General features: G+C 72.5%; 49 protein-coding genes and 1 pseudogene (1 of these 50 running past the window's edge). 36 read left to right on the plus strand and 14 right to left on the minus strand.

The window, feature by feature from the left end; genetic code table 11:
* The first annotated feature begins 375 nt into the window (after positions 1–375).
* Positions 376–771 carry an ArsR/SmtB family transcription factor gene (locus tag FE374_RS08765; RefSeq protein ID WP_139928286.1) on the plus strand — a complete coding sequence of 132 codons (396 nt, stop codon included), beginning with the start codon at positions 376–378 and terminating at the stop codon, positions 769–771.
* Positions 772–1,178: 407 nt separating this feature from the next.
* Here FE374_RS08765 and FE374_RS08770 read toward each other — a convergent pair whose 3' ends face one another.
* Positions 1,179–1,883, minus strand: coding sequence for a hypothetical protein (locus FE374_RS08770; protein WP_139928288.1), 705 nt, complete (start codon positions 1,881–1,883; stop codon positions 1,179–1,181).
* 232 nt (positions 1,884–2,115) lie between these two features.
* Between FE374_RS08770 and FE374_RS08775 the strand changes: the two genes are divergently transcribed.
* Positions 2,116–3,291 carry a sensor histidine kinase gene (locus FE374_RS08775; RefSeq protein ID WP_139928291.1) on the plus strand — a complete coding sequence of 392 codons (1,176 nt, stop codon included), beginning with the start codon at positions 2,116–2,118 and terminating at the stop codon, positions 3,289–3,291.
* Entirely contained in the window at positions 3,288–3,971 is a 684-nt protein-coding gene (locus FE374_RS08780) for a response regulator (RefSeq protein WP_139928292.1), read from the plus strand. The genes FE374_RS08775 and FE374_RS08780 overlap by 4 nt, the downstream gene beginning before the upstream one ends.
* A 116-nt stretch (positions 3,972–4,087) precedes the next feature.
* Here the strand turns inward: FE374_RS08780 and FE374_RS08785 are convergent, their stop codons facing one another.
* Positions 4,088–4,669 (minus strand): sugar O-acetyltransferase, encoded by a 582-nt coding sequence (locus FE374_RS08785; protein WP_139928294.1) that lies wholly within the window; start codon positions 4,667–4,669, stop codon positions 4,088–4,090.
* 121 nt (positions 4,670–4,790) lie between these two features.
* Here FE374_RS08785 and thrS point away from each other — a divergent pair, with 121 nt between their 5' ends.
* The 9 genes from thrS (at position 4,791) to FE374_RS08830 (ending at position 14,001) form a co-directional block, all read left to right on the plus strand.
* A complete protein-coding gene (gene thrS / locus FE374_RS08790) occupies positions 4,791–6,809 on the plus strand; it encodes a threonine--tRNA ligase (protein WP_139928296.1) in 2,019 nt (672 codons plus the stop codon).
* Positions 6,806–7,390, plus strand: coding sequence for an HIT family protein (locus FE374_RS08795; RefSeq protein WP_388044443.1), 585 nt, complete (start codon positions 6,806–6,808; stop codon positions 7,388–7,390). The genes thrS and FE374_RS08795 overlap by 4 nt, the downstream gene beginning before the upstream one ends.
* Positions 7,390–8,148 (plus strand): phosphatidylinositol phosphate synthase, encoded by a 759-nt coding sequence (pgsA, locus tag FE374_RS08800; RefSeq protein WP_330998444.1) that lies wholly within the window; start codon positions 7,390–7,392, stop codon positions 8,146–8,148. The genes FE374_RS08795 and pgsA overlap by 1 nt, the downstream gene beginning before the upstream one ends.
* The gene (locus FE374_RS08805) at positions 8,145–9,185 is read left to right on the plus strand and encodes a phosphatidylinositol mannoside acyltransferase (RefSeq protein ID WP_139928300.1); all 1,041 of its coding nucleotides are present in this window, start codon (positions 8,145–8,147) and stop codon (positions 9,183–9,185) included. Before pgsA ends, FE374_RS08805 begins: the two co-directional genes overlap by 4 nt.
* A complete protein-coding gene (locus FE374_RS08810; protein ID WP_139928302.1) occupies positions 9,185–10,396 on the plus strand; it encodes a glycosyltransferase family 4 protein in 1,212 nt (403 codons plus the stop codon). Before FE374_RS08805 ends, FE374_RS08810 begins: the two co-directional genes overlap by 1 nt.
* On the plus strand, positions 10,387–11,037 hold the full coding sequence (locus tag FE374_RS08815; protein ID WP_223173680.1) for a hypothetical protein: 651 nt from the start codon (positions 10,387–10,389) through the stop codon (positions 11,035–11,037). The genes FE374_RS08810 and FE374_RS08815 overlap by 10 nt, the downstream gene beginning before the upstream one ends.
* A gap of 21 nt (positions 11,038–11,058) precedes the next feature.
* Positions 11,059–12,288, plus strand: coding sequence for a PrsW family intramembrane metalloprotease (locus FE374_RS08820; RefSeq protein ID WP_139928304.1), 1,230 nt, complete (start codon positions 11,059–11,061; stop codon positions 12,286–12,288).
* A 104-nt stretch (positions 12,289–12,392) separates the two neighbouring features.
* The gene (gene pdxS, locus FE374_RS08825) at positions 12,393–13,310 is read left to right on the plus strand and encodes a pyridoxal 5'-phosphate synthase lyase subunit PdxS (RefSeq protein ID WP_139928306.1); all 918 of its coding nucleotides are present in this window, start codon (positions 12,393–12,395) and stop codon (positions 13,308–13,310) included.
* 136 nt (positions 13,311–13,446) lie between these two features.
* Entirely contained in the window at positions 13,447–14,001 is a 555-nt protein-coding gene (locus FE374_RS08830; RefSeq protein WP_139928308.1) for an NUDIX hydrolase, read from the plus strand.
* Positions 14,002–14,062: 61 nt separating this feature from the next.
* Here the strand turns inward: FE374_RS08830 and FE374_RS08835 are convergent, their stop codons facing one another.
* On the minus strand, positions 14,063–14,782 hold the full coding sequence (locus FE374_RS08835) for a hypothetical protein (RefSeq protein WP_139928310.1): 720 nt from the start codon (positions 14,780–14,782) through the stop codon (positions 14,063–14,065).
* Positions 14,783–14,835: 53 nt separating this feature from the next.
* Here FE374_RS08835 and pdxT point away from each other — a divergent pair, with 53 nt between their 5' ends.
* The 10 genes from pdxT to FE374_RS08885 all read left to right on the plus strand — a co-directional run bounded on the left by pdxT (position 14,836) and on the right by FE374_RS08885 (position 25,747).
* Entirely contained in the window at positions 14,836–15,495 is a 660-nt protein-coding gene (gene pdxT / locus FE374_RS08840; protein WP_139928312.1) for a pyridoxal 5'-phosphate synthase glutaminase subunit PdxT, read from the plus strand.
* 11 nt (positions 15,496–15,506) lie between these two features.
* Positions 15,507–16,268, plus strand: coding sequence for a YebC/PmpR family DNA-binding transcriptional regulator (locus tag FE374_RS08845; protein ID WP_139928314.1), 762 nt, complete (start codon positions 15,507–15,509; stop codon positions 16,266–16,268).
* Positions 16,269–16,448: 180 nt separating this feature from the next.
* Positions 16,449–17,066, plus strand: a complete 618-nt coding sequence (ruvC, locus tag FE374_RS08850) for a crossover junction endodeoxyribonuclease RuvC (protein ID WP_139928316.1) — start codon at positions 16,449–16,451, stop codon at positions 17,064–17,066.
* 57 nt (positions 17,067–17,123) lie between these two features.
* Positions 17,124–17,726 carry a Holliday junction branch migration protein RuvA gene (gene ruvA / locus FE374_RS08855; protein ID WP_139928318.1) on the plus strand — a complete coding sequence of 201 codons (603 nt, stop codon included), beginning with the start codon at positions 17,124–17,126 and terminating at the stop codon, positions 17,724–17,726.
* Positions 17,719–18,741 (plus strand): Holliday junction branch migration DNA helicase RuvB, encoded by a 1,023-nt coding sequence (ruvB, locus tag FE374_RS08860; RefSeq protein ID WP_139928320.1) that lies wholly within the window; start codon positions 17,719–17,721, stop codon positions 18,739–18,741. The genes ruvA and ruvB overlap by 8 nt, the downstream gene beginning before the upstream one ends.
* A gap of 126 nt (positions 18,742–18,867) precedes the next feature.
* The gene (gene yajC, locus FE374_RS08865; protein ID WP_139928322.1) at positions 18,868–19,317 is read left to right on the plus strand and encodes a preprotein translocase subunit YajC; all 450 of its coding nucleotides are present in this window, start codon (positions 18,868–18,870) and stop codon (positions 19,315–19,317) included.
* Between the two features lie 63 nt (positions 19,318–19,380).
* Positions 19,381–21,588 (plus strand): protein translocase subunit SecD, encoded by a 2,208-nt coding sequence (gene secD, locus FE374_RS08870; RefSeq protein WP_139928324.1) that lies wholly within the window; start codon positions 19,381–19,383, stop codon positions 21,586–21,588.
* Positions 21,588–22,700, plus strand: a complete 1,113-nt coding sequence (secF, locus tag FE374_RS08875; RefSeq protein ID WP_139928326.1) for a protein translocase subunit SecF — start codon at positions 21,588–21,590, stop codon at positions 22,698–22,700. The genes secD and secF overlap by 1 nt, the downstream gene beginning before the upstream one ends.
* Positions 22,697–23,248 (plus strand): adenine phosphoribosyltransferase, encoded by a 552-nt coding sequence (locus tag FE374_RS08880; protein WP_139928329.1) that lies wholly within the window; start codon positions 22,697–22,699, stop codon positions 23,246–23,248. Before secF ends, FE374_RS08880 begins: the two co-directional genes overlap by 4 nt.
* Positions 23,249–23,413: 165 nt before the next feature.
* The gene (locus FE374_RS08885) at positions 23,414–25,747 is read left to right on the plus strand and encodes a RelA/SpoT family protein (protein ID WP_139928331.1); all 2,334 of its coding nucleotides are present in this window, start codon (positions 23,414–23,416) and stop codon (positions 25,745–25,747) included.
* A 156-nt stretch (positions 25,748–25,903) separates the two neighbouring features.
* Here FE374_RS08885 and FE374_RS19805 read toward each other — a convergent pair whose 3' ends face one another.
* The gene (locus FE374_RS19805; protein WP_230978527.1) at positions 25,904–27,094 is read right to left on the minus strand and encodes a DUF349 domain-containing protein; all 1,191 of its coding nucleotides are present in this window, start codon (positions 27,092–27,094) and stop codon (positions 25,904–25,906) included.
* A gap of 1,474 nt (positions 27,095–28,568) precedes the next feature.
* Here FE374_RS19805 and FE374_RS08895 point away from each other — a divergent pair.
* The 4 genes from FE374_RS08895 to FE374_RS08910 all read left to right on the plus strand — a co-directional run bounded on the left by FE374_RS08895 (position 28,569) and on the right by FE374_RS08910 (position 34,184).
* Positions 28,569–29,309, plus strand: a complete 741-nt coding sequence (locus FE374_RS08895; RefSeq protein ID WP_139928335.1) for an MBL fold metallo-hydrolase — start codon at positions 28,569–28,571, stop codon at positions 29,307–29,309.
* Positions 29,310–29,395: 86 nt separating this feature from the next.
* On the plus strand, positions 29,396–30,808 hold the full coding sequence (gene hisS / locus FE374_RS08900; RefSeq protein WP_139928337.1) for a histidine--tRNA ligase: 1,413 nt from the start codon (positions 29,396–29,398) through the stop codon (positions 30,806–30,808).
* Complete coding sequence (locus tag FE374_RS08905; RefSeq protein ID WP_139928339.1) at positions 30,805–32,559, plus strand: GTPase; 1,755 nt, start codon at positions 30,805–30,807, stop codon at positions 32,557–32,559. Before hisS ends, FE374_RS08905 begins: the two co-directional genes overlap by 4 nt.
* Positions 32,556–34,184: a GTPase gene (locus FE374_RS08910; protein ID WP_139928341.1), complete on the plus strand. Its 1,629-nt coding sequence runs from the start codon at positions 32,556–32,558 to the stop codon at positions 34,182–34,184. The genes FE374_RS08905 and FE374_RS08910 overlap by 4 nt, the downstream gene beginning before the upstream one ends.
* A gap of 66 nt (positions 34,185–34,250) precedes the next feature.
* Here the strand turns inward: FE374_RS08910 and FE374_RS08915 are convergent, their stop codons facing one another.
* The 3 genes from FE374_RS08915 to FE374_RS08925 form a co-directional block, all read right to left on the minus strand.
* Positions 34,251–34,520 carry a hypothetical protein gene (locus FE374_RS08915; protein ID WP_139928343.1) on the minus strand — a complete coding sequence of 90 codons (270 nt, stop codon included), beginning with the start codon at positions 34,518–34,520 and terminating at the stop codon, positions 34,251–34,253.
* Positions 34,521–34,622: 102 nt separating this feature from the next.
* Positions 34,623–36,662, minus strand: a complete 2,040-nt coding sequence (locus FE374_RS08920) for a DEAD/DEAH box helicase (protein ID WP_223173681.1) — start codon at positions 36,660–36,662, stop codon at positions 34,623–34,625.
* A 222-nt stretch (positions 36,663–36,884) separates the two neighbouring features.
* A complete protein-coding gene (locus FE374_RS08925; RefSeq protein WP_168205639.1) occupies positions 36,885–38,402 on the minus strand; it encodes an MFS transporter in 1,518 nt (505 codons plus the stop codon).
* Positions 38,403–38,545: 143 nt separating this feature from the next.
* On the opposite strand from FE374_RS08925, the gene aspS reads away from it, so the two are divergent.
* From aspS to FE374_RS08945, 4 genes and pseudogenes are all read left to right on the plus strand, one after another.
* Positions 38,546–40,351: an aspartate--tRNA ligase gene (aspS, locus tag FE374_RS08930; protein WP_139928346.1), complete on the plus strand. Its 1,806-nt coding sequence runs from the start codon at positions 38,546–38,548 to the stop codon at positions 40,349–40,351.
* Positions 40,348–41,100 carry a GNAT family N-acetyltransferase gene (locus tag FE374_RS08935; RefSeq protein WP_139928349.1) on the plus strand — a complete coding sequence of 251 codons (753 nt, stop codon included), beginning with the start codon at positions 40,348–40,350 and terminating at the stop codon, positions 41,098–41,100. The genes aspS and FE374_RS08935 overlap by 4 nt, the downstream gene beginning before the upstream one ends.
* A gap of 265 nt (positions 41,101–41,365) precedes the next feature.
* Complete coding sequence (locus FE374_RS08940) at positions 41,366–42,472, plus strand: glycoside hydrolase family 3 N-terminal domain-containing protein (RefSeq protein WP_168205640.1); 1,107 nt, start codon at positions 41,366–41,368, stop codon at positions 42,470–42,472.
* Between the two features lie 320 nt (positions 42,473–42,792).
* Positions 42,793–43,082 (plus strand): annotated as a pseudogene (locus FE374_RS08945) (IS3-like element ISPfr13 family transposase); the annotation flags it as partial.
* An 18-nt stretch (positions 43,083–43,100) separates the two neighbouring features.
* Here the strand turns inward: FE374_RS08945 and FE374_RS08950 are convergent.
* A complete protein-coding gene (locus tag FE374_RS08950; RefSeq protein ID WP_139928352.1) occupies positions 43,101–43,520 on the minus strand; it encodes a hypothetical protein in 420 nt (139 codons plus the stop codon).
* Between the two features lie 133 nt (positions 43,521–43,653).
* The gene (locus FE374_RS08955) at positions 43,654–45,129 is read right to left on the minus strand and encodes a glutamate-cysteine ligase family protein (protein ID WP_139928354.1); all 1,476 of its coding nucleotides are present in this window, start codon (positions 45,127–45,129) and stop codon (positions 43,654–43,656) included.
* Positions 45,130–45,344: 215 nt separating this feature from the next.
* Here FE374_RS08955 and FE374_RS19160 point away from each other — a divergent pair, with 215 nt between their 5' ends.
* The 3 genes from FE374_RS19160 to FE374_RS08965 all read left to right on the plus strand — a co-directional run bounded on the left by FE374_RS19160 (position 45,345) and on the right by FE374_RS08965 (position 48,059).
* Positions 45,345–45,908: a hypothetical protein gene (locus tag FE374_RS19160; RefSeq protein WP_168205641.1), complete on the plus strand. Its 564-nt coding sequence runs from the start codon at positions 45,345–45,347 to the stop codon at positions 45,906–45,908.
* Positions 45,884–47,269, plus strand: a complete 1,386-nt coding sequence (locus FE374_RS08960) for a metallophosphoesterase family protein (RefSeq protein ID WP_168205642.1) — start codon at positions 45,884–45,886, stop codon at positions 47,267–47,269. The genes FE374_RS19160 and FE374_RS08960 overlap by 25 nt, the downstream gene beginning before the upstream one ends.
* Before the next feature lie 64 nt (positions 47,270–47,333).
* A complete protein-coding gene (locus FE374_RS08965; protein WP_168205643.1) occupies positions 47,334–48,059 on the plus strand; it encodes a vitamin K epoxide reductase family protein in 726 nt (241 codons plus the stop codon).
* 34 nt (positions 48,060–48,093) lie between these two features.
* On the opposite strand, the gene FE374_RS08970 is transcribed toward FE374_RS08965, so the two are convergent.
* The 5 genes from FE374_RS08970 to FE374_RS08990 form a co-directional block, all read right to left on the minus strand.
* Positions 48,094–48,543 (minus strand): HIT family protein, encoded by a 450-nt coding sequence (locus tag FE374_RS08970; protein WP_139928359.1) that lies wholly within the window; start codon positions 48,541–48,543, stop codon positions 48,094–48,096.
* A 93-nt stretch (positions 48,544–48,636) separates the two neighbouring features.
* The gene (gene larB / locus FE374_RS08975; protein WP_230977442.1) at positions 48,637–49,305 is read right to left on the minus strand and encodes a nickel pincer cofactor biosynthesis protein LarB; all 669 of its coding nucleotides are present in this window, start codon (positions 49,303–49,305) and stop codon (positions 48,637–48,639) included.
* Between the two features lie 97 nt (positions 49,306–49,402).
* Positions 49,403–50,263 carry an ATP-dependent sacrificial sulfur transferase LarE gene (larE, locus tag FE374_RS08980; RefSeq protein WP_139928361.1) on the minus strand — a complete coding sequence of 287 codons (861 nt, stop codon included), beginning with the start codon at positions 50,261–50,263 and terminating at the stop codon, positions 49,403–49,405.
* A 102-nt stretch (positions 50,264–50,365) separates the two neighbouring features.
* The gene (gene uidA / locus FE374_RS08985; RefSeq protein WP_139928363.1) at positions 50,366–52,171 is read right to left on the minus strand and encodes a beta-glucuronidase; all 1,806 of its coding nucleotides are present in this window, start codon (positions 52,169–52,171) and stop codon (positions 50,366–50,368) included.
* A 105-nt stretch (positions 52,172–52,276) separates the two neighbouring features.
* Positions 52,277–53,689, minus strand: a complete 1,413-nt coding sequence (locus FE374_RS08990; RefSeq protein ID WP_139928365.1) for a glycoside-pentoside-hexuronide (GPH):cation symporter — start codon at positions 53,687–53,689, stop codon at positions 52,277–52,279.
* 298 nt (positions 53,690–53,987) lie between these two features.
* Here FE374_RS08990 and FE374_RS08995 point away from each other — a divergent pair, with 298 nt between their 5' ends.
* The 3 genes from FE374_RS08995 to FE374_RS09005 form a co-directional block, all read left to right on the plus strand.
* Positions 53,988–55,202, plus strand: a complete 1,215-nt coding sequence (locus FE374_RS08995) for a LacI family DNA-binding transcriptional regulator (RefSeq protein WP_139928367.1) — start codon at positions 53,988–53,990, stop codon at positions 55,200–55,202.
* A gap of 158 nt (positions 55,203–55,360) precedes the next feature.
* Complete coding sequence (gene uxaC, locus FE374_RS09000; RefSeq protein ID WP_139928369.1) at positions 55,361–56,785, plus strand: glucuronate isomerase; 1,425 nt, start codon at positions 55,361–55,363, stop codon at positions 56,783–56,785.
* Positions 56,782–57,671, plus strand: the 5' portion of a protein-coding gene (locus FE374_RS09005) for a mannitol dehydrogenase family protein (RefSeq protein ID WP_223173682.1). The gene runs 523 nt beyond the window's last position; 890 of the gene's 1,413 nt are visible here — the first part of the coding sequence; its start codon is at positions 56,782–56,784; its stop codon lies beyond the right edge, outside the window. The genes uxaC and FE374_RS09005 overlap by 4 nt, the downstream gene beginning before the upstream one ends.

Raw genomic sequence — 57,671 nt, forward strand, 5'->3', positions numbered from 1 at the left:
AGGACGTGGACTCGGTGCGCAGCAGGATGGACGACATCGGCCCGAGCGTGGGGAGTCGGCGCCGAGCACGAAGCGGGCGTAGGCGTCGAAGCGCGACAGCGCGGAGGTGGCTTCCTCGGCGTCCGCGTCGTCCCGACCGGGGTGTGACGAGGTGTGCTGCGTCGTCGGCTCGTTGCTGTTCATCGGGTTGGCGTGGTGCAGGCGGGCGTTCCAGACGAGGATTCTGGGCCGCCCGCCCGCGGCACCCGAGAAGTGGCGCCTCGACGTCGGTCCGGCCCCATCGGGCGGACGGACTCCCCGGGGCAGCTCGTCGGGGAATGTCATTTTCGATGACCGCGGGAGCGGCCTCGTCGCCATCCGGTGAGGAGGAGACCGATGGTCCGAAGCCAGGTTTCGATCGGTACGGGCCGGCTGCGCCCAGAGCGGGGACTCGTGGAGCGGGCCTGCGAGCTGCACGCCGCCCTCGGGCTGCCCGTCCGCATGAAGATGATCAAGGTGCTCGGCTCTCAGGAGGCCGTGCCACCGTCGGTCAGCGAGGTCGGACGCACCCTGCAGATCAGTCAACCCACTGCCACCAAACATCTGGCGATCTTGCACCGCGCCGGCTTCGTCCGGAGGCAACAGGTGGGCTCACGGGTCCACTACGCCCTCGACCGCGAGACCGTCGCGGAGTACGAGGAAGTCATGAAGCTGGCTTTCCACCATGCCACGACGCCGTGCGTCAACTCGTTCGACTGCGACACGTGCCCGTTCGCGCAGACCTGCATATAGGAAGCGTGCCGACATATAGGAAGCGTGCCGAGCGTGGAACGGTCTCGTGGCGCCTCGGGTTGCCCACGACCGAAGGGCGGGTGATGAACCGAGTGAGCACACCTGTCCGTCGTCCGAACCGCGAGCATTCGAGCTGCTTTGGTCGGGCGGGAATCTCGAGGGTCCATTTGCCCGTCCAGATTCAGCCCGGACGAGTTCCTCACCAGTACGGGGAAAACCGCTGTTTCCGAAACTGAGGGCGCGGTAGCTGGCAAGTACCCGATTCCTTCTGGAGGTCGGATGTCGATTTTCGCCGGAGGTCCACAGAGGTCCACAGAGGTCCACAGAGGTCCCAGAGGCAGCAAAGGTTTCCAGGTCCGCGACCGCACCCAGGCAGCACTTCGGAGTGGGGGCTGTGATCGTGATCCTCACGCCGAACCGGAGGCGGCCGGCCGCAAAAGCCACACGCTCGCGGCAGCGGTCCATGCCAGTTGGGTGAGGAGCACCAGGAACCCGAGGTCGCCGTGGAGGGACGCGAGACCGTCCCGTGCGTGGGCGGCCGCACCAGCGATCCCGGCTGCGGCCATCACGAGGCTGGACCATCCGAGTGTGCGGGCGCGTGGGGTGCCGGTCAGCAGAACGACGCCGGTGGACCCGCCCAGGATCGCGAGACCCACGTTCGCGACCACGAAGAACACCGACGACAGGTCGTAGACCGCCATGATGACGGGCAGGTCGCCGGCGGCGGCCGTCCCGTGGGCGAGCGACGCGATGACGGCATAGCCGACTAGCTGGCAGGTGGCCAGCATGGTCCCGCCGATCGCGGCGGCGACCGGAAGCACCGACGCCGGACGTCGCGCCCAGAGGGCGGCGCAGACCCCGGCGACGAAGAGGCACAGCAGCCCGATGGACACGGTCTCGAGCAGGGTGGCGGTCAGGTAGGCGGCGCTGCCGTCGGCGTACCGCCCGGCGATCGCTGCGGCGCTTGTTCCTCCCGGGTCGGCGGGCAGGACAACGAAGCTCGCCGCCATCGCGGCGACCGACGTCATGCCGGCCATTCCGGCGATCCGGACACCGCGATCCGCAGCGTGCTGGGTGGTCGGGTGGGAGGCGGGGCGGGTGTGGGTGGTCATGGGAACCTCCGAGGGACGTGTCGTGGTGCGAGGAACCTAGGCGCGCGAAGAAGGCGCGGTCGTCAGCCCTCAGGACGGTCCAGGCTGTCGGGAAGCGACGCCGTGGAGGTCCGGCGGAGGAGGCGGGTCAACCACCGGGATGACCCGCCTCCGCCTCGGGGTCCTCCCGCTGCAGGGGGCCAGTGCCTTACGGTGAGCCGTGGCTGTCGACGCGGACGCGGCACGAGGACGGGTGGTTGCTCCCCCTGTCCCGGCCGACGCCGTGCTGGCGCTCGTGTTCACGGTCATTGCGCAAGTGGACGTGTGGCGCCCCGACCTCGCGGTGTGGGGCGACGACCCGGTCGCTGGGCCGGCGGCTCTCAACTCGGCGTTGCTGCTCCTCGTCACCGTGCCGGTCGCCTGGCGACGCACGGCGCCGCTGGCAGCGACTGCGGCGTCGATGACCGGGGTGACGGCCCAAGCCGCCCTGACGGGGCAGCCGCCGATCGGGCTGTTGCTGGTGGCTCCCGTCCTGACGGTGGTGTACTCGGCGGCCGCGTACGGGACGCGCCGGCAGGCGTGGATCGGGCTGGCGCTGACCGCCGTCGCCACTGCCGTCCACGACGCGCTGGACCCCCGCATCCAGAGCTTGGACGACGTCGGGGAGGCGTCCTACTGGTGGTTGGTCATCGCGCTGGCGTGGCTGGTGGGACTTTACGTGGGGAGCCGGCGCCGCGCACGACTGGACGCCGCTCTGGCGCGCCAGCGCGAAGTCGAGCTGGAGCGCGCCGAGCAGGAGGCCGTGGCCCGGGAACGGCTACGGATCGCGAACGAGCTCCACGACGTCGTCGCTCACAACGTCAGCGTGGTCGCCCTGCACGTCGGGGCAGCCCTCGAGCTGCTCGACGGCACGTCCGAACGAGCCCGCGAGCCGCTGCTCATCGTCGAGGCAACCGCCCGCAGCACCCTGAAAGAGATGCGCTCGCTGCTCGGCATCCTCCGCAGCGCCGACGCAGACGCCACCCAGGCGCCCCAGCCGGGGCTGGCCTCCCTGCGCGCCCTGGTGGCCGGCGTGACGGACGCAGGACTCCCTGTTGAGCTGGCGATCGAGGGGAAGGCCCATCCCCTCCCCGCGGGAGTGGACCTCGCCGCCTACCGCATCGTGCAGGAAGCGCTCACCAACATCCTCAAGCACGCCGTCGACGCCACCCACGCGGTGGTCAGAGTCTGCTTTGCGCCGGGGAGAGTGCAGCTGTCGATCTTTGACGACGGCCGCCCGAACCCGCGGGCCGACCGAGTTCCCGGCCACGGGCTGGTCGGGATGCGGGAACGAGTGGCCCTGTACGGCGGCGAGCTGACCGTAGGCGCTGGAACGGCCGGAGGCTTCCTGGTCGAGGCCCGGCTGCCGATCGGTGAGGCGACGCCGTGATCCGGGTGCTGATCGTCGACGACCAAGCGCTCGTGCGGAGTGGGCTACGGCTGATCCTGGAGGCGCAGGCGGACCTGGTGGTGGTCGGCGAAGCCGAGGACGCCGCCGCTGCCCTCACCGCCGCCCGGGCCCTGCTTCCTGACGTGGTGCTGATGGATGTCCGCATGCCCGGCGCCGACGGCATCGAAGCCACCCGGCGGCTCAACGAACTGGGGCTCGATCCCACGCCGCGGGTGATCGTCCTCACCACGTTCGACCTCGACCGGCACGTCTACGACGCCCTCCGCGCCGGAGCGTGCGGGTTCCTCACCAAGGACGTGGCCCGCGGTCAGCTGATCGACGCCGTCCGCGTCGCCGCCGCTGGTGGGACCCTGCTCGCCCCGACGGTCACGCGGCGGCTCATCGAGCACTTCACCTCGGGGCCGCCACCAGGACCAGGGCGTCCCGCCGCCCTCGAGACCCTGACCGACCGGGAGGTCGACGTCCTTCGGTCCGTGGCCGGCGGCGGGAGCAACGCCGACGTGGCCAGGGCTCTCTTTCTCAGCGAGGCCACCGTGAAGACCCACCTCAACCGCCTGCTCACCAAGCTGGGCCTCGGCAACCGCACCCAAGCCGTCGTCCTGGCGTACGAGGTCGGCCTCGTCCAACCCGGCCGGGGGGACGCTTCCACCGGTACGTGACTACCGCCCCCTGCTGTCGACGCAGCGCCGACCTGCTCGGCGACATGCAGACCCAGCGGGTGCAGGCACCGCTAGAACCTGGCCCCGGTGCCTGGTCCCCCTTATCCATCTCGCTGTCAGCCCTCGACGCTGCGGACCACGCGTGCCGGGTTGCCCACCGCCACGACGCCGGCCGGCAGGTCCTTGGTGACCACCGCCCCGGCGCCCACCACGGTGTTCTCGCCGATCGTCACGCCCGGGCAGACGACGACGCCGCCTCCCAGCCACACGTTGTCGCCGATGGTGATGGGCTGTGCGGCCTCCCACTTTTGTCGCCGCGGCTCCGGCTCGACGGGGTGCGTGGGGGTGAGCAGCTGGACGTTCGGGCCCATCTGGACGTCGTCGCCGATCGTGATGGGGGCGACGTCGAGCGCGACCAGGCCGTAGTTGGCGAAGCAGCGCGCACCCACCGTGATGTGCGTGCCGTAGTCGACGTAGAACGGCGGGCGGATCTCGGTGCCCTCGCCCACACCCCCCAGAAGCGCCTCCAGGAGCCGGCGGCGCAGCGGGCCCTGGCGGACGGTGGTCGCGTTGTACGCCGCCATGAGGTCCACGGCGACGGCGTACTGCTCGACCAGCTCGGGGTCGTCGGCGATGTAGGGGTCCCCGGCGAGCATGCGCTCGCGCATGGTGCGGGTGTCGTCGGTGGGTGTGGTCATGCCACGAACGTATCCAGTGCGGCGGGCCAGGTCATCCGCGGGCCGCCGGCGGTGCGCGGACGCGTGACCTGCGCTCGCTAGGATCGGGGGGTCCTGTCCGTGAACTGCCTGGAGTCCCATCGTGTCCGTGCGCACCCTGACCATCGACGGCGTCTCGCGAGAAGTCAGCGATGGCACCACGGGCACCGACCTCTTCGCGGACCGCCGCGACGTCGTCGCCCTCAACGTCGACGGCGAGCTCACGGACCTCGCCGTTTCGCTGCACAGCCTGCCCGACGGCGCCGGCGTCGAGTCGGTGACCCTCGACAGTCCCGAGGGGCTGTCGATCCTGCGTCATTCGGCCGCCCACGTGCTCGCTCAGGCGGTGCAGCAGGTGAACCCCGACGCCAAGCTGGGCATCGGCCCGCCCATCACCGACGGGTTCTATTACGACTTCGACGTCGAGGAGCCGTTCACCCCCGAGGACCTCCGCGCGCTGGAGAAGGCCATGGCGCGGATCGTCAAGGAGGGGCAGGGCTTCCGCCGTCGGGTCGTCACCGAGGACGAGGCGCGCAACGAGCTCGCCGACCAGCCCTACAAGCTCGAGCTGATCGGGCTCAAGGGCGCCACCGCCGACGGCGCCGAGGCCGCCGAGGGGGCGTCCGTGGAGGTCGGCGCGGGCGAGCTGACCATCTACGACAACGTGCGCCGCGGCGGTGAGGTCGCCTGGAAGGACCTGTGCCGGGGCCCGCACCTGCCCACCACGAAGCTGATCGGTAACGGCTTCGCCCTCATGCGCTCCGCCGCCGCCTACTGGCGTGGCAGCGAGAAGAACCCCCAGCTGCAGCGCATCTACGGCACCGCCTGGCCGAGCAAGGACGACCTCAAGGCCTACACCGAGCGCCTGGCCGAGGCCGAGCGCCGCGACCACCGCCGGCTCGGCTCGGAGATGGACCTGTTCTCCTTCCCCGACGAGATCGGCTCCGGCCTGGCGGTCTTCCACCCCAGGGGCGGGATCGTGCGCATGGAGATGGAGGACTACTCCCGCCGGCGCCACGTGGAGGAGGGGTACTCCTTCGTCAACACCCCGCACATCACCAAGGGCCGGCTGTTCGAGGTCTCCCAGCACCTCTCCTGGTACCGCGAGGGCATGTACCCCCCGATGCACCTCGACGAGGAGCGCGACGCCGAGGGCAACGTCCGCAAGCCGGGGCAGGACTACTACCTCAAGCCGATGAACTGCCCCATGCACAACCTGATCTTCCGTTCGCGCGGACGGTCCTACCGGGAGCTGCCGCTGCGGCTGTTCGAGTTCGGCACCGTCTACCGCAACGAGAAGTCCGGCGTGGTGCACGGCCTGACCCGGGCGCGCGGGTTCACCCAGGACGACGCGCACATTTACTGCACCCGGGAGCAGATGAAAGACGAGCTCACCACCACGCTCAACTTCGTGCTCGGCCTCCTCAAGGACTACGGCCTCACCGACTTCTATCTCGAGCTGTCCTCCAAGGACCCGGAGAAGTCGGTCGGCTCCGACGAGGTCTGGGAGGAGGCCACCCGCACGCTCCAGGAGGTCGGCGAGGCCTCCGGCCTGGAGCTGGTGCCCGACCCGGGCGGCGCGGCGTTCTACGGCCCGAAGATCTCCGTCCAGGCCCGCGATGCCATCGGCCGCACCTGGCAGATGTCCACGATCCAGCTCGACTTCAACCTGCCCGAGCTCTTCGAGCTCGAGTACACCGCCGCCGACGGCTCCCGGCAGCGCCCGGTGATGATCCACCGCGCCCTGTTCGGGTCCATCGAGCGGTTCTTCGCGGTCCTGCTCGAGCACTACGCCGGCGCGTTCCCCGCCTGGCTCGCCCCGGTCCAGGTGCTCGGCGTGCCCGTGGCCGACGTCTTCGACGACTACCTGCGCGGCGTGGCCGACCAGCTCCGCGCCCGCGGCGTGCGGGTCGAGCTGGACACCTCCGACGACCGGTTCGGCAAGAAGATCCGCAACGCCGCCAAGGAGAAGGTGCCCTTCGTGCTCATCGCCGGTGGCGAGGACGCCGAGGCCGGCGCGGTCTCGTTCCGGTTCCGGGACGGCAGCCAGCGCAACCAGGTCCCGATCGCGGAGGCGGTCGAGCTCATCGCGGGGGCGATCGCCCGCCGGGAGCAGGTGTGAACGTGCCCGCCGCAGAACCGGCCGGCTCGCTGGCCGGCGTGCCCGACGCCTTCCAGCGGCTGTGGACCCCGCACCGGATGGCCTACATCGACGGCGCGGACCGCCCCGACGACGACGGCGAGACCACCTGCCCGTTCTGCCGCACCCCCGGGCGGGAGGACGCCGACGGCCTGGTCGTCCACCGCGGGGAGACGGCGTACGTGGTGCTCAACCTCTACCCGTACAACCCGGGGCACCTCCTCGTCTGCCCGTACCGGCACGTTGCCGGCTACGTGGACCTCAGCGACGCCGAGCGGGATGAGGTGGGCGCGCTCACCGCGGCCGCGATGCGGGTGCTGACCGAGGTCTCTGCCCCGCACGGGTTCAACCTCGGCATGAACCAGGGCGCCGTTGCCGGGGCCGGGATCGCCGCGCACCTGCACCAGCACGTGGTGCCGCGCTGGGGCGGGGACGCGAACTTCTTCCCGATCGTCGCGGGGACCAAGGCGCTGCCGCAGGTGCTGGGCGAGACCCGCGAGCTCCTCGCCGACGGATGGCGGCGCCTGGCTGGCGCCGCCCAGGACGACACGGTGGTGCGGTAGTGCTCAGCAGGAACGGTCGCGGCTTCGCCGCAGTGGTGTTCGGGCCGGCTGCCCGCGTGCTGGTACGCCTCGGGGTCAGCCCCGACGTCGTCACGGTCAGCGGCACCGCCGCGGTCACGGCCGCCGCGCTTACCTTGCTGCCCGCCGACCACCTCGCCGTCGGCGCCCTCGTGCTCGGCGCGCTCGTCGTGGCCGACAACCTCGACGGGCAGATGGCGCGGATGAGCAACCGTGTCTCGCGGTGGGGCGCCTTCCTCGACTCCACGATGGACCGCATCGCCGACGCCGCGATCTTCTCCGGGGTGCTGCTGTGGGCGCTGCGCCACCTCGACGGTGCCCTCGGGGCGTGGACCGTCGGCCTGGCGCTCGCCTGCCTCGTGCTCGGCGGCGTGGTGCCCTACGCCAAGGCCCGCGCTGAGGGCCTGGGCATGACCGCCAACGTCGGCCTCGCCGAGCGCGCCGACCGGCTGGTGGTGGTCCTGGTGGCCACGCTCCTCGTCGGCCTCGGCCTGCCCGCCGCCGTCCTCACCGCCGCGCTGGCCCTGCTCGCCGTGGCCAGCGCCGTCACCGTCGTCCAGCGCATGCGCACCGTGTACGTGCAGGCCCGCGGCGACAGCGTCGCCCTGGCGGGCGACGGCGACGAGCTGGGCGGTGACGGCGGTACGCCGGCCGAGCGGCCTGCGCCCGACGGTGCCGCGCGGCCGGCGCCCGACGGTGCCGCCAGCACGAACGGCCCGGCCGGAGGTGCGGCGTCGTGACGGTCGACGTGGTGCGTGTGTTCCGGCTCGCCCAGCTCGGCGCCGAGCGGCTCCCCGAGCCGGTGGTGCGGGCGGTGTTCTCCGCCGTCGCCGACCTCGCCTGGCTCACCCGCGGAGGCGGCGTGCGCCAGCTCGAGCGCAACCTGGCCCGCATCCGTCCCGACCTGTCCCCGCGCGACCTGCGCCGGGTCTCCCGGCAGAACATGCGCGGCTACATGAGGTACTACCGCGAGGCGTTCCAGCTGCCCCGCCTGACCTCCGCCCAGATCGCCGCCCGGGTGCGGCCCCTGGGGCTGGGGCCCCTGCGAGCGGAGTTCGCCGCCGGCCGGTCCGTCTGCGCCGCGCTCGCTCATACGGGGAACTGGGACCTGGCCGGGGCCTGGGCGACCAAGGAGCTGGCGCCCGTCGTCACCGTGGCCGAGCACCTCGAGCCCGAGGAGCTCTTCCAGGGGTTCCTGGACTTCCGGACCGGGCTCGGGATGACGATCATCCCGTTCGAGCAGGACGGCTCGGTGTTCCGGGAGCTGCTTCGCCACGCGTCTACGAGCGCCAGCATCCTGCCGCTCCTGGCCGACCGGGACCTCTCCCGCGGCGGTGTCGAGGTGGACCTGGCCGGCCACCGCGCCCGGGTGGCGCCTGGGCCGGCCGCGCTCAGCCGGGCATCCCGACAGGCCCTGCACCCGGCGATGATCCGGCACGAGCGCCTGCGCGGCGCACGGCGCCGCGCCGCCGGCAGCCCGTGGGGCATCGTCATCGAGTTCGGCCCGCGGCTGGACGTCCCTGGCGAGAAGGCCGCCGTCGCCGAGCTCACCGAGCGATGGGTCGACTGGGTGGGCGCCGAGCTGCGCCGCTATCCCGAGGCGTGGCACATGCTCCAGAAGGTCTTCGTCGACGACCTGGACGCGGACCGGCTCGCCCGCGCGGGCGCCCACGGGACGGGGGAGCGTTCGGCGGTAGAGGCCGACGGCGCGGCCACCGCGACCGAGGCCGGTGCCCCGCCCGCCGGGCACGCTCCCGCGCCCGAGGCGCGCCGCTGATGCGGGTCGGGATCGTCTGCCCGTACTCCTTCGACGCACCGGGCGGCGTGCAGTTTCACGTGCGCGACCTCGCCGAGGAGCTCATCCGGCGCGGCCACACCGTCTCCGTTCTCGCCCCCGCGGAGGACGCCACGCCCGTCCCCGACTACGTGGTCTCCACCGGCCGGACGGTGGCGATCCCGTACAACGGCTCGGTCGCGAGGCTCAACTTCGGCCCGGTCGTGGCCGGGCGGGTCCGGCGCTGGGTGGAGCAGGGCGAGTTCGACCTGCTGCACATCCACGAGCCGATGATCCCCTCGCTGAGCATGCTCGCGCTGTGGGTGGCCGACGGCCCGGTCGTCGCCACCTTCCACACCTCGATGGAGCGCTCCCGCGGTCTGCAGGCGATCTCGCCGGTCGTCATCCCGATGCTCGAGAAGATCACCGGCCGCATCGCCGTGTCCGAGGAGGCGCGCCGCACTCTCGTGCAGCACCTGGGTGGGGACGCCGTCGTCGTCCCCAACGGCGTGTACGTGGACCGCTTCGCCGACGCCCCGCAGAACCGGGAGTGGGAGGGCACCGACGAGCGCCCGACCGTGGCATTCCTCGGCCGACTGGACGAGCCCCGGAAGGGCCTGCCCATCCTCGCTGCCGCCGTCGAGCCCGTCCTGCGGGAGATCCCCGGCGCCCGCTTCCTCGTCGCCGGGCGCGGTGAGGCCGTGCAGGACCGTGAGCTGCTGGCGCCGTTCGGCGACGCCGTCAGCTTCGTCGGCGGCATCAGCGACGCCGAGAAGGCGAGCCTCTTCGCCTCCGTCGACGCGTACGTGGCGCCGCAGACCGGCGGGGAGAGCTTCGGCATCGTGCTCGTCGAGGCCATGAGCGCCGGGTCCTTGGTCGTCGCCTCGGACATCCCCGCCTTCCAGGCCGTGCTCGACGGCGGCACCCTCGGCCGGCTCTTCCACCGTGGAGATCCCGCAAGCCTGGCCCGCGTCCTGACGGACGTGCTCGGGCAGCGAGCGGCCGGCACGCCGATGCGTGAGCGAGCCTCCACCGCTGTGCGCCGTTACGACTGGTCCACCGTGACCAGCCAGGTGCTTGCCGTCTACGACATGGTGCTGTCCACCGCCCACGCCCGCGTGAGCGAGGATCCGCGTTCGCTGACCGTCTTCGGCCGGTTGCGCGCCGCGACGCAGGCCGTCACCGGCGGCGAGGGGAGCGGCACGTGGGCATGACCGAGTGGGTGCTCCTCGCCGTCGGCGTCCTCGCCGTCCTCGGCTGGTGGCTGTGGGTGCAGGCCTCCCGGGTGGACCGGCTGCACCGCACGGTCCTGCGATCGCGCGCCACGCTGGAGGCGCAGCTGTTCCGCCGGGCCACGGCCGCCACCGAGCTGGCCGCGTCCGGCGTGCTGGACCCGGCCGAGTCCGTGATCGTGACCGACGTGGCGCTGCGCGCCACCGACGCGACTTCCGACGTCCTCGTCCCCGACGGCCTGGAGGGCCCTACGGACTCCCTGGACGAGGGCGGCGGCGCCGACGGCGTCACCACCTCCCGCACCGCGCCGGGCGTCGCGGGCAGCGCGAGGACCGCACCCGACCGGGGCCTGCTCGAGAGCGAGCTCAGCCGGACCTTGCGCGCCGTGCTGGGCACGGGCGCCGAGCGCGCCGAGCTGGCGGAGGACCCACATGCAGCCGACGTCCTCAGCCAGCTCCAGCAGGCCTGGTACCGCTTGCAGGTCGCCCGCCGCTTCCACAACGCGCACGTGGAGCAGGTGCGCAAGGCCCGCTCTCGCTGGGCGGTACGCACCTTCCGCCTCGCCGGCCGCGCGCCGCTGCCCGATCCGTTCGACATGGACGACGCGCTGCCGCGCGAGTGACGCGCCCTTAGGGTGACCCGCATGACGAGCGGACCGGTCGATCCTCTCGGTACTTCCCGTGGCCGCTATGTCGCCTCACCGGGCGTCCCACCGAGCGCCGTCCCCGCGCGCGCCGCGGGAGGAGCCGGCCTGCCGACACAGCCTCAGTGGGGCCCCGTACGGCGCCGCCGGACAGCGACGCTCGTCGTCGAGGTGATCGGCATCGCCCTCGGGCTCGCGGGCGCCGTCTGGGTGCTCGCGGCTGTCCTGGCCGTCGGCGGCACCGGCCCGACGGCGATGGCCGCGGTGCTCGCGTTCCTCCCGCTCGTCGGGGTGCTGGCCGTCGTGGGCTGGGTGGACCGGTGGGAACCGGAGCCGCGCTGGCTGCTGGCCGCGGCGCTCGCGTGGGGCGCGGGCGTGTCCACCGCCATCGCGCTCGCCCTCAACGACCTGTTCATGCTCAAGGTCCTCGCGACCACCGGCAGCGAGACGCAGGCCGAGGTGCTTGGCACCGTGCTCGGGGCACCCGTGGTGGAGGAGGTGGCCAAGGGTGCCGGCGTCGTGCTGATCTTCCTCGTGCGCCGGCGCAGCTTCGACGGCCCGGTGGACGGGATCGTCTACTCCGCCACCGTCGCCGCTGGCTTCGCGTTCACCGAGAACGTCCTGTACTTCGTGCAGTACCAGGACCTGATCACACAGGTGTTCATCGCCCGCGCCGTCCAGGGGCCGTTCGCCCACCTGACGTTCACGGCCTGCACGGGCATCGCCCTGGGCCTGGCGTCGCGGTCCCGCGCCCCGGGGGCGTGGCTCGCGTATCTTCCGCTCGGGCTGGCCGGCGCGGTCTTCCTGCACGCCGTCTGGAACGCCTCGGCGGTGCTCGCGGTGATGGACGCCGTCTACTGGCTCTTCCAGGTGCCGCTGTTCGTCGGCCTCATCGGCCTGGTCCTGTGGCTGCGCAACGACGAGCGCGCGGTGATCGCGGGCCGGCTCGGGGAGTACGCCCGAGCCGGCTGGTTCGCCCCGCACGAGGTCACGATGCTCGCGTCCATGCGCGGGCGACGCCGCGCCCGGGCGTGGGCGGCCGGCCTGGGGCCCGCGGCGGCCGACTCGATGCGGTCCTTCCAGCGGGCGGCGACGTTGCTCGCCTTCACCCGGCAGCGGGCGTTGACCGGGCGCGCGGACCGCCGCCTGCGGCACGACGAGCAGGGCCTCCTCGGTGAGGTCGTGCGCACCCGCTCCGCGGTCACCGCGGCGGCGACGGTGCGGCGATAGGGCTGACGCCGCGCTAGGACGGGCAAGAGCGGGGGAGGGCAAGAGGGGCCTGCGCGCGCGACTAGACTTGGACCCGTCCCTCCTCCCTCAACACAGAGGTCACCGTGTCAGAGAACGAGTTCGCCGTATCAGAGCCCACCCCCGAGCGAGGCACCGCCCGGGTCAAGCGGGGGATGGCCGAGATGCTCAAGGGCGGCGTCATCATGGACGTCGTCACCGCGGAGCAGGCCAAGATCGCCGAGGACGCCGGCGCCGTCGCCGTCATGGCCCTCGAGCGGGTGCCTGCGGACATCCGCGCGCAGGGCGGCGTCTCGCGCATGAGCGACCCCGACATGATCGACAGCATCATCAGCGCCGTCTCCATCCCCGTCATGGCCAAGGCCCGCATCGGGCACTTCGTCGAGGCCCAGGTGCTGCAGGCACTCGGCGTGGACTACGTCGACGAGTCCGAGGTGCTCACCCCGGCCGACTACGCCAACCACATCGACAAGTGGCAGTTCACCGTCCCCTTCGTGTGCGGGGCCACCAACCTCGGTGAGGCGCTGCGCCGCATCACCGAGGGCGCGGCGATGATCCGCTCCAAGGGCGAGGCCGGCACCGGCGACGTCTCCAACGCCACCACCCACATGCGTCAGATCCGCCAGCAGATCCGCCGCCTGCAGAACCTGCCCGAGGACGAGCTCTACGTGGCCGCCAAGGAGCTCCAGGCGCCGTACGACCTCGTCAAGGAGGTCGCCGACGCGGGCAAGCTCCCGGTGGTGCTGTTCACCGCCGGCGGGATCGCCACCCCCGCGGACGCCGCGATGATGATGCAGCTCGGCGCCGAGGGCGTGTTCGTCGGCTCCGGCATCTTCAAGTCGGGCAACCCCGCCCAGCGGGCCGCCGCCATCGTCAAGGCCACGACCTTCCACGACGACCCGGGTGTCATCGCGGACGTCTCCCGCGGCCTCGGCGAGGCCATGGTCGGCATCAACGTCGACGACATCCCCGTGCCGCACCGGCTCGCCGAGCGCGGCTGGTGACGGCGGACGCGCCGGAGCGGCGCCGGCCCGCGGCGGCACGTCCGTCGCGGGCCGCCGTCCGTCCCGGCGCGTTCACCTCGGGCGCCGTCAGTCCCGGCGTGTACACCTCGGGCGCCTTCCGTCCCGGCGCGGCCGGATGAGCGAGCCGCTCACCTACGGACTGGGCCCCGAGTGGACGCCCGGCCCCGACGGCGTGCCGTTCCGGCGCGCCGCCCGGGTGATCCTTGTGGATGAGCACGACCGGCTGCTCCTCGTCCGCGGCCACGACGCCGGTGAGGTCACCCGCTCGTGGTGGTTCACCGTGGGCGGCGGCGTGGACGCCTCGGAAGACGTGCGCGACGGCGCCGCGCGGGAGGTCTTCGAGGAGACCGGCCTGGTGGTCGGCCCGGCCGACCTGGTCGGGCCGGTGCTGACCCGCAGCGCCGTCTTCGACTTCGCCCGCGTCACCTGCCGGCAGGACGAGCAGTTCTTCCTCGCCCGCGTCTCCTCCGCCGACGCCGTCTCCGACGACGGGTGGACCGAGCTCGAGCGGGACGTCCTGGACGAGATGCGCTGGTGGCATCTCGACGAGCTCGCCGCCGCCGTCGCCGCAGGCGCCGTGGTCTATCCCGCGCCGTTGCCGGCGCTGGTGCGCGGACTGCTCTGCGGCTGGGACGGCAGCACGCCGCACCTGGACGAGTCCTCGGTCTGAGCGTGTGGCCGCGACAACGTCACTGTCGACACCATGTCGCAGCGCATGGCACTGCGCCGGGTCAGGTCGCCGGGCGGACCGCGGCGGGGTCGACGTCGATCCAGGTGGCCTCGGCGTGGGCGAGCAGCGCGCCGTCGGCGGTGTAGAGCACTGTCCCGCTGAAGTGCTTGCGGCCCTGCCCGCCCCGCGGCCAGGCGACCACCACGTGCTCCGCGCCGACCACCGGCAGCTCGAGCACCTGGGCGGCCATGGTGCCCAGCACCATGGGCCGGCCCCCGACGCCGAGCGCCCAGGCGCCCGGGCAGTCCAGCGCCGCCCACACCAGCTCCTGCGCCGACTCCGTGGGCACCCAGGCCGCCGCGTAGACCTCGTGGCCGTTCACCGGGCCGGGCCGCAGCAACAACGCGTCCCCGAGGGTCCGCGCCGTGCCGCACACGAAGCAGGTGGGGAAGGGGTGGTCGTGCAGGCCGGGGTAGGCCGCGCCCGCCGCGACGGCGGCGGCGTACGTCACGGGAGCAGGGACGTCGTCGATGGACAGGGCCCCGACGGCGTGGGCCCGGAGCACGGGGGTTACGCCGTCGGCCACCTCGGTCCCGCCGTCGGCGACCGGGTGCACCTGCATGGCCCGGTCCAACGGCGGGGGGCTGAGGAGCCGCACGCTCACCGCCGGCAGCGCCGTGCTGGTGGGGACATGGCGCGCCAGGTGACCACTGACCCAGCCGCCGTTGGCGGAGTGCGGTGGCCCGCAGTACCGACGGGGCACGGTGAAGGAGGCGCTCACGCCAGCACGGTAGCCGGAACGGCAGGTACCAGGGCCGCCGTACGATCGGATCCGTGACGAGCCAGTTCCCCCAACCGCTCATCGGCGTCCTCGCCCTCCAGGGCGACGTCCGGGAGCATGTCGCCGCCCTCACCGCGAGCGGCGCGCGGGTCATCACCGTCCGCCGCCCGGCCGAGCTGGCCGCCGTCGACGGGCTGGTCCTGCCGGGTGGGGAGTCGACCACCATCGAGAAGCTGCTGCGCGCCTTTGACCTCTACGAGCCGATGCGCACCCGGATCGCCGAGGGCCTGCCGGTGTACGGCTCGTGCGCGGGCATGATCCTGCTGGCCGACCGCGTCCAGGGCGCGACCGCGGACCAGACCACCCTCGGCGGCATCGACATGACCGTGCGCCGCAACGCGTTCGGCCGGCAGGTCGACTCCTTCGAGGAGGATCTGCTCGCCCCCGCGCTGGGCGCCGGGCCCGACGACGCACCGCTTCGTGCCGTGTTCATCCGGGCGCCCTGGGTGGAGGACGTGGGCGACGGCGTGGAGGTGCTCGCCCGGGCCACGGGCCGGGCCGACGCGCCCACGGGTAAGATCGTGGCAGTTCGGCACGGCATGCTGCTCGCCACGTCCTTCCACCCGGAGATCGGGGGCGAGACCCGAGTGCACCGTCTGTTCGTGGAGATGGTCCGGGACGCCGCCGTGCCGCGCACGCTAGCGACGAGCTGAGGGAGCCAATCATGGCCGGCCATTCCAAGTGGGCAACAACCAAGCACAAGAAGGCGGCGATCGACGCCAAGCGCGGCAAGCTGTTCGCCCGCCTCATCAAGAACGTCGAGGTGGCGGCGCGCACCGGCGGCGGTGACCTGGCCGGCAACCCGACGCTGTTCGACGCCGTCCAGAAGGCGAAGAAGGCCTCCGTGCCCGCCGACAACATCGACCGCGCCGTCAAGCGCGGCTCCGGGCTCGAGGCCGGCGGTGCCGACTACGAGACGATCATGTATGAGGGGTATGCCCCGGGCGGCGTGGCCGTCCTGGTCGAGTGCCTGACCGACAACCGCAACCGCGCCGCCTCGGACGTGCGCGTGGCTTTCACCCGTAACGGCGGCAACCTCGCCGACCCCGGGTCGGTCTCGTACCTGTTCAACCGGCGCGGCGTGGTCCTGGTCCCCAAGAGCGACGGGCTCAGCGAGGACGACGTCCTCGCCGCTGTGCTCGACGCCGGAGCCGAGGAGGTCAACGACCTGGGCGAGTCCTTCGAGGTGCTCTCCGAGGCCACCGACGTGGTCGCCGTGCGCACCGCCCTGGTCGAGGCCGGCCTTGACTACGACTCCGCCGAGGCGCAGTTCGTCCCGTCCATGGAGGTCGAGGTCGACGTCGACGGCGCCCGCAAGGTGCTGCGCCTCATCGACGCGCTGGAGGACTGCGACGACGTGCAGAACGTGTTCGCGAACTTCGACGCCTCCGACGAGGTCATGGCCGCCCTCGACGAGGACGACTGACGGCGCTACTTCCCGCCGCCGCCTCCCCATCCCCATCCCCGCGAGATGTCATCTTCTCCGCGACATGTCATGACATCTCGCGGAGAAGATGACATCTCGCGGTTCTCTGGGGGGTGTCGGGCTTGTCTCACCCAGGTGTCGCTGCCCGGCGGTGTCACCGGCGGGTGATTGGGTAGGCCCGTGCGCATCCTCGGAGTCGACCCCGGCCTGACCAGGTGCGGCCTCGGCGTCGTGGACTCGACCCCCGGCCGCAAGGTCGTCCTCGTCGCGGTCGACGTCGTGCGCACCCCGGCGGACCAGTCCCCACACCTGCGGCTGCTCACCGTCGCCGAGGCGCTCGACGAGTGGCTCGCCGAGCACCGCCCGGACGTGGTCGCCGTCGAACGGGTCTTCGCCCAGTCCAACGTCCGCAGCGTCACCGGCACCTCGCAGGTGGCCGGGGTGGCGATGCTGGCGGCGGCGCGGGCGCACCTGCCGTTGGCCCTGCACACCCCGAGCGAGGTCAAGGCGGCCGTCACGGGCAACGGCCGCGCCGAGAAGGCGCAGGTGCAGGAGATGGTGCGGCGCATCCTCGGCCTGGCGTCGCTGCCCAGGCCCGCGGACGCCGCCGACGCGCTCGCGCTAGCCATCTGCCACGCGTGGCGCGGCGGGGGAGCGGGCAGCGCCGTGCGGGCCAGCTACGGCGGGGCCGACACCCTGCCGCGGTCCACCGGGCTGGGCCTGACCGCGGCGCAGCGGGCCTGGGCCGAGGCCGAGCGCGCGGCGCGCCGGGCCGGGGCTGTCGCACCCAAGAGGTAGGTTGGCAGTCGTACACCTGTTCGTACCGGCCGGGCCGGGAGTCTCGGAAAGGACCGCATGATCGCGTCAGTCACCGGTGAGGTCGAGGCCGTCGGCCTGGACCATGCCGTCGTCCGCGTCGGCGGGGTCGGCATGCTCGTGCACGCCACCCCCACCACCCTGGCCGGTCTGGTCCTGGGCCGCGAAGCCCGCCTGGCCACGTCCCTGGTGGTCCGCGAGGACTCGCTGACCCTCTACGGCTTCGCCGACGACGACGAGCGCGCGGTCTTCGAGACCATGCAGACGGTCTCCGGAGTGGGCCCCCGCCTGGCGCTGGCCATGCTCGCCGTCCACACTCCCGACGCGCTGCGCCGTGCCGTCGCCGGTGAGGACCTCGCCGCCCTGCAGCGGGTGCCCGGCATCGGCAAGAAGGGGGCCCAGCGCATCGTCCTCGAGATCGGCGACAAGCTCGGCGCCCCCACCGGCGGCCCGGGGGAGAGCCCCGCGCCGGCCGGTCCCGTCGTGGCCCCCGAGGTGGTCGCCGCCCTGGTCCAGCTCGGCTGGAGCGAGAAGGTGGCCGTGGACGCCGTCGAGACCGTGACCGCCGGCGACGGCGCGGCCGACGTCCCGGCCGTGCTCCGCGCGGCGCTGCAGCACCTCGGCGGGCACCGCCGTGGCTGACGACCGCCCAGTGGTCGACGCCGGCGCCGATGACATCGAGCGCGCCGCCGAGGCGGCGCTGCGGCCGCGCCGTCTTGACGACTTCGTGGGACAGGAGGTGGTCCGTGACCAGCTCTCCCTCCTGCTCGACGCCGCCAACGCCCGCCAGACCCCGCCCGACCACGTGCTGCTCTCCGGTCCGCCCGGCCTGGGCAAGACCACCCTGGCGATGATCATCGCCGCCGAGGTCGACGGCGCGCTGCGCATGACCTCCGGCCCGGCGATCCAGCACGCCGGGGACCTCGCGGCCATCCTGTCCTCCCTCCAGGAGCGGGACGTGCTGTTCATTGACGAGATCCACCGGCTGGCCCGTCCGGCGGAGGAGATGCTCTACCTCGCGATGGAGGACTACCGGGTCGACGTGATCGTCGGCAAGGGGCCCGGCGCGACGTCGATCCCGCTCGCGCTGCCGCCCTTCACCGTGGTCGGCGCGACCACCCGCGCCGGCCTGCTGCCCGCCCCGCTACGCGACCGGTTCGGGTTCACCGGGCACCTGGAGTTCTACACCGCGGCCGAGCTCGAGCGGGTGCTGCGCCGCAGCGCCGGCCTCCTCGGCGCCGAGCTGCACGACGACGCAGCCGTCGAGCTGGCGTCCCGCTCGCGCGGCACGCCGCGCATCGCCAACCGGCTGCTGCGCCGGGTGCAGGACTTCGCCCAGGTGCGCGGCACCGGGGTGCTCAACCTGGCCGCCGCGCACGGCGCGCTCGACGTCTTCGAGGTGGACCAGCTCGGCCTGGACCGGCTCGACCGCTCCGTGCTGCAGGCGTTGTGCCAGCGCTTCGGCGGCGGTCCCGTGGGCCTGACCACACTGGCGGTCACCGTCGGGGAGGAGCCGGAGACGGTCGAGACGGTCGCCGAGCCCTTCCTCGTGCGGGAGGGCCTCATCGTCCGCACGCCCCGCGGACGCATGGCCACGCCCGAGGCGTACGCGCACCTGGGGCTGCGCCCACCGGCCGAGGGAATGCTCTTCTCGTGAGACGGCGCCGCCCGCTGTGCGGGATGTCTCGGTGCTACCACGCCCCACGGGTGTTGGGTGCACCCCCGCGAACCGCCTAGACTCATGGGGCCTGTTGCCCTCGATTGCTGACCGGAGTCCTGCCTGATGGAAATCTTCATCTTCCTTGCCCTCATGATCGCCATGATGTGGTTCGTCACGAGCCGCGGGAAGAAGCAGCAGGCCGCTGCGCGCGACAAGCTCGCCGACCAGATGGTGCCTGGCGCCTCGGTCATGACGATCGGCGGGTTCTTCGGCAAGGTCGTCGACATCGACGGCGACGTCGTGACCCTTGAGAGCCCTGCCGGCGACGAGACCATCTGGCTGCGGAGCGCCATCAAGGAGGTCAAGGAGCCCCCGTTCGCACCGATCGAGGACGCCGACGACGACTCCGTCGTCGTGCCCGACGACGCCTCCGCGCTGACCGCCGGTGACGCCACCGACCCGGTCACGTCGGCTCACGCCGGCCCGGTCGAGGAGCGCCCGGTCGCGCAGTCGGACGAGGTCCGGCCCGCCGGCGACGACGAGACGGAGCCGGGCGCCGCCCCGCGCGCCTGACCGCACCCCGCACCCGCCGCCGGCCTCGGCCGGTGGCCCTGCCCTGCACGAGAGAAGACACCGGTGGCGCAACGACCCCCCCGACCACGACCGGGCCGGAAGCTCATCTTCCTGGCCGTCCTGGTCATCGCTCTGCTCGGGACGCTGGTGGGCGGCGTCCAGCTCACCAAGGGTGACGAGGACGCGGCGTCGTTCGCGCCCAAGCTGGCGCTGGACCTCGAGGGCGGCACCCAGCTCATCCTCACGCCCAAGGCGACCGACAACTCCCAGGTGAGCCAGGACGACGTCGACCAGGCGATCGAGATCATCCGCCAGCGCGTGGACGCCTCCGGCGTCAGCGAGGCCGAGATCACCAGCCAGGGCGGGCAGAACATCGTCGTGGCCCTGCCCGGCCAGCCATCGGACGAGACCCTCGACCTGGTCCGCCAGTCCGCGCAGCTGCGCTTCCGCCCGGTGCTCACCGTGGCCGGCCCCGGCACCATCGACCCCGCCGCGCTCGCCGAGGCGGAGGCCGACCCGACGGCGGCGCCCACCGAGGCACCGTCCGAGGGGGCGAGCGAGGGGCCCACCGCGCCGCCGACGCGCGAGGAGGTCGAGGCCGCCGCCCTCAAGGCCGCCGACACCGACGGCAACGGCGAGCTCTCCACCGAGCCGGCGACCGAGCCCGCCGACAGCTCGGACCTGAACTGGATCACCGAGCAGGTCAGCTACGACTTCTACACCCTCGACTGCACCGACCCCGCCAGCCGCACCGGCGGCACCCAGGACGACCCCGCCGCCCCGCTCGTCACCTGCTCCGAGGACGGCTCGGCGAAGTTCATCCTCGGCCCGACCGCGCTGGAGGGCACGGGCGTGAAGTCCGCCACCGCAGGCATCGGCACCAACTCCCAGGGCACGAGCACCGGCCAGTGGGTGGTCAGCCTGGAGATGACCGGCGAGGGCACGCGAGTCTTCGCGGAGTTCAGCCAGCGCCTCCTGGGCCTGCCGTCGCCACAGAACCAGTTCGCGGTGGTCCTCGACAGCCTGGTGATCTCCAACGCCCAGATGACCGAGGCCATCCCCAACGGGCGCGCACAGATCAGCGGCAACTTCACCCAGGAGACCGCGAACAAACTGGCCAACCAGCTCAACTTCGGCTCCCTGCCGCTGAACTTCGAAGTCCAGTCCGAGGACCAGATCTCCGCCACGCTCGGTAGCGAGCAGCTCGCCCGCGGTGTGCTGGCGGGGCTCATCGGCGCCGGGCTGGTCATCCTCTACATGCTCTGGCAGTACCGCGGCCTCGGGCTCGTCTCGGTCGCGAGCCTCGGCATCGCCGCCATCCTCACCTACGCCGTCATCGCGCTACTGTCCTGGACGATCGGCTACCGCCTCTCCCTGCCCGGCGTGGTGGGCATGATCATCGCCGTCGGCGTCACGGCGGACTCCTTCATCGTGTACTTCGAACGCATCCGTGACGAGGTGCGCGAGGGCCGGGTGCTCTCCGCGGCCGTCGACCACGGCTGGGCGCGCGCGCGACGCACCATCCTCGCCTCCGACGCGGTGAACTTCCTCGCGGCCGTCGTCCTGTACTTCCTCGCCGTCGGCGGCGTCCAGGGCTTTGCCTTCACCCTGGGCCTGACCACGCTCATCGACCTCGTCGTGGTCATGCTCTTCACGCACCCGGTGATGCAGCTGCTCATCCGCACGAAGTTCTTCGGCGAGGGGCACCGGCTCTCGGGCCTGGAGCCCCGATCGCTCGGCGCCACCTCGGTGACGTACAAGGGCCGCGGCCGCTTCGCGCCCACCGCCCCGGCCCGCAAGTCCGAGGACGAGAAGGAGCTGGTAGGCGCCGGCGTCGCCGGTGGAGCCCGGGACCGCGCCGCCGCGCCGCAGACCCGGCCGGCGGCCGGCACCCGCCCGGCCACCGCCCCCACGACGCACGGCTCGTCGGAGGCTCAGGGCTCCGGCGCCGGGGGCTCCGGCTCGGTGGCGCCCGGCACGGGCCCGGACACGTCGGACGCCGCGCCGGCTGCGCCGTCCTCCACCGAACGCCAGGCGTCCGCACCCCTGCCCGCGCCCGCGGTCGGCCCCAACGGTCGACGGCTGACGATCGCCGAGCGGCGCGCCGCCGAACGGGCCCGCCAGCAGGCGGCCGACGCCGCGGCCGACGGCGGAGCGGGCGCGGACCCCGCCGCGGCCACGCGTGCCGCAGGTGCCGGGGCCGCCCCGGGCTCGCCAGGCGAGCGCGGCCAGGACGATACCGACAGCCCGAACGCAGGAGGTGAGCGGTGATGACCAGCCTCGCCACCATCGGCAACGAGCTCTACACCGGCAAACGGTCCATCGACTTCATCGGCAAGCGCCGCACCTGGTTCGGCATCGCCGGTGCCCTCATGCTCGTTTCCTTGATGCTCGTGGGCTTCAAGGGCCTCAACGCCGGCATCGAGTTCCAGGGCGGGTCCCAGTTCACCGTCTCCGGCACCGAGACCATGGACCAGCAGCTGGCCCACGACGTCCTCGCCGGCCTCGGCGAGGGCGAGCCGCCCCGCGTCTCCGAGGTCGGTGCGAGCTCCCTGCGCGTGCAGACGTCCGCGCTGACCGACGAGGAGACGCAGCAGGTCCAGGAGGACCTGGCCGCTGCCTACGACGTGCCGGTCGAGGACGTCACCGCCACCTTCGTCGGGCCGACCTGGGGCCAGAGCGTCACGGCCAAGGCTGTCCAGGGCCTGGTGATCTTCCTGGCGCTGGTCTCCGTGGTCATGGCCGCGTACTTCCGCACCTGGACCATGTCGCTGGCGGCCATCGGGGCACTGATCCACGACCTCGTCGTCACGGTGGGCGTCTACGCCCTCGTTGGCTTCGAGGTCACGCCGGCCTCCGTCATCGGCTTCCTCACGATCCTCGGCTACTCCCTGTACGACACGGTGGTCGTGTTTGACAAGGTGCGGGAGAACAACGCCAACGTCCTGCACCAGAAGCGGCGCACCTACGCCGAGGGCGCGAACCTCGCGGTCAACCAGACCCTGGTGCGCTCGATCAACACCTCCATCACCGGCCTGCTGCCGGTGGCGTCGATCCTCTTCGTCGGGGCCTTCCTCCTCGGGGCAGGCACGCTGCGCGACATCTCCCTCGCGCTGTTCGTGGGCATGCTCCTCTCGACGTGGTCGTCGGTGTTCATCGCCGCGCCGCTCGAGGTGACGCTACGGGAGCGTCAGCGCCCGATCGCCAAGCACACCAAGCAGGTGCTCGCCCACCGTGCGAAGGCGCGGGCCACCGACGTCGCGGCACCGGACGGAGTGGACGCCGACCTGGCACCGTCCGTCGCCGACCTCGGCGTGGGGATCGTCGCGGGGCAGCACCTCGGGCACGACGCCCAGCCGAAGCGAAAGAAGGGCCGACGATGACCACCGCTCCCACCTCCGCGTTCCCCGCGGAGCTCACGGACCTGGTGCGCGAGCACGTGCGAGAGATCCCGGACTTCCCCGCGCCGGGCGTCCTTTTCCGGGACATCACCCCGCTGCTCGCCGACGGGCCGGCCTTCGGTGCCCTCGTCCGCGGCCTGGCGGACAAGTACCGCGGGCACGTCGACGCGGTGGCCGGGCTGGAGTCGCGTGGCTTCATCCTTGCGGCGCCCCTCGCCCTCGAGCTCGGCGTCGGCATGATCACCGTCCGCAAGGCGGGCCGGCTGCCCGGCCCGGTGGTGGGTGTCGACTACGCCCTGGAGTACGGCACCGCCCGGATGGAGCTGCGGCCCGACACCGTCACCGAGGGCCAGCGCGTCCTCATCATCGACGACGTCCTGGCCACCGGTGGTACCGGCGCGGCGGCGGTGCAGCTGGTGGAGCGCAGCGGCGGCGAGGTCGTGGCCCTCGCCATGCTGCTCGAGCTCGCCGCGCTGAGCGGGCGCGCGAAGCTCGACGGCCACCGGGTGGACTCGGTCCTGATCTACTGAGCCGTGCGGGTGCGCCTGGTGCGCTCGCCGGGCACCTGGGGCGCCACCCAGCGGGCGGTTGCGGCTGCGCCCAGCGGGCGCCTTTGGCTCCGCCCAGCTGGCGCATGCGGCTCCGCCCAGCGGGCGCTGTCGTCGGCGCCGCCGGGCACACCGTAAGATCGTGCAATGGCCGGGGAGAAGGTCCAGACGACCGGTGAGGGGAGCGCCGCCGAGACGGTGGTGCCCGGCTCCCGCGTGCGCTCCCGGCTGGTGTGGCTGGGATCTCGCGGGCACTCGAGCCCGCCGGCCATCGAGCCGCTGCTCCGCGCGGTCCGCGCCAACCACCCCAAGGCCGACACCCAGCTGATCGTCCGCGCCTACACCGTCGCCGAGCGCGCACACCGGGGCCAGCAGCGCAAGAGCGGCGATCCGTACATCACGCACCCCGTGGCCGTGGCGACCATCCTCGCCGAGCTCGGGATGACGCCGTCGACCCTGGCGGCGGCCCTGCTCCACGACACCGTCGAGGACACCGGGTACCCCCTGGAGGAGCTGCGCGCCGAGTTCGGCGAGGAGATCGCCCTGCTCGTCGACGGCGTGACCAAGCTCGACAAGGTGACTTACGGCGACGCCGCCCAGGCCGAGACCGTCCGCAAGATGGTCGTCGCCATGGCGAAGGACATCCGGGTCCTGGTCATCAAGCTCGCGGACCGCCTGCACAACGCCCGCACGTGGAAGTACGTGGCGGCCGAGAAGGCCGGCAAGAAGGCCCGCGAGACCCTCGAGATCTACGCCCCGCTCGCGCACCGGCTGGGTATGAACACCATCAAGTGGGAGCTGGAGGACCTCTCCTTCGCCACGCTCTACCCCAAGGTGTACGAGGAGATCGAGCACTTGGTGGCCGAGCGGGCCCCCGCCCGGGACGAGTACCTCGCCACCGTGCGCCAGCAGATCGAGGGCGACCTGCGCACCGCGAAGATCCGCGGCGTCGTCACCGGCCGGCCGAAGCACTACTACTCGATCTACCAGAAGATGATCGTGCGGGGGCGCGACTTCGACGACATTTTCGACCTCGTGGGCGTCCGGGTCCTCGTGGACTCGGTGCGCGACTGCTACGCCGCGCTCGGAGCGATGCACGCACGTTGGACCCCCCTGCCGGGGCGGTTCAAGGACTACATCGCGATGCCGAAGTTCAACCTCTACCAGTCGCTGCACACCACGGTCGTGGGGCCGGGCGGCAAGCCGGTGGAGATCCAGATCCGCACCCATGACATGCACCGCCGGGCGGAGTACGGGGTCGCCGCGCACTGGAAGTACAAGGAGAACCCCAACTCCAAGGGCGCCAAGGCCGACGGCGGACCACCCGGCAGCGGCGAGATGGGCTGGCTGCGCCAGCTGGTGGACTGGCAGCGCGAGACGGCGGACCCGGGGGAGTTCCTGGACTCGCTGCGCTACGAGATGTCCGGCTCGCAGGTGTACGTCTTCACCCCCAAAGGGGACGTGCTGGCCCTGCCGGCCGGGGCCACCCCGGTGGACTTCGCCTACGCGGTGCACACCGAGGTCGGGCACCGCACGGTCGGCGCCCGTGTCAACGGACGGCTGGTGCCGCTCGACTCCGTGCTCGAGAACGGCGACAACGTCGAGGTCTTCACCTCGAAGGCCGAAAGCGCCGGACCCAGCCAGGACTGGCTCTCCTTCGTCAAGAGCCCCCGTGCCAAGAACAAGATCAAGGCCTGGTTCACCAAGGAGCGCCGCGAGGAGGCCATCGAGGCCGGCAAGGCGCACCTGACCAAGGCGATGCGCAAGCAGAACCTGCCCATCCAGCGCCTGATGAACCATGAGTCGCTCAGCGCGCTGGCCACCGAGATGCGCTACGCCGACGTCTCCGCGCTGTACGCGGCGATCGGTGAGAACCACGTCTCGGCGAGCAACGTGGTCCAGAAACTCGTGCACTCCATGGGTGGTGAGCCCGGCGCGGAGGAGACCCTCGCCGAGGCCACGATGCCCGGCGAGCACCGGCCGCGGCACCGTACGGGCGACTCCGGCGTCGTCGTCGAGGGCATGGCGGACACCGACATCTGGGTCAAGCTCGCCCGGTGCTGCACCCCGGTGCCCGGCGACCCCATCGTCGGGTTCATCACCCGCGGCTCCGGGGTATCGGTGCACCGCGAGGACTGCGGCAACGTCGACGGGCTGCGCGCTCAGCCCGAACGCATGGTGGGGGTCAGCTGGGCGGCGCAGGCCCAGAGCACCTTCCTCGTGCAGATCCAGGTCGAGGCGCTCGACCGCAACGCCCTGCTCTCCGACGTCACCCGCGTGCTGTCGGACAACCACGTCAACATCCTGTCGGCGTCCGTGTCGACGTCGCGGGACCGGGTGGCGCTGAGCAAGTTCGTCTTCGAGATGGCCGAACCGTCACACCTGGGACACGTGCTGAGCGCCGTGCGCCGGATCGACGGCGTGTTCGACGCCTACCGGGTGACTGGCGGCAAGGGCACCCGCGCGGCCGCCTCGGTGTAGCAGATTTCCGGCTCCCGGAACATCCACGGCGCATCCACGGACCGGGCGCGCATGGTGCACCATCAGCGCTCGGCCCGTCGATGCGCCGTCGAGAACGAGCACCGGCCGACGGCGCGCACACCGGCCGGCGCCCTGAGGCACCGGCCAGTGTAGGCGTCAGTCCCGGGCGGTGCGCTGCACCTGGTCGAGCCAGGCGCGGCGGGCGTCCAGGGCAGCCTGGGCCTCGGCGATCTGCGTGTCGTCACCGGTGTCGCGGGCCTTGGCGAGGTCGGCCTCGAGCGCCTTGATCGAGGCCTCGAGCTGTGCGGCCGCGCCCTCGGCGCGGGCCTTCTTCTCGGGGTCGGTCTTGTGCCAGGCCGCCTGCTCGGCGTCGCGCACGGCCTGCTCGACGGCGCGCATCCGGCCCTCGACCCGCTGGACGTCGTTTCGTGGCACCTTGCCGGCGGCGTCCCACTTGTCCTGCAGGGGTCGCAGCGCCGCCTTAGCCGCCTTGACGTCGGTGACAGGCACCAGCTTCTCCGCCTCCTCCAGCAGTGCGAGCTTCACCTTCAGGTTCTCGCCGTACTCCGCGTCGACCTCGGCGTTCTGCGCGCTGCGTGCGTCGAAGAAGCTCTGCTGCGCGGCACGGAAGCGAGCCCACAGCGCGTCGTCGTCCTTCCGGGCGGCCCGCCCAGCGGCCTTCCAGTCGTCCATCAGCTGGCGGTAGGCGATCGCGGTGCGGGCCCAGTCGGTCGACGTCGACAGCTCCTCCGCGCGCGCGATGAGCTGCTCCTTGGCGGTCTTCACCTGCGCCTGCGAGGCGTCGAGCTCGGAGAAGTACTGCCGGCGGTGGCGGTCGAACGCGGTCCGGGCGTGCGAGAACCGCTTCCAGAGGCTGTCCTCGGTGGGCCGGTCCAGCCGCGGCCCGTTGCGCTGGGCGTTCTTCCAGGAGTCCAGGAGGGTGCGCAGCCGCTCGCCGGACTGCTTCCACTGCGTGCGAGACGGATCCTGCGCCGCGATCTTCTCCGCCTGCTCCACGATGGCGGTGCGCTCAGCGACCGCCTGCGCTTTGGCGGACTCCCGCTCTGCGGCCGCCTGAGCGCGTCGCTCGTCGGCAGCCGCGGTCAGGCGCTCCAGGCGGGCCCGGAGCCCGTCGATGTCGCCGACGGCGGTCGGCTCCTGGAGCGCCTCGGTCAGGGTCGTGAGGGTTTGGTCGATCTCCTTGGCGGCGAGCTGGGGGAGTCGCGCCTCGAACAGCGCCACCTGTGCCTGCAGGTCCAGGAACCGGCGGACGTAGAACCCGAGCGCCTCCTCCCGATCGGCGCCGGTGTACTGGCCGACCATCCGCTCGCCGGTGGCCTCGCGCACCCAGACGGTGCCGTCGTCGTCGACGCGACCCCACGCCGCAGCCTCGGCCGCATCGCGGGCGTCAACCGGCGGGGCCGCCGGTACGACTGGCGCGGCGGCGGCCGGCGTGTGCGGTCGGGGAGCAGGGCGGGGCATTGGACGGGGGCGAGGTGCCGGCCGCGCGCCGACCGCCTCCGGCGCGGCAGCGGCAGGCGCCGTGTCGGCGGGTGCCTGGGGCTCCTCGGGTGCCTGGGGTTCCTCGGTGGGCGATTCGGCAGCCGTGTCGGCGGGTGCCTGGGGCTCCTCGGGTGCCTGGGGTTCCTCGGTGGGCGATTCGGCAGCCGTGTCGGCGGGTGCCTGGGGCTCCTCGGGTGCCTGGGGTTCCTCGGTGGGCGATTCGGCAGCCGTGTCGGCGGGTGCCTGGGGCTCCTCGGGTGCCTGGGGTTCCTCGGTGGGCGATTCGGCAGCCGTGTCGGCGGGTGCCTGGGGCTCCTCGGGTGCCTGGGGTTCCTCGGTGGGCGATTCGGCAGCCGTGTCGGCGGGTGCCTGGGGTTCCTCGGTGGGCGATTCGGCAGCCGTGTCGGCGGGTGCCTGGGGCTCCTCGGGTGCCTGGGGTTCCTCGGTGGGCGATTCGGCAGCCGTGTCGGCGGGTGCCTGGGGCTCCTCGGGTGCCTGGGGTTCCTCGGTGGGCGATTCGGCAGCCGTGTCGGCGGGTGCCTGGGGCTCCTCGGGTGCCTGGGGTTCCTCGGTGGGCGATTCGGCAGCCGTGTCGGCGGGTGCCTGGGGCTCCTCGGGTGCCTGGGGTTCCTCGGTGGGCGATTCGGCAGCCGTGTCGCGGGTGCCTGGGGTTCCTCGGTGGGCGATTCGGCAGCCGTGTCGGCGGGTGCCTGGGGCTCCTCGGGTGCCTGGGGTTCCTCGGTGGGCGATTCGGCAGCCGTGTCGGAAGGAGCCTGGGACTCCTCGGCCGGCGGCTCGAGAGCCGTGTCGACCGGTGCCTGGGCGGCGGCGTCGGCGGGCGGCTGGACTGCCGCGTCAGCGGGCGGCTCGACGTCGTCACCGGCCGGGACACCAGCCGCCGGGTCCGCCTGCATGGCATCGTCCGGCGTGTGCGACGCGGCCGAGGGCTCCAGGGAGGCCGGCTGGGACTCGGGGGTCCGTTCCTGCTCGGGGGACCCGGCGTCGCGGATGTCGCTGGGGCTCGTCTGCTCGGTCACTGTCGACGTCACTCCTTCTCGATGACGGGGTAGGCATGCGCCACACCGTTCTCGTGCCTCCCGGACGGGCTCGCCGCCGCGGTCCCTCGCGCGCGTGTGAGCCGTGGTGACACACCCCATGGGCCGGTGCACGGCCGTGGGCGCGCGGGAGAGACCACCATTCTAGGGACTGTGGCGGAGCGCATCACACCGGATTTGGCCGACGCAGCCCTGCCCCGCCGGCTCGCCGGCGCGTTCCCGCGGCGAACGGGACAGCGCCGCCGCCCAGATAGCCTGGCCGGATGCTGCTGCTGCGCCTCACCGCCCCCGTGCTGGACACCCACGCCTACGTCGTGGCGGGCGCGGAGGGCGGCCACGCCGTCGTCGTCGACCCCGGTGCAGGTTCGGCCGCTGCGGTCCACGACCTGCTCACCTCGCACCGGCTCACGTTGGGCGCCGTGGTCGTCACTCACGGCCACGCCGACCACGTCTGGGACGCTGCCGCGGTGGCCGGCGACGCCGTCCCCGTCTATGTCGCCACCCCGGACGCCTACCGGCTCGACGATCCAGCCGGGGCGCTCGGGCCACAACTGGGCCCCTACTTCACGCAGGTGGCTCCGACACCCTGGCGCCGCCCCGCGCGGGTCGAGCCGCTGCCCGCGGCGTGCATGTCGGGCGGCGGAGCGACGCTGGTGCCGGGTGTGGTCGTGCGCGGGATCCCGGCCCCAGGCCATACCGAGGGCTCCACCGTGCTTCTGGTGCGGGGAAGCGTGGCGGGGATCGACGTGCTGCCCGACGGCGCCGCGGCCGGCCCCGACGGCCAGCACCTGATCGCCCTGTGCGGGGACGTCTTCTTCGCCGGCTCAGTGGGCCGTACGGACCTCTCCGGCGGTGATGAAAAGGAGATGGCGGAGACCCTGCGCACCCTGGCCCGATCGCTGCCGCCGGAGACCGTGCTGCTGCCCGGGCACGGTCCGGGCACGGTGCTCGAGCGGGAGGTGGCCACCAACCCGCACCTGCGCGCGGCGCTCGCCCGGCGGTGACCCGCGGGTCGGTGCGGCGGTGACCCGCGGGTCGTAGCGGCGAGGCGAATCGCACGGCCGGGCGCCGGGATGCGAAGATCGGCCCCATGGCACGTGCGTCCTCCCTGTCCGGATTCCCCGAGTGGCTGCCCGACGGCCGGGTCGTCGAGACCCATGTCCTCGACTCCCTGCGTCGTACGTTCGAGCTGCACGGGTTCGCCGGCATCGAGACGCGCGCCGTCGAGCCGCTCAGCCAGCTCCTGCGCAAGGGCGAGACCTCCAAGGAGGTCTACCTGCTGCGCCGGCTCCAGGAGGACGGCGAGGACGGCTCCGGCGCCGACCCCGACAAGCAGCTCGGCCTCCACTTCGACCTCACTGTGCCGTTCGCGCGGTACGTGCTCGAGCACGCCGGGCAGCTGACGTTCCCGTTCAAGCGCTACCAGATCCAGAAGGTCTGGCGCGGTGAGCGGCCCCAGGACGGCCGGTTCCGCGAGTTCACCCAGGCCGACATCGACGTCGTCGGCGCCGACACGCTCCCGTTCCACTACGAGGTCGAGCTGCCCGTGGTGATGGCCGAGGCCCTGGCCGCGCTGCCCATCCCGCCGGTGCGTATCAACGTCAACAACCGCAAGGTCGCCCAGGGCTTCTACGAGGCGATCGGCCTGGACGACGTCGAGGCCGCCCTCCGGGTGATCGACAAGCTCGACAAGATCGGTCCCGAAGGCGTCGCCGTCGCCCTCGAGGAGGAGGCCGGTGCGACGCCGCAGCAGGCGGTGCACGCCCTCGAGCTCGCGTCCATCTCCGCCACCGACGCCTCGGTGGCCGACAAGGTCCTCGCGCTCGGGCACCGCTCGGCCCTGCTCGACGAGGGCCTCGGCGAGCTCGTCGCCCTGCTCGAGGCCGCCCACGAGCTGCGCCCGGGCACCGTGGTCGCCGACCTCAAGATCGCCCGTGGCCTCGACTACTACACCGGCAGCGTCTACGAGACCACCCTCGTCGGGCACGAGAACCTCGGGTCCATCTGCTCCGGCGGGCGCTATGACTCCCTCGCCACCGACGGCAAGCGGACCTACCCGGGGGTGGGCCTGTCCATCGGGGTCTCCCGCCTCCTCGCTCGCATCCTCGGCGACGGGCTCGCCGCCGCAACCCGGCCCGTGCCCACCGCCGTGCTGGTCGCCGTCACCGACGAGGAGCACCGCCGCGCCAGCGACCGGGTCGCCCACGCCCTGCGTGCCCGTGGCATCCCCACCGACGTCGCCCCCACCGCGGCGAAGTTCGGCAAGCAGATCCGCTACGCCGACCGGCGCGGCATCCCCTTCGTGTGGTTCCCGGGGGCCGACGGCGCCGACGAGGTGAAGGACATCCGCTCCGGTGAGCAGGTCGGCGCCGACGCCGCCGCCTGGACGCCCCCCGCGGAGGACCTGTGGCCGCGGGTCGTTGCCGGCACGGCGCAGGGCTCGGCACCCGGCACTGCGCCGGATGCGCAGACGCCGGGCGCGCAAGCTCCGGGGGCGCGATGAGCCTGCCGTCGGGCACGGGCGCGGGCGCCCGCGTCGTCCTCTCCTCGCTCGACCACCTGCGTGAGGTGCTCGACGGCGTGGTGCTGCCTCTCGACGTCGCCAGCGCCGAGGAGGCCCGCACCGACCGCGCGGAGGTGCTAGACCAGCTCACCGACTACGTCATCCCGCGCTACGCCCAGCTGGAGGCGCCCCTGCTCGCCGTCGTCGGTGGCTCGACCGGGGCCGGAAAGTCCACCCTGGTCAACGCCCTGCTGCGGGATCGGGTCAGCGCGGCCTCGGCCATCCGGCCCACGACCCGCCGGCCCCTGCTCGTCCATCACCCCGACGACGCCAGTTGGTTCGGCGACGACCGCATCCTGCCCGGGCTCGCCCGGGTGACTCTCGCACCCGGTGCCGAGCCGCCCGTCACAGGCGACGGCGCGCACGGCGAGCTCGAGCTGCGCGCCAGCGCCGAGCTGCCCGCGGGGCTGGCCCTGCTCGATGCTCCCGACATCGACTCCGTCGTCGCGGAGAACCGGCAGCTGGCCAACCAGCTCCTCGCCGCGGCGGACCTGTGGGTCTTCGTCACCACCGCCGCCCGGTACGGCGACGCCATCCCGTGGGCTCTGCTGACCGAGGCCGCCGCCCGGCGCATCGTCATCGCCGTCGTCCTCGACCGGGTGCCGGCCGGCGTCAGCGCCGAGGTGCGCCAGGACCTCGCCGCCCGCCTCGACGAGGAGGGTTTGGGCCGCGCACCGCTCTTCGTCATCCCCGAGACCGCGTTCGACGCCGCCGGCCTGTTGCCCGCCGACGACGTCGCCGCCCTGCGAGGGTGGCTGCACGGGATCGCCGCCGACGCCGGCTCGCGTGCGTCCGTCGCCCGGCAGACCCTCGGCGGCGCCGTCGACGCGGCCCTCACCCGAGCCTCGCGCGTCGGTGACGGCGCCCGCGGCCAGGTCGGTGCCCTCGTCTCTCTCTCCGCGCAGGTGGACGACGCCTACGCCCAGGCGCACCAGCGGCTCATGGCCGCCACCGCGGACGGCGCCATGCTCCGCGGCGAGGTGCTCGCCCGCTGGCAGGAGTTCGTCGGCACCGGTGAGTTCTTCCGGTCGGTGGAGGCGCAGGTGGGCCGCCTCCGCGACCGGGTCACCAGCTTCTTCCGCGGCACGCCGGCCCCGGCCGAGCAGGTCGAGGTCGCGATCGAGACAGGGCTGCAGACCCTGCTGGTCGCCGAGGCGGCCCGGGCGGCCGCCGACGTCGACCACGCCTGGCGCCTCGAGCCCGGCGCCCGCGCCGTCCTGGCGCGGGCCACGGCCGCGCTGACCCCGGAGGACCAGCTCGTCGAGCAGGCCGCCGACCAGGTCCGGGGCTGGCAGGGCGACCTGCTCTCGATGGTCCGGGCGGAGGGCGCGGACAAGCGGTTCACCGCCCGCATGCTCTCCTTCGGCGTCAACGGCCTCGCGATCGCACTGATGGTGGTCATCTTCGCCTCGACCGCCGGGCTGACGGGCGCGGAGGTCGCCATCGCCGGCGGCACCGCCGTCGTCGCCCAGAAGCTCCTCGAGGCCGTCTTCGGCGACGACGCCGTCCGCAAGATGGCCAAGGCCGCCAGGACCGACCTGCACCGACGCGCGGGGGAGTTCCTCGCCGCGCAGGCCGACGCGTACCGCGGCGCGCTGCAGACCCTGGAGATCGACCCCGACGCCCCGGACCGGGTGGCCGCCGCGGTCACCGGTGTGCGGGCCGCGCGGCGGGCGGAGGCCGGTCTGTGAGCCCGCTGCGGCGCCGCCATGCCGATCTCACCGCGACTCTCCCGGACGATCTCCACCGGCTGCGGGACGCGCTCGACGCCGCCGAGGGGCACTTGCCGGCGACGGTCGTCGAGTCGGCCACCGCCTTGCTGGACCGTGCCGAGGAGCGGCAGAACCTGGCCGCCGGGCGGACCGTGGTCGCGCTGCTCGGCGCCACCGGGTCAGGCAAGTCGTCCCTGTTCAACGCGCTGCTCGGCCGGGACGTGGCCACGGTCGCCGCCCGGCGTCCCACCACCAACCGGCCGCTGGCGGCGGTGTGGGGCGAGGACGACGCCGCAGAGCTGCTCGACTGGCTCGGCGTACCAGAACGGACCTCGGCGAACGGTGGGCCGGAGGGGCTGGTGCTGCTGGACCTGCCCGACATCGACTCCACCGCCGTGGAGCACCGGCAGATCGCCGCGCGCATGGCCGGTCGGGTGGACGTCCTGGTGTGGGTGCTGGACCCGCAGAAGTATGCCGACGGCATCGTCCACCGCGACTACCTCGCCCCGATGGCCGCCCATGCCGACGTGACGCTGGTGGTGCTCAACCAGGTCGACACCCTTGACCCGGAAGAGCGCGACGGTGTGCTGGGCGACCTCGCCGTCCTGCTCGAGCATGACGGCCTCGGCCGCGTCGACGTGCTGCCGGTCTCCGCCCGCCAGGGCACCGGGCTCGATGCCCTCCGGGAGCGGATCGCCGCCGTCGCCGCGACGACCCGCGCGGCGCAGCTGCGCCTCGCCGCGGACGTGCGCACCACCGCGGCGGCGCTTGTCGGTGCCGGCAGCGACGGCGTCGGCGGCGGTCGTGACGAACCGGCGCCGACCGCGGCGGCGGACCGGGACGTCGCCCGCCTGGTGGGCGCCGCGGCGCAGGCCGCGGGAGTCGACGCCGTGCGGGACGCCACCCGCGGCAGCTATGTGCGCGCCGCCGGGCGCCACGTCGGCTGGCCGCCGGTGCGCTGGCTCGCCCGGCTGCGCCCGGACCCGCTCAAGCGGCTGCACCTGGGGGAGCGCGCGCAGGACGTGCGCCTGGCGCGGACCTCGCTGCCGGGCCCGACACCGGTGCAGGAGGCCGCGGTGCGCGCTGCCGCGCACGCGCTGGTGGCACGGTCCACCACCCACCTGCCCGGCCAGTGGCGCGCCGACGTCCTGGAGGACGTGACGGGCCGGATCCCCGCGCTGGTGGACTCCCTGGACCAGCAGGTGGCCGGCACCGAGCTAGAGCAGACCCGGGAGCCGTCCTGGTGGCGCCTGCTCGGGGTGCTGCAGTGGCTGTTCCTGCTCGCCGCGGTCGCGGGCGCCGGGTGGCTGGGGGTCCTGGCCGGCATGGCCTACCTCCAGCTGCCCGCGCCCGTCACGCCGATGGCGGGTCCCATGCCGTGGCCGACGGTGTTGCTCGCCGGGGGCCTCATCGTCGGGCTGGTGCTCACGCTGCTGGGCTCGCTGGCCGCGCGTGTCGGTGCGCGCCGCCGGGCGCGGCGCGTGGCGCAGCGGCTGCGGGCCGTGGTGTCCGAGACGGTCGTCGAGCAGGTGGTGGGGCCGCTGGAGTCGCACCTCGGTGAGTTCGCCAAGTTCCGCGCCCTGGTGGGGGCGTTGGCGCGCTGAACGCCGCGGTAGCGCAGTGCGCTGCAGCACGGCGCCTACCCGATGAGCACCCGGCGCGCCGACTACTCACCGGCCCCCGAAGAAGGTCCGCATGGCGGCGACGGTGTCCTCTGCTGCCACCTCGACCACATAGTGGCCAGCAGCTTCGATGGTGCCGAGCTCGACATGGTCGGCGTACGTTTCCCAGCCCGCCAGGAGACGCGCGGTGACGGCCGGGGGAAGACCAGGTCCTGGGCGCCCATCAGGCCGAGCGTCGGCGTCGTCAGGCGGGTCGGCGTCGTCAGGCGGGTCGGCGTCGTCAGGCGGGTCGGCGACGCTGCTGGACGAGCGCGCCACGACCCGTCGACCGCTACAGCCGGAGCTGTAGCGGTCGACGGGAAGTGGCGCGCTCGGCGAGAGCCGTAGTTCTCGACGGTGCGGCGGGAAGAAGGCCTTTGGCTAGCGGGCCGCCCGACGCGGGCCACCGGCCGGGCGCGAGGGCCGCAGGCCGCGGTCGGGCCGGCTGCCCCAGTCACTGCGACCCTTGTCGCCCCAGCCACCGCCGTCGTGCCGCTTGGCGCGGTGCGGCTTGCGGTCGCCGCCGGCGCGGGGGCCCTCGTCGGGGCGGATCTTCAGCGCCCGCCCGGCAACCTTCGCGGCACCGATGCGGCGGGTCGTCTCCGGGGAGAGGTCGCCGGAGATCTCCACCAGGGAGAAGCTGGGGAAGATGTCGATCTTGCCGAGGTCCGAGCCGCGCAGGCCGCCCTCACCGGTGATCGCACCGACGATGGCGCCGGGCTGGACGCCGTCCTTGTGGCCGACCTCGACGCGGTAGCGCTGCCCGGCGACGCGCGGGTGGCGCCCGCCGCGCTCGGCGGGACCGCGGCTGTGGCGCGTCTTCGGGCCGAAGCCTTCATCGAAGGAGGCGGCGACGAACTCGCCGTTCTCATCCACATCCTCCTCGCGGCGCACTCGCGGGCCGCGGTCGTCCGCGTCGTCGCGTCGGCGCGGGCCCTCGTCCCCGACGGCTAGGGCCACCAGGGTGGCGGCGACCTCGGTCAGATCCAGCCCGCTCTCCTCGAGGTGGCCGGCGACGGCGTCGCGGTACATCTCGAGGCGTCCGGCTTGCTGCCGCTCGGCGACCTTGGCGAAGATCTGCTGCGCGCGGTGGCGCGAGACGTCCGCCGGGGTGGGCATGGCCACCTCTTCGAGCTTGGATCCGGTGGCCTTCTCGATCTGCTGCAGACGGCCACGCTCGCGGGGGGTGAGGAACGTCAGCGCAGTGCCGGTCCGCCCGGCGCGACCGGTGCGGCCGATGCGGTGCACGTAGGCGTCGTTCTCGCGGGGGACGTCGAAGTTCACGACCAGCCCGATGCGCTCGACGTCGAGGCCACGGGCGGCGACGTCCGTGGCGACGAGCACGTCGAGGGAGCCACCGCGCAGCCGCTCGACGAGCTTCTCGCGCTCGCGCTGGGGCACATCGCCGGACAGCGCCGCAGCCTGGATACCCTTGGCGGCCAGCTCGAGGGCGACCTCCTCGGCGGTGCCCTTGGTGCGCACGAACACGATGGCGGCGGCGGCCTCGGTGGTCGCGAGCACCCGGGACAGGGCGCCGACCTTGTGCTTGAAGGGCACGACGGCGTAGGTCTGGTGCACCGTCGACACGGTGGATGCGGGCCGGGTCACGGCCACGCGCACCGGGTCGGTGAGGTGGGTGGCGGCGACCTTCTTGATCGCGGAAGGCATGGTCGCGGAGAACAGGGCGGTGCGACGGCCGGCCGGCACGTGGCCGGCGATGACCTCGACGTCCTCGGCGAAGCCCATGCGCAGCATCTCGTCGGCCTCGTCCAGCACGAGGAACCGCACGCCGGACAGCTTGAGGGCGCCGCGCTCGATGAGGTCCATGACACGGCCGGGCGTGCCGACCACCACCTGGGCGCCGTCCTTGAGGGCGCGCAGCTGCGGGACGTAGCTCGAGCCGCCGTACACCGGCAGGACGGTCAGCGAGCGGGTGCGGTGCGCGAACGACGCGATGGCGTCGGACACCTGCATCGCCAGCTCGCGGGTGGGGGTCAGGACGAGGGCCTGCACGGCGCGCTCGGTCGGGTCGACGGCGGCGAGCAGCGGCAGGCCGAACGCGGCGGTCTTGCCCGTGCCGGTCTGCGCGATGCCGACGACGTCGCGGCCGCTGAGCAGCACCGGGATCGCCTCGGCCTGGATGTCGGTGGGGGTGGTGAAGCCGAGGTCCTCGACGGCGGCGAGCAGGTCCGCGGGCAGGTCGAGATCGGCGAACGTGCGGCCCGGGGCCTCGTCGCTGAGGTGGTCAGCGGTGTCGTCGATCGCAAGCTCGGTGGCGGTCTCGGCGGTCGCAAGCTCGGTGGCGGTCTGGTCGATCGCAAGCTCGGTGGCGGTCTCGTCGATCGCAAGCTCAGCCGTGTCCGCGTCGTCGAGGCGCGTGAGATCGAGGTCAATGGCAGGGGAGGTCAAAGTCAAACCCATCGTCGACGGAGTGGGGGTGACATCACCAGGTCGGCAACCCACCATCCGCACGATGGCCCTAACACGCGAAAATTCCGCACAGGGCCTGGGCGGTCTTCGTTCACTCCAGGAGAGCCAAGGTTATCGGTGCAGGGGCGGACCGCGACAGTGCAGGGCCCGGTGACGTCGCGCACAGCCGGGACCAGCGGCGACGCCGCTTCCAGAGCGCCGCCCGGAGAACCGCTACGCCCCGGCGGACGCCGACCCGGACGCCGACGCCGGAGCTGGCGCCGAGACCGCGGTCGCCCGAGCGCCTGCCGCCAGGGCGCCCACCGCCAGCGCGGCGGACACGAGCAGCCCGGCCAGGAAACCGAGCGCGCCGTGGGCGACGAAGGCGAGGAACAGGGCGCCCGCCGCGGCGAGGCCGAGGGCAGCGCCGAGGGCGTCGGAGATCTGCAGCGACGAGGAGACCGCACCGTGCTGGGCCGGTGCCGTGCTCTGCAGGACCACCACGGACAGCGCGGGGAAGACCAGCCCGATCCCGGCTCCCGCGATGGTCCACCCGACCACGACCCACCACGCCGGGGCGCCGGGCACGCTGGCGGCCGCGGCCACCAGCGTGCCGGCGACAAGGATCAGGGGACCCAGCCAGAGCAGGAGGGCGCGCCGTCGGGGGTCGTGCACGCGGCCCTGGACGGCGGAACCGCCCGCCCAGGTCAACGAGCTGACGGTCAGCACCAACCCCGCCTCGCGGACGGTCCAGCCGTGCTCCCGGACCAGGAGGAGAGGCAGGAACGTCTCGGCACTGACGAAGGCGGCGTTGAGGAGACCGCGGCACGTCACCGCGGACGGCACACCCCTCCTCAGGCGCAGCGCGCCGCCGGGCAGCAGGAGCCGGACCGTGACCGCGAGCACGGCCACCGCCGCCACCGCGAGTACCAGCCCCGAGGCGCCGCCGCCGGAGCCGGCCACCTGCAGTGCCGCGGCCGCGAGCCCGGCGCCCGTCGCAGCGAGCAGGATCTTGCGCGTCGCCCGCCGGGCGGCCGGGTCCTGCGTCGCTCGCCGCTTCCGCGGCACGTGGCGGAGGAGAGGGACCAGCACCGCGCCGGCGGCCAGGGTGAGCACCGGGACGGCGAGGAACACCCAGCGCCAGCTCACGGCGTCGGCCACCGTGCCCGCGATGGCCGGACCGACCAGTCCCGGGACCACCCAGGCCGCGGCGAACGCCGCGAAGAACCGGGGCTGGCGGTCCGCCGGAACCATCGCCCCCACCAGTACGTAGAGGGGGACCATCAGCAGGCCGGCACCGAAGCCCTGGACGGCGCGCCCGACGGCGAGGATTCCCATCGCGGGCGCCAGGCCGGCGACGACGAGGCCCACGCAGAACGCCAGCACGCCCACGACGAGCGAGCCGCGCGGACCACGCGCGTCGACCCAGGCACCGCTCGCGGCGGTGGCCACAAGCTGAGCGGCCAGCGGCGCGCCGGCGGCGACGGCGTACAGGTGCAGGCCGCCCAGGTCGTCCACCACCACCGGCATCACGGTGGCGACGGCGAGGGCCTCGAAGGCGGCCAGCGTGATGAGCGCCACCGACGCGACCATGAGGAGCCGGACGACGTGCGGTGAGCGGGCACCGTCGGTGGCAAGGCCGTTGCTGGCTCCGCGTTCGCCGCCACGGCCGCCCGTGGCACGGCGTTCTGTGGCCGAGCCGGGCTCGGTCGCGGGGCCGGCCGCCACGCCGCTGCTGTCCTGGGCACTCACGCCCCAGATCATCGCGCACGCCGCACGCCGCGCCCACCCGCGCCTCACCAACGACCCGTGCGGCGGCGGTCCCTGGCAAGGCGCATAAGATCGTCCGAGCGCCCGCCCGTCTAGCGGTGCGCCCCACCGTCGGAAGGAAATCCGTGCTCCGCACCCACAACGCCGGCTCACTGCGCCCCAGCGACATCTCGACCACCGTCACCGTCACCGGCTGGGTGGACCGCCGCCGTGACCACGGCGGTGTCGCCTTCATCGACCTGCGGGACGCCTCGGGCATCGCCCAGGTCGTCATCCGGGACGAGGAGGTCGCGCACGAGCTGCGCAGCGAGTTCGTCCTGCAGGTCACGGGCGAGGTCGCCCGCCGTCCGGAGGGCAACACCAACCCCAACCTGCCCACCGGTGAGATCGAGGTCATCGCCGAGAACGTCGTCGTGCTCAACAAGGCCGATGCGCTGCCGTTCCAGGTCTCCGAGCACGCCGAGGACTCCGGCCAGGTGGGGGAGGAGGCACGGCTGAGGTACCGCTACCTGGACCTGCGCCGCAAGCCGCAGCAGTACGCCCTGCGCCTGCGGGCGAAGGTCAACCAGGCCGCCCGCCGGGTGCTCGACTCCCGCGAGTTCGTCGAGATCGAGACGCCCACGCTGACCCGGTCCACGCCCGAGGGTGCCCGCGACTTCCTCGTGCCGGCGCGTCTGTCGCCCGGTTCCTGGTACGCCCTGCCGCAGTCCCCGCAGCTGTTCAAGCAGCTGCTCATGGTCTCCGGCATGGAGCGCTACTACCAGATCGCCCGCTGCTACCGCGACGAAGATTTCCGCGCCGACCGTCAGCCGGAGTTCACCCAGCTCGACGTCGAGATGAGCTTCGTGGACCAGGACGACGTCATCGGCGTCGCCGAGGACGTCCTCGCCGAGCTGTGGAAGCTCATCGACTTCGAGATCCCGCGGCCCATCGCGCGCATGACGTACCGCGACGCGATGGAGCGGTTCGGCACCGACAAGCCGGACCTGCGCTTCGGCCTGGAGCTGACCGACCTCACGGGCTACTTCAAGGACACGCCGTTCCGGGTGTTCCAGAGCCCGTACGTGGGTGCCGTCGTCATGCCTGGCGGGGCCTCGCAGCCGCGCCGCACCTTCGACGCCTGGCAGGACTGGGCGAAGTCCCGCGGCGCGAAGGGCCTCGCCTACGTCACGATCGGCGAGGACGGGACCCTGGGCGGCCCCGTCGCCAAGAACATCTCCGAGACCGAGCGGGAGGGTTTGGCCGCCGCCGTCGGCGCGAACCCGGGCGACTGCGTCTTCTTCGCCGCCGGCCGCGCCTCGGACGCTCGCGCCCTTCTCGGGGCCGCGCGCCTCGAGATCGGCCGCCGGGTCGGTCTGATCGACGAGGACGCCTGGTCCTTCGTGTGGGTGGTCGACGCCCCGCTGTTCAAGCCCACCGGCGAGGACGACGACGTGGCCGTGGGCCACGGCGCCTGGACCGCCGTGCACCACGCCTTCACGTCCCCGACGCCGGAGTGGATCGACCGCTTCGAGGAGTCGCCGGGCGAGGCGCTGGCCTACGCCTACGACATCGTCTGCAACGGCAACGAGATCGGTGGTGGGTCGATCCGTATCCACCGCCGCGACGTGCAGCAGCGCGTGTTCGCCGTGATGGGGATCGACGAGGCCGAGGCGCAGGAGAAGTTCGGCTTCCTGCTCGACGCGTTCAAGTTCGGCGCCCCCCCGCACGGCGGCATCGCCTTCGGCTGGGACCGCATCGTCGCCCTGCTCACCCACTCGGACTCCATCCGCGACGTCATCGCGTTCCCGAAGTCCGGCGGCGGGTACGACCCCCTCACGCAGGCGCCGGCGCCGATCACGCCGGAGCAGCGCAAGGAGGCCGGCGTCGACGCCAAGCCGAAGGACGCCGTCGCCGACGCGCCGAAGCAGGTCGAGCCGTCCCGGCGGTGACGAGCGCACCTACGCCGACGGCCAGCGGGAGCGAGGCACGCCTCGCCCGCTGGCCGTTCTGGCGCGCCAACGCCGACCGGTGGACCCCGCACCGAGTGTGGGACACCGACGGCGACGCCGCCCTGATCCAGGTGGACAGGGCCGGCGGAGCCGTGCTGATCGGCCTGGGGGAACCAGCCCCGCTGGCCCGGCTCCTCTCCGACATCGAGGCCGCGGCCGACGTGCCCGCCGTCTCCCGCGCGATGCTCACCCGCGGCACGTGGGCGCTCGTGCCCGACGACGTCCGCCGCCGTACAGGGCTCCGGGCGGGCCGGCCCTGGGACTGGTTGTCCACCGCGGCCGACCCGCCTCGCCACGACGGTGATGACCGGGTGGTGCCGCTGCCCGGCGGCGTCGAGCAGGCGCATGCGATCCTGGCCCGGGCGTACCCCGAGCGCGGTGTGCACGACGACGACGCCTCGCTGGACTGGTGGGCGTACCCCGGCCCGGCCGAGGAACCTGCTGCGGTGCTGGCCGCGCGCCGGCCCGCCCCCGGCGCGCCGGTGCACCTGTCCGCCGTCGGCGTCCTGCCCGAGCACCGGCGCCGAGGCGTCGCGGCGACCTTGGTGGCCGCGGTCACCCGGCGTGCGCTGCGGGAGGCGGCGATGGTCCACCTGGGCATCTGGGCCGACAGCGACGACGCCCGCCGGCTCTACACGCGGCTCGGGTTCGACACTGGCCACCAGGTGGAGAACCTCGTCCGTGCGTGATGCGCCGACGCCACTCCCGGGCGATGCTCGCGGCATGTCGTCACGTGCCCGCACCGTCCGGCCGCGCCTTCGGCGCGCGCGTGCGCTCGTGACGGCTGCGGCCGCCGCTGCGGCACTGTCCGCATGTGCGGGCCAGGCGGGCGGCGGTGAGCCGACCGCGACGGCGCCCAGATCGCCGTCGCCGTCGCCCACCCTCCAGCCGTACGCGCACCCGTGGGGACCGAGCCCGGAAGAGGTGGCCTCCGCGACACAGGACGCCGCCGCCATGACCTCAGAAGAGGTGGCCGGGCAGGTGATCGTCGGCCGGCTGCAAGGCACCGACCCCGCGGTCGCGGCGGATCTTGTCGCGGAGCTGCACCTGGCCGGCGTGATGATCACCGGCGGGAGCGTGGCGAGCCTGGAGCAGGTGCTCGCCCTCACCGGCGGCGTGCATGAGGCGGTCGCCGCCGACGGGCGCGACTGGCCGGCTCTTGTCAGCACGGACAACGAGGGCGGGTCGGTGCAGCGGATGTCGGGAGACATTGGGCCATGGACCACCTTTCCGGCGTTCGCCGACGCGGGGCGGGCGCTCGAAGGTGCGGTCACCGAGGGCGGCGACGCAACAGGCATCGTCACCGACGCGTACGCCGGCATGGCGACCGAGCTGCGCGCCTCGGGGGTGACGGTCGACTGGGCACCGGTGGCCGACGTCACCGTGCCCGGCCAGGACGTGACGATCGGCTCGCGGGCCGCAGGGGCCGACCCCGACGTCGTCGCGCGGGCCGTGACCGCCGCGCTGGAGGGGTTCCTCGACGGCGGCGTGCTGCCCGCCGTCAAGCACTTCCCCGGGCACGGCAGCCTCACCGCCGACTCCCACGCGGCCCTGCCGGTGCAGGCGGCGACCGACGCCGAGCTGCGCGCCCACGATCTGCCCCCGTTCCAGGCGGCCGTCGCGGCCGGCGTGCCGATGGTCATGCTCGGCCACATCGACGTCACCGCCTGGGACCACGGCACGCCGGCGTCGGTGTCCCCGGCGGCGTACCGGGTACTGCGTGACGGCATCGGCTTCAGCGGCGTCACCGTCACCGACAGCCTTGGCATGGGAGCGCTCAACGCGGTCGGCGGGCCGGGAGAGGTCGCCGTCGCCGCGCTGGCCGCGGGTGCCGACCTGCTCCTCAACCCGGCCGACAACTACGCAGCCCACGCCGCCGTCGTCGCCGCGCTCGAGGACGGCACGCTCGACCGCGATTCCGTCGACGCCGCCGCCGGGCGCGTCATCGCCATGATGCGCCATCAGGCCGAGCTCGCGGACCAGGCTGGGCCGGTCGGCCCGGAGGACGTCGGGTCCGCGAAGGAGGCGGCCGCCGCGTTGGCCGCGGCCGGCGAAAGGTAGCCGGGCGACGAGCTGGGGCGAGTGCGACGTACGACAAAGGCGGCCGTCCGGATGGACACGGGGGAAGGTCGGTCCTCGAGCGCGGCCGACCGATGCGAAGCCCCAACAAGGCGTCGACGCTGGCTGGTCCGGCCGGAACCCACAGTCGTCACCGCCAAGCCGGTGCGGTCAGTACGCCGGGTTTGTGAAGGGGCTCATGGTGGGGCCCAGGGGTGTGGTGGTGCTGTCGATCTCGCGGCGGCAGGCGTGGCCGGAGGGGGTTTGCCATGAACCGTCCGAGGTTTGATGCCGCATCCTTCTGAGTTGGAAGGATGCAGGTCATGCCGAAGAAGATCGATGAGGAGCTCAGGGAGCGTGCCGTTCGGCTGGTCCGTGAGCATCAGCAGGAGTACCCCTCGCTGACCGCGGCCTGCGTGGCGGCCGCCCGACAGTCGGTGTGGGAAAGGAATCGGTGCGCCGCTGGGTGCGCCAGGCCGAGGAAGAACCGCCGGCTGCGTGAGGACGTGGCCATCTTGAAAGCGGCGACATCTTTCTTTGCGGGGGAGCTCGACCCCCGCAACCGTTGATCATGGGCTTCGTCGACACCATGCGCGCCGAGGGGCATGCGGTCCGAGGGCGGGCAGAAGGATCAGAATCCGTAGTCGTCCCGCCGCGCCCAGCGCACCCCGTGAGCGTGGCTGACCAGCACTGCGCGCACCTCCACGTCGTGGGCGGTGAGGCCGTCATGAAACGTACACAGCCAGTGGCGGTCGGCTGAAGAGAGCATCGGCGGCCCCGGGCGCTCCCACACCAGGATCACCGCACGTGCCTCCACCACGTCGGCCGCCGTTCCGATGAGGGTGCCGAAGCCGGATGCGTCCTCTGCTCCCGGCAGCGCGGGCACGTCCTCGACAGGGATGACAGGGCCGGTCAGCATCCCGTCGTCGTCCAGGAAGAACGACCACACCTGCCGTCTCACCGCGTGGCCGATGATGTCGCTCACGAAGCGCTCGATCATCTCGTCGGTTCTCAACGGCGTCGGGTCCGGATTTCGCGTGACGGTGCTCATGGCAGGACGATGACGCCGGCTCGCCTCGGCGCGCCATACCGTCAGCACGTCCTGTGGATAGCGCGGCCGTACGAAGCGAACTCACTTAAGCCGACCGGTCAGGCGAGACCCAACGCGCTCGGGCTGACGGAGTTCAGGGGACCGGCCAGGTGTGCACGGGCTCGTTCGCGTTCATGCCGCGTACGTACTCCCCGAGCATCGCGGTCAGGGCGTCGTGGCGATCCATGCCGCGCGCCTCGAAGGACTCCGTCGCGGCCACCTGCCAGCTGGCGCCGTTGACCCTCAGCTTGGCCCTGGCCTCGATGATGCTCAGGTACCTGTCGACGGCCTCGGCGGCCACCCCCAGTCGTTCGAGGCCTTGGTGCGCGAGCGGCAGGAGGACCCGGAGCACGAGCTCGTCCCAGTCCACCCGCCCCGCACCGGGCCAGTACAGCCGTGCCTCGGCACCGTCCCGGGCGGCGACCTTGAAGTTCTCGTGGGCCGCGTCGAAGCTCATGCGCGACCAGACGGGGCGCTCGTCCACCACCATCTCCACGCACACGCCGTAGAAGAAGGCAGCGTTGGCGATCACGTCCACCACCGTCGGGCCCGAGGGCAGGACCCGGTTCTCCACGCGCAGATGCGGCATGCCGTCCGACACGTCGTAGATCGGCCGGTTCCAGCGGTAGATGGTGCCGTTGTGCAGCCGGAGCTCGGCAAGCTCGGGCGTGCCGCCGGCTTCGAGGACCGCCAGCGGGTCCTCGTCCCCGACCTCCGGCAGGAGCGCCGGGTAGTAACGCACGTTCTCCTCGAAGAGGTCGAAGATGGAGTTGATCCACCGGTCGCCGAACGGCACCAGCGGACGCACTCCCTGGTTGCGTAGCTCGGGCGAGCGGATATCGGTGGCTTGGAGAAACAGCTCGGGCCGCGTCTCCGCCTGGAGGCGATGCCCGAACAGGTAAGGCGAGTTCGCCCCGAGCGCGAGCTGGGGCCCGGCAAGCACCTGCGCCGCGTTCCAGTACCTGGCGAAGCTGCCGGGCCGCACCTGCAGGTGGAGCTGGACGGAGGTGCACGCCGCCTCGACGGCGATCGTGTCGCAGGTCATCTGCAATCGTTCGGGCCCGAGGATGTCGAGCATGACGTCCTCCCGGCGTGCCGAGAGGACCGCCTGGTCGAGGAGGCGGTACCGGGCGTTGTCGGAGAACCAGGAGAAGCCCGGCTCCGGCGGCTGCAGGGTGGGCAGGATGCCGATCATCACGATGTCCGAGCCAACGTCACGCGCCCGGTCCCTCGCCAGGTTGAGGGTCTTGCGCAGCGTGCTCTCCAGGTGGATGAGGGACTGCCCGTCGATACGGCGAGGCTCGACGTTGAGCTCGATGTTGAAACGGCCCAGCTCCGTCTGGTAGCGCAGATCATCGATGTGGGCGAGTACCTCGGCGTTGTTCATGGCGGGCTGCAGCTCGGTGTTGACGAGGTCCAGCTCGATCTCGAGCCCGGTGCGCCACTCGTCCTCCACGAACGACCCGGCCGCGAGCATCCGATCCAGCGCATCGAGGCAGCGCAGGACGGCGGCGCGGTACTTGGTGTGGTCGCTGCGCGTGTACACCTTCGCCTGGACGTCCTGACCCATCTGCACACCTCCCGTCCGCGTTGCGTGGCGCCCGAGAGTTCGGACCCACACAGCATGCTGGGCGGCGTGCGACGGCGCACCCCGGCACGCGGGGCAGGCGTACATCGCCGTCCGACGGCGCGGGCCGGGCACCGTCCGACGGCGTGGGCCGCCTGCGTCGTCCGCGAGCCAGGCGCCGTCGTCCCATGTCCCGGGACCGTGGAGAATGAGGCGAGATGGACACGAACCGGACGGCACGACGGCGTTGGGAGTGGTGGCACCGCCAGACGCCCACCACCCGCCGCACCATCCGCGCGGGCCTGGCACTGCTGGTGACCGGGTTGGTGGCGCTTGTTGTGGGGATGTCGACGGCGAGCACCCACTCCTCCCTTGGCCCGCACGAGGCCGACTACCGGGTGACCCTGGACCAGCAGGTCACCGTCGAGCTGGGACCGCTCGGGGCGCTGATCGTCGACTCGCCGCTGCCCTGGCCCCTGGGCGTTGACGTCCGCGTCGAGGAGATCCCGTCGGACCTCGAGGCGGCCGGGGGTAACCCGCTCACCGGGCTCCTCGGGGATCTGCAGGCCTACGGTCAGCTCTTCGGCGAACCGGAGGCGGCGGTCGCTGACGCCGTACGCGGCTTGGTGGGCGACGCGCTCGGGCGCACCGTCGTCGCATGGTCTGTGATGCTCGCGCTCCTCGCGTCGGCCGGATGGCCGCTCACGGCCGGCTCCGGGACGAGCTCAAGGCAGCCCTCGCACGTCCAGGCGTCACCGTGCTCGCATCAGCCGCGGCGTTGAGCGCCGTGGCGGCGCTGGTGGTGCCCGCGATGCAGCCGCACCGGCCCGCCGGTTACAGCCCCGAGGTGCTCGATGGCACCCCGCTCGCGGACGCACGTATCACTGGGCGCCTGGCGGACGTAGTCGCCGCGTACGGCCCGGTAGTGAAAGGTGCCTACCTAGACAACGAGAAGTTTTACGACACCGCGACCGCCAACCTCGTCGCCGCCTACGCGGCCGACCCCGAGCCGCACGCGTCGCCGGCGAAGCCGGCCGTGGCGCCGGCGGGTCATGAAGTCGCCACGCCCGAGGAGGGCGCCACGCCCGAGAACGGTGTCACCCCTGAGGAGGACGCCGCGGCGCCCGAGATCAGCGCCACGCCTGAGGGTGTCCACCTCACCGAGGGTGTCGGCGGCGAGGCCGCGGCGCCTGCCGATGATGAAGCGGCGGCCGCCGAGGGGGCAAGAAAGCGCTCGGAGACACCCGTTGACGAGGCAACAGCCGACGCCCCGGAGCCCGATCCCGTGACGCTGCTCCTCGTATCGGACCTGCACTGCAACGTCGGCATGGCCCGAGTGATCGCCGCAGCCCTCGAGCAGTCCGGGGCGGCTGCGCTGCTCGACGGCGGCGACACCGTGGTCAGCGGCACCTCCGTGGAGTCCTACTGCGTCAATGCCTTCGCCGGCGCGGTGCCCGACGGCGTCCCGGTCGTCGTCGCGACCGGTAACCACGACTCGACGACCACGGCCGAGCAGGAGCGCAAGGTCGGCTGGACCGTGCTGAGTGGGGAAATCGTCGAGGTCGCTGGGTTGCGCATCCTCGGTGACACCGATCCCACGATCACCACCGTCGGAGCCGGCGGGACCCGACAGGAGCGCGACGAGACCATTCCCGAGCTCGAGACACGGATGGCAGAAGTCGCCTGCGCCGCCGCCGAGGAGACAGAGCCGGTGGACATCCTGCTGATCCACAACCCCCGGGTGGGCGGGGAGACGCTCGATCGAGGCTGTGCCAGGCTGCAGCTCTCCGGGCACTGGCACCGCACCGAGGGACCGGAGCTTCAGGGTCAGGGCGTGCGCTACGTGAGCACCTCGACCGGTGGTGGCGCTGGGGGAGGGGCGACCGTGGGGCCGCTCAACGGGGCCGCCGAGCTCACCGTGCTCCGCGTGGACCGCGCGACCGGCGAGCCACTCGCCCTGCGGCGCATCCGGGTGGGCACCGACGCCGCCGTCACCCTGGGCAGCTGGGAGATCATGCCGGTCGTCCCGGATGCGAAAGCCGCTCCGGCCGACGGCGATACCCCAGCCGACCGCGATGCTCCGGCCGACGGTGGCGGTCCCGCCGACGGCGACGGCTCGGAGGCCGCGGCGCCCACGCCCTGACAGGCGTGGCCGCGTTGCACGCGAACGGACAGGTCGGCCCTACGCTCGTCCCCCAGGAGGCCATGTGAGCACCAAACACCCAGGCCGTGCGGGCGCCGATCCTGCCGGGAACGAGGACACTGCCGTCGAGGACACCGCCGTCGAGGACGCAGAGCTCGAGCGCGAGCTCCGCACCCTCGACCGCTCCCGCCCCACCGCACACGAACGCGCCGGGGGCGCATCACGCGAGCTCGGGTGGGTACTCACGGTCGGCGGTGCGCTGGGACTGTGGGCGGCCGTCATGCTCGTCCTCTCCGAGATCACGGTGGCCGCCGACCCCGACGCGACGCTCGCCTGCGACTTCAACCCCCTGGTCGGGTGCGGCGAGTTCATCACCACCTGGCAGGCGCACGTGCTGGGACCGCCCAACGCCGTCGTCGGCACCGCCGCATTCGGCGCCGTCCTGGCGGTGGGGCTCATGCTGCTCGCCGGCGCACGCGTCGCGCGCTGGTTCTGGCTCGCCCTGACCACGGGCGTGAGCCTGGGCATGATCTGGGTGCTGTGGTTCCAGGTCCAGGCACTGTTCGTCATCGAGGGCCTGTGCCCGTACTGCCTGGTGGTGTGGACGGCGATGATCCCGATCTTCGTCCACGTGTGGGCTCGCAGCGTCCAGGGCGGGCACGTCCGCGCCGGCGAGGGCCTGCGGCGCGCCCTCGTCCTGGACCGGTGGCTCATCGTCGGCGTCTGGTATGCGGTGGTCGTGCTCGCCGCGGTCGTGGTGTTCTGGGAGCGCTGGCTCCTGCTCTTCTAGGCGACGACGGCGCCCGCAGAATGGCTTGCGCCCCTTAGCCGAGCGTCGGCGCGCCGAGCGCTGCGGGGATGTTCGCGCCGTGCCCGGCGTCCCGAAGCGCGTCGCGCACCTTCTCGGCCGCGGCGTCGAGCTCGTCGCCGGGCACGTCGTGACGAGCGTTGTCGAACCTCAGCGACGACTCGTCCCAGGCGGGCAGCACGTGCAGGTGCAGGTGCTCGACCTCGAAGCCGGCCACGAGCACAGCGGCCCGGGGGGAGCCGAACGCCGCCTGCTGGGCGCGTCCGACAGTCTTGGCGAGCAGCGCGAGATGGGCGAGGAGGTCGTCCGGGGCGTCGGTGTACTGGTCGACCTCGTCGCGGGGGACCACGAGCATGTGACCGTCGGTGATCGGGGCGATCGTGGCGAAGACGACCGCACGGTCGTCGGCCCACACGAACCGGCCCGGGATCTCCCCGGCGATGATCTTGCTGAAAACCGTGCTCATGCGGCCCATCCTGGCACGCGGCGGTCCCGGGCCGACGTGCGCGCCGCTGCCGACGCGTTCACGCGCTGCTTCGCGAGGGCCCTCGCCCTCGACCTACGCCCGGTCGGCAGCGATCTGCGCGGCCAGGTGCCCGCCGCCGTAGCCGTTGTCGATGTTGACGACGCCGACCCCGGGGGCGCAGGAGTTGAGCATCGTCAGCAGCGCGGCGAGACCGTCGAAGCTTGCGCCGTAACCCACCGAGGTGGGCACCGCGACGACGGGGGCGGACACGAGTCCGGCCACCACCCCGGGCAGTGCGCCGTCCATCCCGGCGACGACGACGATTGCGGCCGCGCTCCGCAACGTGTCGACCCGTCCCAGGATGCGGTGCAGCCCGGCGATGCCGACATCGACGACGAGCTCGGTCCGCCGCCCCAGGTACCGCGCGGTCAGCTCGGCCTCGCGGGCGACGGGGAGGTCCGAGGTCCCCGCACACGCGACGACGACCAGCCCGCCGCTCGGCTCGGGCGGGGCGGGCGGCCACGCGAGCAGCCGGGCCTCCGGCTCGTACAGCGCCTCGGGCAGCACCTCGAGCACGGCCGCGGCCCGCTCCTCGTCAGCACGCGTGAACAGCGTGCGTGGGACGACGGCGTCCGGCTCACCACGGTGGCGGTCCCGCAGCGCCGTCGCGATCGCGCGCAGCTGGGCGGGGGACTTGCCCTCGCAGAACACCGCCTCCGGGTACCCGCGGCGGCGGGCACGGTCGTGGTCCAGGACGGCGATGCCATCTGTCGCCGCCGGGGCCTCGGTTCCGTTCGTGGCCTCCACGGCCGCGGCGGGTGTGGCCTCGACGTCCGCCGCGACGTCTACATCGTGCCCCTCAGGCACGGGTGCCGACCTGGAGCAGCGGCAGGGTGAAGGCCCCGGACTGGATGCCCCGCAGGTCCACCACCACGAAGCGGAACCCGGCGGCGCTCACCCCACGCTGCAGCTCCTCGCGGACGCCGTCCTGCGCGGCCCGGGCGATCTCCGCCGTGGGTAGCTCGATCCGGGCGATGTCGCCGTGGTGGCGCACCCGGCCGTCGGTGAAGCCGAGCTCGCGGAGCACCTCCTCGGCGCGTTCCACCTGGCGCAGCTTCTCCGGCGTCACCGCCTGCCCGTGCGGGATCCGCGAGGCGAGGCAGGGCGCCGCCGGCTTGTCCGCCACGGGCAGCTCAATCGCGCGCGCCACCTCACGCACCTGCAGCTTGGTCAGGCCGGCCACGGACAGCGGCCGGAGCACCCGGTGGTTGGTCGCAGCCTGCGAGCCGGGCCGGTCGGGCCGCTTCGCGTCGTCGGCGTTCTCGCCGTACGCGACCGCGGCGAGCCCGTGCGCGGCGACCACCTCGTCGGAGATGCGAGCGAAGAGCTCGTCCTTGCAGAAGAAGCATCGGTCGACGTCGTTCTTGGCGTAGTCCGGGTTCTCGCCTTCGTGCGTCTTGATCTCGACCACTCGGGCGCCGATGAACGCGGCCGTCTCGTGGGCCAGGCGCCGCTCGGAGCGGGCCAGGGAGGGGGAGACCCCGAGCAGCGCGACGACGTTCTCCGCGCCCAGCGCACGCACGGCGAGCGCCAGCAGGAGCGCCGAGTCGACGCCGCCGGAGTAGGCGACCCCGAGCGGGGCCGCGCCGGCGAGCTCGGCGGCCACGGCGTCGGCGAGGGACCGGGTAGCTCCCTCGAGCTTGTCGAACCGTGCGGGCACGTCGTCCTCCTCTGTCTGAACGAGCAGCCACTGTACGTGGCGGCGCCGGGCGGCCGCTGCGCCGGGTGCGCCGGGCGGCCGCGCCGCCCGGCCCAGGGCGCCTCAGTCCTGACCGAGCCAGTCCCGACCGGTCCACCGGCGGCGCAGCAGGTGCGCGGCCGTCTTGGGGCGCCGGTCGCGCGTGAACGCGCCCTTCTTGTTCCCGTCCACCCGGACGATCCCGCGAGAAGTCTGGAAGTCGGCGAAGTTCCACACGTGCTCGCCCTGGAAGGAGTCGAACCGGTCGAAGACCCGGTGGTACATGTCGAGCAGCTCCGCCTGGTACTCCTCGGACCACATGGCCCCGGTGAGGTCATGCAGCCCGGCGACGGTGTCCGCGCCGTACTCCGTCATGAGGATCGGCTTGCCGTGGGCATCCCACTGGTGCAGCTCGGCCTCCAGCGCCGCCTCCGCGGCCTCCAGGTCACCGGAGTCGCTGTACCAGCCGTAGTACCGGTTGATCATGATGACGTCGCTGTACTGGGCGAGCCGGTCGACGTCGGCCTTGGAGTACATGACGTTGACGAAGCCGACCGGGCGGTGCGCGTCCAGCTCTCGGGCGAGTGCGAAGAGGGGCTTGAAGTACTCCTCGGACTCGGGGGTGTGGGACTCCGGCTCGTTGGCGATCGACCACAGCACCACGCCGGGACGGTTCTTGTCGCGCTCGTAGAGCTCGCGGATGGCCTGGGCGTGCGCCGCCTGGGCCTTGCTGCCCACCGCCTCCTCGGAGAAGACGTTGTCGATCGTGGTGCCGAGCACCGCCGCCACGGCGGCGTTCATCCCCACGGCCGGGGTCTCGTCAATGACGACGATGCCGTGCGCGTCGGCGTAGTCCATGACCTCCTCGGCGTACGGGTAGTGGGAGGTGCGCAGCGAGTTGGCGCCAATCCACTCCAGCAGCGCGAAGTCGTGGACCATCTCCGCGTCGTCGTGGCCCTTGCCGCGGGTGAGGTGGTCCTCGTGCATGCCGAAGCCGCGGAAGTAGAACGGGCGGCCGTTGATGAGGAACTCCGTGCCCCGCACCCCCACGGTGCGCACGCCGACCTTCTGGACGTAGACGTCGGCGACCGTCTCGCCGTGAACGACCTCGACCACCAGGTCGTACTGGTACCCCTCGCCCGGCTGCCACAGGTGCACGTCGGGCACCTCCAGGGTGCCGTCGGCGCCGTCCGCCCGGGTGACCTCGCCGCCGTCGGCGTCGATCAGGCGCACCCGTACGCTGGCCGCCTCACCCGCGACGGCGACGGCGTAACCCACCGTGCCGGTAACGTGCTCCGCCGTCGGGTCGCCCTGGACCCCGGGGACCACCGTGACGTCCTCCACGTGGACGGCGGGGGTGCTGTACAGCCACACGGTCCGGTGCAGCCCGGCGTAGTTGAAGAAGTCGTGCATGTACTTCTGGCGCGGGCCGTGCGGGGTCTGCTCGATGATGCCCGGAGGGATGGTCTCCCAGGTGAGCCGGTTGTCGACGACGGCGGTGATGCGGATCTCGTCGCCGGGGGTCACCAGCTCGGTGACGTCTGCCTCGAACGGGGTGTACCCACCCTGGTGCGAGACGACCTCCGTCTCCCCGACGAAGACGGTGGCGGCGTGCGTGGCGGCGTCGAACCGCAGCACCACCCGCTGCCCGGCCCAGCCGCGTGGCACCCGCGTGGTGGTCTGGTACCAGACGTCGCCGACGTGGTCGTGCAGCTCGCGGCCCGGGACGATGTCGTTGTAGCTGGAGGGGACCGGCATGTCGATCGCGTCCGCGAGCGGTCGGGCGAACCAGCGCTCCTGCCGGCCCACACCGTCGGCGTCCGGGCGGAACCTCCACAGCCCGGCGAGAGAGCGGCGTTCACGGGTGGCGGAGTCCTGTGGGCGGAGCATCTGCTGGTCCTTTCGTTCGGGTCAAGTACGCGGCGGCGGACGTCAGGTGCGGCAGGCGCCGGCGCCGCGGGTGCGGCGCCGGCGCTGGGCGCGGTCGGTGCTCGGTCAGGAGTTCCCGTGCAGCTCGGCGTGCCGCTTGGCGCGGTTGGCCTGGATGCCGGCGAGGATCTCCTGGAACTTCGCCTCCGTGAGCGGGTAGCGGGACATGATCAGGAGCGCGATGAGGAAGAAGACGGCCGGCAGGATCGCCGCGGAGGTCTGGATACCGTCCAGGACGGACTGCGGCTGGACGTCCAGCTCGCCGTTGTAGCCGACGTACGCCAGGGCGTAGGAGGCGATGGCGGCGCCGACCGCCTGCCCCACCTTGCGGGTGAAGGAGAACGCGGCGTAGGTGGCGCCCTCGGTACGGATGCCGGTCTTGAACTCGCCGTACTCGACGGTGTCGGACTCCAGGGCCCAGGTCATGGTGTTGAGCAGGGCCATGCCGAACCCGATCAGGAACAGGCCGACCAGGCTGATGATGAGGTTCGGCGCGAGGCCGAAGATGATGCCACCGGTGATCGCGACGACGCAGGCGCTCATGAAGCCGACCTTCTTGCCGAGCTTGCGGGTGACTCCGGGACCGAGGGGCCCCACGTAGAGGACGGCGCCGGTGGTGATGATGGTGACCACGCTGGCGAGCCAGTTGCCCGCGCCGGCGTACTGGAACAGCGCATGGTTCGCGATGTAGATGCCCAGGGCCGAGACGACGTTCTGGCCGGTGAGGTAGAAGAACGAGGAGAGGCACAGACGCAGCAGCGGGCCGTTGTGCCGCAGGGTCTGGATGGTCTCCTTGAAGGACACCTTCGCCACCTCGCGGTAGACCGTCTCCCTGGAGGTGACGAACGTGGTCATGAACATGACCATGCCGACGACGAGGAAGATCACCGAGGTCACGAGGAAGGTGGCGGCGAGGTTGTCGGCGGACTTGATCTGCGGGGCGAGGATGACCGAGAGCAGCAGGATCGTGCTGCCGGAGCCGACCATGCGTGCCGCGGACAGGCGCGAGCGGTCCACCGGGTTCTGGCTCATCGCGCCGGCGAGGGAGCCGTAGGGGATGTTGACCATCGAGTACAGCAGGCCCAGCAGGGCGTAGGAGCCGACCGCCCACACGATCTTGAGCGTGTAGCTCTCGACCGGGATCCAGAAGCACAGGAGGTTCGAGGCCAGCAGCGGCAGCGAGAACCAGAGGATGAAGGGCCGGAACTTGCCCCACCGGGTCATGGTGCGGTCCACCATGCGCCCGGCGAAGATGTCGGCGAAGGCGTCCCAGATCTTCACGAAGAGGAAGATGCTGCCGGCGTGGGCCGGGTCGATGCCCGCGACGTCGGTGTAGAAGACGAGCAGGAACAGGCCCGTCATCTGGAAAGCGATGTTGCACCCGGCGTCGCCGGCGCCGTAGCCGAAGATCGTCTTTGGGGCCAGGTGCGGCCGTGACTGGTCTGTCCTGGGCGCCGATGCGGCGGTCGAGGTGGACATGGGTTCTCCCTGGCGTTTCGATGCCCCCGCCGGACGGGGTGGGACGGTAACTAACGAACTGGTGAGTCCATTCAGTCACCGGCTGCTCCCTGACCGGAAACACTTGCCGCGAGTTGCACGGCTCTTGCCAAGTGTTGCCGCACCGGTCCTCCCCCGCGACCGGTTACGCTGACCATCGACCGTTGGCAAGTGGATGCCGTTTGTTGCCGCTCGCCCGGTGCGTGCGAGCCGACCAGCTGGAGGGCATGGCGTGATGCAGGAGGAGCGTGTCGATCGCGCACCCGTCCCGGAGGGGACGATGAGCGTCGACGGCCCGTCGGGCGCTGACGCTCCACCGACACCCGAGGACTCGGGTCGCCATGCCGCCGTGGGGGAGTCCGCTGCCGTGGGGGAGTCCGCTGCCGTGGGGGAGTCCGACGGCGTAGCGGTGCCGTCCGCCGCCGGCCACCCGACCGAGCGCAAGGCCCGCCGCCAGCGCAGTGCGCCCACCATCTACGACGTTGCTCAGGCCGCCGGGGTCGCGCCCTCGACCGTCTCCCGGACCTTCTCCCGGCCTGGCCGCGTCAACTCCGAGACGGCGGACCGCATCCGCAAGGTGGCCGCCGAGCTCGGCTACCGCACCAACCCCATGGCCCGGGCGCTGTCCACCACCCACACGAACCTGCTCGCGCTGGTGGTTCCGGACATCACCAATCCCGTCTACTTCGAGATCATCAACGGCGTCCAGGATGAGGCGGGCGAGGCCGGGTACACCGTGCTGCTCGTCGACTCGCGCGAGTCCGACCGTCGCGAGCGCGAGTCGCTCGACCGGGCGCTGCCCATCGTCGAGGGCATCGTGCTGGGGACCTCACGGATGTCGGACGCCTCCATCCGGATGATTGCCAAACAGAAACCGATGGTCGCTCTCAACAGGGCCGTACGCGAGATCCCGTCGGTCGTGCCGGACAACGCCCGCGGCGTCCGCCGTGCGCTGGAGCACCTCGGCGAGCTCGGGCACGATCCTGTGACGTACCTGGCGGGACCGGAGGCATCCTGGGCCGACGGGATGCGCTGGCGGGGGCTGCGCGAGGCCTCGCTGGAGCTCGCCGTGCACGTGCGCCGCCTGGGCCCGCTCGCGCCCACCGTCGCGGGTGGCGTGGCCGGTGCGAAGGCCTGGATACAGGCGCCGACCACCGGGGTGATCGCGTACAACGACCTCGTCGCCATCGGGTTCATCCGCTACGTGACCACCCACGGCTACCGGGTGCCCGAGGACGTCTCCGTGGTCGGGTACGACAACATCTTCGCGGCGGACCTCGTCACGCCCCCGCTGACCACGGTCGCCACCCCACGACGGGCGCTGGGGGCAGCAGCCGTACGGAACCTCATCGCCCAGATCAAGGGCGCCCACCCCCGCGGTGGCCCTCCTGTAGTCGTGCCGGTCAAGCTCGTCGAACGTCAGAGCACCGGCCCCGCACCCCACCAGCGCGCGGTCACGGCGAACCAGACCGGGTCGGTACTGCCCCGTCGGTAGGACCGTGCCGGCGGTCCGGACGCCGTCGAGCCGGGCAGCCGGACGCCGTCGAGCCGGGTAGCCGGACGCCGTCGAGCCGGGTAGCCGGAGGCGATCCCACCCGGCAACTGGCGGCAACACATTGCTGACGATCTGCCTCTCGGCTCACGATGATCAGCATGACCACCACCGACAAGGACGTCCTCGAAGTCCACCCCGACCGCTTGCTCCCGCCGGAGCCGGGGTTGCGGGCCATCGCCCGCGAGCTGTACCACGCGGTGAAGGACCTGCCGATCATCTCCCCGCACGGCCACGTCCCGCCGCAGTGGCTTGCCGACGACGTCCCCTTCACGGATCCGACGTCGCTGCTCATCACGCCTGACCACTACATCAACCGCCTGCTGCACGCCTCGGGCGTCTCCCTCGCCGACCTTGGCGTGAACCAGCCGACGTTCAGCGCCGAGCAGAGCCGCAACGCCTTCCGCCTGCTGTGCCAGAACTGGAAGTCGTTCCGCGGCACGCCGATGAAGTTCTGGTTCGAGTCCGAGCTCGCCGACGTCTTCGGGATCGACCTCGTCCCCTCCGCGGGAACTGCCGACGCGATCTACGACCGCATCGCCGAGGCCATCGTGACCCCCGAGTTCCGGCCCCGTGCGCTGTACAAGCGCTTCAACATCGAGTTCATCGCCACCACGGACGACCCCGCCGACGACCTGCGCCACCACATCAAGCTCGAGAACGACCCGACCTGGGAGGGCAAGGTGGCCCCCACCTTCCGCCCGGACAAGTACCTCGAGCCGGCCACCCCGGCCTGGAACAGCCTGGTCGACACCCTCGGTGCAGTCTCCGGGGAGGACACCGGCACCTACGCGGGCTGGGTATCGGCGATGGAGAACCGCCGCGCCTTCTTCAAGGAGCACGGCGCCGTCTCCTCCGACCACTCCCACCGCGACGCCGGCATGGAGAAGCTCGACGACGCCGAGGCGGAGCGCCTCTACGCCAAGGCCCGCGGCGGCGAGATCACCCGCGAGGAGGGCGACGCGCTGCGCCGGGACTTCATGTTCCAGCAGGCCCGCATGGCCTCCGAGGACGGCTTGGTCATGACGCTCCACCCCGCCGTGGTGCGTAACCACCACACGCCGTCGCTGGAGCAGTTCGGCGCTGACGTCGGTGGCGACATCCCGATGCAGGTGGAGTTCGCCGACGCGCTGAAGCCGGTCCTGTCCGCCTTCGGCACGGCCCCGAACTTCCAGCTCGTGCTCTTCACGATCGACGAGACGGTGTACTCCCGCGAGCTGGCCCCGCTCGCCGGGTTCTACCCCTCGGTCTACGTTGGTGCTCCCTGGTGGTTCATCGACGAGGCCGAGGCCATCAAGAGGTACCGCCGGGCGATCACCGGCTCCGCCGGCTTCTCCCGCACGTCCGGCTTCATCGACGACACCCGCGCCTTCCTGTCTATCCCGGCGCGACACGACATGAACCGTCGCCTCGACTCGGGCTTCCTCGCCGAGCTCGTGGCCGACCACCGCCTGACCATGGACGAGGCGCTCGACACCGCCCACGACCTCGTCGTCACCCAGCCCAGGAAGGCCTTCAAGCTGTGAGCACCGAGACCACCACCCGGCCCCGCCTCTCCCGCGCCGCGCACGGCCGCCCCGCGGCGCCGGTGCGCATCGTGCACCTGGGCATCGGGAACTTCACGCGTGCGCACCAGGCGTGGTACACCGAGCACGCACCGGACGCCGCCGACTGGGGGATCGCGGCCTTCACCGGCCGCCGGCCCGACACCGCCGACGCGCTCGCACCCCAGGACGGGCTCTACACGCTCATCACCCGGAATGCCGAGGGTGACTCCTTCGAGGTGATCAGCTCCATCTCCGCCGTCCACCCGGCGAGCGACACCGAGGCGTTCCTGGGCTACCTGCGCGACCCCCGGACGGCGATCATCACCACGACGGTGACCGAGGCCGGCTACATGCGCGGCGCCGACGGTCACCTCGCCCTGGGACACCCGGACGTGGCGGCCGACATCCAGGCCCTCACCTCCGACCCCACGGCGACGGTCACCACCACGCCGGGCAAGGTCGTCGGCGGCTTCCTCGCCCGCCGGGCGGCCGGCGCCGGCGCGCTCACCGTGCTGCCGTGCGACAACCTGCCCGACAACGGCCCCACCTTCCGGGCCGTCGTCGAGGAGCTCGCCGCGCAGGTCGACCCCACCCTCCAGCAGTGGATGGAGGACAACGTCTCCTGGGCCACGTCCATGGTCGACCGCATCACCCCGGCGACGACCGCCGCCGAGCGGGAGGCCGTCGCCGCCGCCGAGGGCTACGACGACGCCTCCCCGGTGCCCACCGAGCCCTTCAGCGAGTGGGTCGTGGCCGGGGAGTTCCCGGCCGGTCGCCCGGCCTGGGAGCAGGCCGGCGTCACGGTCGTGGACGACGTCTATCCCTTCGAGCAGCGCAAGCTGTGGATGCTCAACGGCTCGCACTC

The sequence above is a fragment of the Georgenia yuyongxinii genome, from assembly GCF_006352065.1.
Classification (GTDB): domain Bacteria; phylum Actinomycetota; class Actinomycetes; order Actinomycetales; family Actinomycetaceae; genus Georgenia; species Georgenia yuyongxinii.

Coding starts and splice junctions, on each gene's coding strand:
- FE374_RS08765 (WP_139928286.1), top strand. CDS start 376: ATGGTCCGAAGCCAGGTTTCGATCGGTACGGGCCGGCTGCGCCCAGAG.
- FE374_RS08770 (WP_139928288.1), bottom strand. CDS start 1,883: ATGACCACCCACACCCGCCCCGCCTCCCACCCGACCACCCAGCACGCT.
- FE374_RS08785 (WP_139928294.1), bottom strand. CDS start 4,669: ATGACCACACCCACCGACGACACCCGCACCATGCGCGAGCGCATGCTC.
- FE374_RS08810 (WP_139928302.1), top strand. CDS start 9,185: ATGCGGGTCGGGATCGTCTGCCCGTACTCCTTCGACGCACCGGGCGGC.
- FE374_RS08820 (WP_139928304.1), top strand. CDS start 11,059: ATGACGAGCGGACCGGTCGATCCTCTCGGTACTTCCCGTGGCCGCTAT.
- FE374_RS08830 (WP_139928308.1), top strand. CDS start 13,447: ATGAGCGAGCCGCTCACCTACGGACTGGGCCCCGAGTGGACGCCCGGC.
- FE374_RS08845 (WP_139928314.1), top strand. CDS start 15,507: ATGGCCGGCCATTCCAAGTGGGCAACAACCAAGCACAAGAAGGCGGCG.
- ruvA (WP_139928318.1), top strand. CDS start 17,124: ATGATCGCGTCAGTCACCGGTGAGGTCGAGGCCGTCGGCCTGGACCAT.
- yajC (WP_139928322.1), top strand. CDS start 18,868: ATGGAAATCTTCATCTTCCTTGCCCTCATGATCGCCATGATGTGGTTC.
- secF (WP_139928326.1), top strand. CDS start 21,588: ATGACCAGCCTCGCCACCATCGGCAACGAGCTCTACACCGGCAAACGG.
- FE374_RS08880 (WP_139928329.1), top strand. CDS start 22,697: ATGACCACCGCTCCCACCTCCGCGTTCCCCGCGGAGCTCACGGACCTG.
- FE374_RS08885 (WP_139928331.1), top strand. CDS start 23,414: ATGGCCGGGGAGAAGGTCCAGACGACCGGTGAGGGGAGCGCCGCCGAG.
- FE374_RS08895 (WP_139928335.1), top strand. CDS start 28,569: ATGCTGCTGCTGCGCCTCACCGCCCCCGTGCTGGACACCCACGCCTAC.
- hisS (WP_139928337.1), top strand. CDS start 29,396: ATGGCACGTGCGTCCTCCCTGTCCGGATTCCCCGAGTGGCTGCCCGAC.
- FE374_RS08905 (WP_139928339.1), top strand. CDS start 30,805: ATGAGCCTGCCGTCGGGCACGGGCGCGGGCGCCCGCGTCGTCCTCTCC.
- FE374_RS08920 (WP_223173681.1), bottom strand. CDS start 36,662: ATGGGTTTGACTTTGACCTCCCCTGCCATTGACCTCGATCTCACGCGC.
- FE374_RS08940 (WP_168205640.1), top strand. CDS start 41,366: ATGACCTCAGAAGAGGTGGCCGGGCAGGTGATCGTCGGCCGGCTGCAA.
- FE374_RS08950 (WP_139928352.1), bottom strand. CDS start 43,520: ATGAGCACCGTCACGCGAAATCCGGACCCGACGCCGTTGAGAACCGAC.
- FE374_RS08955 (WP_139928354.1), bottom strand. CDS start 45,129: ATGGGTCAGGACGTCCAGGCGAAGGTGTACACGCGCAGCGACCACACC.
- FE374_RS19160 (WP_168205641.1), top strand. CDS start 45,345: ATGGACACGAACCGGACGGCACGACGGCGTTGGGAGTGGTGGCACCGC.
- FE374_RS08970 (WP_139928359.1), bottom strand. CDS start 48,543: ATGAGCACGGTTTTCAGCAAGATCATCGCCGGGGAGATCCCGGGCCGG.
- uidA (WP_139928363.1), bottom strand. CDS start 52,171: ATGCTCCGCCCACAGGACTCCGCCACCCGTGAACGCCGCTCTCTCGCC.
- FE374_RS08990 (WP_139928365.1), bottom strand. CDS start 53,689: ATGTCCACCTCGACCGCCGCATCGGCGCCCAGGACAGACCAGTCACGG.
- FE374_RS08995 (WP_139928367.1), top strand. CDS start 53,988: ATGAGCGTCGACGGCCCGTCGGGCGCTGACGCTCCACCGACACCCGAG.
- uxaC (WP_139928369.1), top strand. CDS start 55,361: ATGACCACCACCGACAAGGACGTCCTCGAAGTCCACCCCGACCGCTTG.